48 protein-coding genes, 2 tRNA genes, 1 other RNA gene and 1 pseudogene (1 of these 52 only partly in view) are annotated in these 57,671 nt (G+C 67.0%); 25 read left to right on the plus strand and 27 right to left on the minus strand.

Translation table 11 applies throughout. From position 1 onward, the window contains the following. Window positions 1–176 precede the first annotated feature (176 nt). Window positions 177–998: an acyltransferase gene (locus ABLE92_RS18680; RefSeq protein WP_348806266.1), complete on the minus strand. Its 822-nt coding sequence runs from the start codon at window positions 996–998 to the stop codon at window positions 177–179. A 414-nt stretch (window positions 999–1,412) separates the two neighbouring features. On the opposite strand from ABLE92_RS18680, the gene aqpZ reads away from it, so the two are divergent. The 4 genes from aqpZ (at window position 1,413) to ABLE92_RS18700 (ending at window position 5,685) form a co-directional block, all read left to right on the plus strand. Beyond that, window positions 1,413–2,192, plus strand: a complete 780-nt coding sequence (gene aqpZ / locus ABLE92_RS18685) for an aquaporin Z (RefSeq protein WP_348806267.1) — start codon at window positions 1,413–1,415, stop codon at window positions 2,190–2,192. Between the two features lie 112 nt (window positions 2,193–2,304). Next, the gene (locus ABLE92_RS18690; protein WP_348806268.1) at window positions 2,305–3,999 is read left to right on the plus strand and encodes a cation:proton antiporter; all 1,695 of its coding nucleotides are present in this window, start codon (window positions 2,305–2,307) and stop codon (window positions 3,997–3,999) included. Window positions 4,000–4,138: 139 nt separating this feature from the next. Then, window positions 4,139–5,008 carry a hypothetical protein gene (locus tag ABLE92_RS18695; RefSeq protein ID WP_348806269.1) on the plus strand — a complete coding sequence of 290 codons (870 nt, stop codon included), beginning with the start codon at window positions 4,139–4,141 and terminating at the stop codon, window positions 5,006–5,008. A 62-nt stretch (window positions 5,009–5,070) separates the two neighbouring features. Then, window positions 5,071–5,685, plus strand: coding sequence for a putative glycolipid-binding domain-containing protein (locus tag ABLE92_RS18700; protein ID WP_425476191.1), 615 nt, complete (start codon window positions 5,071–5,073; stop codon window positions 5,683–5,685). A gap of 29 nt (window positions 5,686–5,714) precedes the next feature. Here the strand turns inward: ABLE92_RS18700 and ABLE92_RS18705 are convergent, their stop codons facing one another. Together ABLE92_RS18705 and ABLE92_RS18710 are read right to left on the minus strand one after the other, a co-directional pair. Continuing rightward, entirely contained in the window at window positions 5,715–6,086 is a 372-nt protein-coding gene (locus ABLE92_RS18705; protein ID WP_348806270.1) for a hypothetical protein, read from the minus strand. Window positions 6,087–6,142: 56 nt separating this feature from the next. Beyond that, window positions 6,143–7,114, minus strand: coding sequence for a prephenate dehydrogenase (locus ABLE92_RS18710; RefSeq protein ID WP_348806271.1), 972 nt, complete (start codon window positions 7,112–7,114; stop codon window positions 6,143–6,145). Between the two features lie 103 nt (window positions 7,115–7,217). On the opposite strand from ABLE92_RS18710, the gene ABLE92_RS18715 reads away from it, so the two are divergent. From ABLE92_RS18715 to ABLE92_RS18740, 6 genes are all read left to right on the plus strand, one after another. Next, entirely contained in the window at window positions 7,218–7,760 is a 543-nt protein-coding gene (locus tag ABLE92_RS18715; RefSeq protein ID WP_348806272.1) for a tRNA adenosine deaminase-associated protein, read from the plus strand. Between the two features lie 41 nt (window positions 7,761–7,801). Beyond that, complete coding sequence (locus ABLE92_RS18720) at window positions 7,802–8,239, plus strand: nucleoside deaminase (RefSeq protein WP_348806338.1); 438 nt, start codon at window positions 7,802–7,804, stop codon at window positions 8,237–8,239. Between the two features lie 133 nt (window positions 8,240–8,372). Further along, window positions 8,373–8,639, plus strand: a complete 267-nt coding sequence (locus ABLE92_RS18725) for a hypothetical protein (protein ID WP_348806273.1) — start codon at window positions 8,373–8,375, stop codon at window positions 8,637–8,639. 178 nt (window positions 8,640–8,817) lie between these two features. Next, window positions 8,818–9,027, plus strand: coding sequence for a CsbD family protein (locus ABLE92_RS18730; protein ID WP_348806274.1), 210 nt, complete (start codon window positions 8,818–8,820; stop codon window positions 9,025–9,027). A 66-nt stretch (window positions 9,028–9,093) separates the two neighbouring features. Further along, window positions 9,094–9,184 (plus strand) — tRNA-Ser (locus ABLE92_RS18735). Between the two features lie 257 nt (window positions 9,185–9,441). Further along, entirely contained in the window at window positions 9,442–10,452 is a 1,011-nt protein-coding gene (locus ABLE92_RS18740; RefSeq protein WP_348806275.1) for a DUF4234 domain-containing protein, read from the plus strand. On the opposite strand, the gene nuoN is transcribed toward ABLE92_RS18740, so the two are convergent. The 15 genes from nuoN to ABLE92_RS18815 form a co-directional block, all read right to left on the minus strand. Next, on the minus strand, window positions 10,449–12,182 hold the full coding sequence (nuoN, locus tag ABLE92_RS18745; RefSeq protein ID WP_348806276.1) for an NADH-quinone oxidoreductase subunit NuoN: 1,734 nt from the start codon (window positions 12,180–12,182) through the stop codon (window positions 10,449–10,451). The genes ABLE92_RS18740 and nuoN overlap by 4 nt on opposite strands. Continuing rightward, a complete protein-coding gene (locus ABLE92_RS18750; protein ID WP_348806277.1) occupies window positions 12,179–13,780 on the minus strand; it encodes an NADH-quinone oxidoreductase subunit M in 1,602 nt (533 codons plus the stop codon). The genes nuoN and ABLE92_RS18750 overlap by 4 nt, the downstream gene beginning before the upstream one ends. 2 nt (window positions 13,781–13,782) lie before the next feature. Next, window positions 13,783–15,702, minus strand: coding sequence for an NADH-quinone oxidoreductase subunit L (gene nuoL, locus ABLE92_RS18755; RefSeq protein ID WP_348806278.1), 1,920 nt, complete (start codon window positions 15,700–15,702; stop codon window positions 13,783–13,785). A 1-nt stretch (window position 15,703) separates the two neighbouring features. After that, complete coding sequence (nuoK, locus tag ABLE92_RS18760; protein ID WP_348806279.1) at window positions 15,704–16,003, minus strand: NADH-quinone oxidoreductase subunit NuoK; 300 nt, start codon at window positions 16,001–16,003, stop codon at window positions 15,704–15,706. Continuing rightward, window positions 16,000–16,791: an NADH-quinone oxidoreductase subunit J gene (locus tag ABLE92_RS18765; protein ID WP_348806280.1), complete on the minus strand. Its 792-nt coding sequence runs from the start codon at window positions 16,789–16,791 to the stop codon at window positions 16,000–16,002. Before ABLE92_RS18765 ends, nuoK begins: the two co-directional genes overlap by 4 nt. Then, entirely contained in the window at window positions 16,788–17,369 is a 582-nt protein-coding gene (gene nuoI, locus ABLE92_RS18770; RefSeq protein ID WP_348806281.1) for an NADH-quinone oxidoreductase subunit NuoI, read from the minus strand. The genes ABLE92_RS18765 and nuoI overlap by 4 nt, the downstream gene beginning before the upstream one ends. Further along, window positions 17,362–18,693, minus strand: a complete 1,332-nt coding sequence (nuoH, locus tag ABLE92_RS18775; protein WP_348806283.1) for an NADH-quinone oxidoreductase subunit NuoH — start codon at window positions 18,691–18,693, stop codon at window positions 17,362–17,364. The genes nuoI and nuoH overlap by 8 nt, the downstream gene beginning before the upstream one ends. Further along, a complete protein-coding gene (locus ABLE92_RS18780; protein WP_348806284.1) occupies window positions 18,690–21,116 on the minus strand; it encodes an NADH-quinone oxidoreductase subunit G in 2,427 nt (808 codons plus the stop codon). The genes nuoH and ABLE92_RS18780 overlap by 4 nt, the downstream gene beginning before the upstream one ends. After that, a complete protein-coding gene (gene nuoF / locus ABLE92_RS18785) occupies window positions 21,113–23,227 on the minus strand; it encodes an NADH-quinone oxidoreductase subunit NuoF (protein WP_348806285.1) in 2,115 nt (704 codons plus the stop codon). The genes ABLE92_RS18780 and nuoF overlap by 4 nt, the downstream gene beginning before the upstream one ends. Beyond that, window positions 23,224–24,564 (minus strand): NADH dehydrogenase (quinone) subunit D, encoded by a 1,341-nt coding sequence (gene nuoD / locus ABLE92_RS18790; protein WP_348806286.1) that lies wholly within the window; start codon window positions 24,562–24,564, stop codon window positions 23,224–23,226. Before nuoD ends, nuoF begins: the two co-directional genes overlap by 4 nt. Beyond that, window positions 24,561–25,286 carry an NADH-quinone oxidoreductase subunit C gene (locus ABLE92_RS18795; RefSeq protein WP_348806287.1) on the minus strand — a complete coding sequence of 242 codons (726 nt, stop codon included), beginning with the start codon at window positions 25,284–25,286 and terminating at the stop codon, window positions 24,561–24,563. Before ABLE92_RS18795 ends, nuoD begins: the two co-directional genes overlap by 4 nt. Next, complete coding sequence (locus tag ABLE92_RS18800) at window positions 25,283–25,837, minus strand: NuoB/complex I 20 kDa subunit family protein (protein ID WP_348806288.1); 555 nt, start codon at window positions 25,835–25,837, stop codon at window positions 25,283–25,285. The genes ABLE92_RS18795 and ABLE92_RS18800 overlap by 4 nt, the downstream gene beginning before the upstream one ends. Window positions 25,838–26,003: 166 nt before the next feature. Continuing rightward, window positions 26,004–26,390: an NADH-quinone oxidoreductase subunit A gene (locus ABLE92_RS18805; RefSeq protein ID WP_348806289.1), complete on the minus strand. Its 387-nt coding sequence runs from the start codon at window positions 26,388–26,390 to the stop codon at window positions 26,004–26,006. 149 nt (window positions 26,391–26,539) lie between these two features. Further along, window positions 26,540–26,962 carry a DNA-binding transcriptional response regulator gene (locus ABLE92_RS18810; RefSeq protein ID WP_348806291.1) on the minus strand — a complete coding sequence of 141 codons (423 nt, stop codon included), beginning with the start codon at window positions 26,960–26,962 and terminating at the stop codon, window positions 26,540–26,542. Window positions 26,963–27,058: 96 nt separating this feature from the next. Next, complete coding sequence (locus ABLE92_RS18815; RefSeq protein WP_348806292.1) at window positions 27,059–28,135, minus strand: D-alanine--D-alanine ligase family protein; 1,077 nt, start codon at window positions 28,133–28,135, stop codon at window positions 27,059–27,061. Between the two features lie 40 nt (window positions 28,136–28,175). On the opposite strand from ABLE92_RS18815, the gene ABLE92_RS18820 reads away from it, so the two are divergent. Beyond that, on the plus strand, window positions 28,176–29,492 hold the full coding sequence (locus tag ABLE92_RS18820; protein ID WP_348806293.1) for a UDP-N-acetylmuramoyl-tripeptide--D-alanyl-D-alanine ligase: 1,317 nt from the start codon (window positions 28,176–28,178) through the stop codon (window positions 29,490–29,492). Between the two features lie 264 nt (window positions 29,493–29,756). Here ABLE92_RS18820 and ABLE92_RS18825 read toward each other — a convergent pair whose 3' ends face one another. The 3 genes from ABLE92_RS18825 to ABLE92_RS18835 all read right to left on the minus strand — a co-directional run bounded on the left by ABLE92_RS18825 (window position 29,757) and on the right by ABLE92_RS18835 (window position 33,779). Further along, window positions 29,757–32,048 (minus strand): HNH endonuclease signature motif containing protein, encoded by a 2,292-nt coding sequence (locus tag ABLE92_RS18825; RefSeq protein WP_348806295.1) that lies wholly within the window; start codon window positions 32,046–32,048, stop codon window positions 29,757–29,759. A gap of 415 nt (window positions 32,049–32,463) precedes the next feature. Next, on the minus strand, window positions 32,464–33,252 hold the full coding sequence (locus ABLE92_RS18830; protein ID WP_348806296.1) for a MerR family transcriptional regulator: 789 nt from the start codon (window positions 33,250–33,252) through the stop codon (window positions 32,464–32,466). A 53-nt stretch (window positions 33,253–33,305) separates the two neighbouring features. Then, on the minus strand, window positions 33,306–33,779 hold the full coding sequence (locus ABLE92_RS18835; RefSeq protein ID WP_348806298.1) for a hypothetical protein: 474 nt from the start codon (window positions 33,777–33,779) through the stop codon (window positions 33,306–33,308). Window positions 33,780–33,870: 91 nt separating this feature from the next. On the opposite strand from ABLE92_RS18835, the gene tgt reads away from it, so the two are divergent. The 3 genes and pseudogenes from tgt to ABLE92_RS18850 all read left to right on the plus strand — a co-directional run bounded on the left by tgt (window position 33,871) and on the right by ABLE92_RS18850 (window position 37,713). Continuing rightward, on the plus strand, window positions 33,871–35,118 hold the full coding sequence (tgt, locus tag ABLE92_RS18840) for a tRNA guanosine(34) transglycosylase Tgt (RefSeq protein WP_348806299.1): 1,248 nt from the start codon (window positions 33,871–33,873) through the stop codon (window positions 35,116–35,118). A gap of 216 nt (window positions 35,119–35,334) precedes the next feature. Next, a pseudogene (locus tag ABLE92_RS18845) lies at window positions 35,335–36,715 on the plus strand (hemolysin family protein). Then, window positions 36,712–37,713, plus strand: a complete 1,002-nt coding sequence (locus ABLE92_RS18850; protein ID WP_348806301.1) for a hemolysin family protein — start codon at window positions 36,712–36,714, stop codon at window positions 37,711–37,713. The pseudogene ABLE92_RS18845 and the gene ABLE92_RS18850 overlap by 4 nt, the downstream one beginning before the upstream one ends. A gap of 31 nt (window positions 37,714–37,744) precedes the next feature. On the opposite strand, the gene gluQRS is transcribed toward ABLE92_RS18850, so the two are convergent. Then, window positions 37,745–38,695, minus strand: coding sequence for a tRNA glutamyl-Q(34) synthetase GluQRS (gene gluQRS, locus ABLE92_RS18855; RefSeq protein ID WP_348806302.1), 951 nt, complete (start codon window positions 38,693–38,695; stop codon window positions 37,745–37,747). A gap of 35 nt (window positions 38,696–38,730) precedes the next feature. Between gluQRS and ABLE92_RS18860 the strand changes: the two genes are divergently transcribed. Both ABLE92_RS18860 and ABLE92_RS18865 read left to right on the plus strand, forming a co-directional pair. After that, the gene (locus ABLE92_RS18860) at window positions 38,731–39,783 is read left to right on the plus strand and encodes an ATP-dependent DNA ligase (RefSeq protein ID WP_348806303.1); all 1,053 of its coding nucleotides are present in this window, start codon (window positions 38,731–38,733) and stop codon (window positions 39,781–39,783) included. 1 nt (window position 39,784) lies between these two features. Continuing rightward, complete coding sequence (locus ABLE92_RS18865; protein WP_348806304.1) at window positions 39,785–40,864, plus strand: DNA polymerase domain-containing protein; 1,080 nt, start codon at window positions 39,785–39,787, stop codon at window positions 40,862–40,864. A 4-nt stretch (window positions 40,865–40,868) separates the two neighbouring features. Here the strand turns inward: ABLE92_RS18865 and ABLE92_RS18870 are convergent, their stop codons facing one another. Further along, window positions 40,869–41,726, minus strand: a complete 858-nt coding sequence (locus tag ABLE92_RS18870; RefSeq protein ID WP_348806305.1) for an NmrA family NAD(P)-binding protein — start codon at window positions 41,724–41,726, stop codon at window positions 40,869–40,871. A gap of 135 nt (window positions 41,727–41,861) precedes the next feature. Here ABLE92_RS18870 and ABLE92_RS18875 point away from each other — a divergent pair, with 135 nt between their 5' ends. Both ABLE92_RS18875 and ABLE92_RS18880 read left to right on the plus strand, forming a co-directional pair. After that, entirely contained in the window at window positions 41,862–42,986 is a 1,125-nt protein-coding gene (locus ABLE92_RS18875) for an HtaA domain-containing protein (RefSeq protein ID WP_348806307.1), read from the plus strand. Window positions 42,987–43,060: 74 nt separating this feature from the next. Beyond that, window positions 43,061–43,146 (plus strand) — tRNA-Ser (locus tag ABLE92_RS18880). Window positions 43,147–43,222: 76 nt separating this feature from the next. Here ABLE92_RS18880 and ABLE92_RS18885 read toward each other — a convergent pair. Then, complete coding sequence (locus tag ABLE92_RS18885; RefSeq protein ID WP_348806308.1) at window positions 43,223–44,623, minus strand: amino acid permease; 1,401 nt, start codon at window positions 44,621–44,623, stop codon at window positions 43,223–43,225. Window positions 44,624–44,805: 182 nt separating this feature from the next. On the opposite strand from ABLE92_RS18885, the gene ffs reads away from it, so the two are divergent. From ffs to ABLE92_RS18905, 4 genes are all read left to right on the plus strand, one after another. Then, window positions 44,806–44,900: signal recognition particle sRNA small type (gene ffs / locus ABLE92_RS18890), an RNA gene on the plus strand. 68 nt (window positions 44,901–44,968) lie between these two features. Further along, complete coding sequence (locus ABLE92_RS18895) at window positions 44,969–46,246, plus strand: aspartate aminotransferase type Ic (protein ID WP_348806309.1); 1,278 nt, start codon at window positions 44,969–44,971, stop codon at window positions 46,244–46,246. A gap of 152 nt (window positions 46,247–46,398) precedes the next feature. Next, window positions 46,399–47,616, plus strand: coding sequence for a glycosyltransferase 87 family protein (locus ABLE92_RS18900; RefSeq protein ID WP_348806339.1), 1,218 nt, complete (start codon window positions 46,399–46,401; stop codon window positions 47,614–47,616). A 111-nt stretch (window positions 47,617–47,727) separates the two neighbouring features. Beyond that, window positions 47,728–49,278, plus strand: a complete 1,551-nt coding sequence (locus tag ABLE92_RS18905; RefSeq protein WP_348806310.1) for an acyl-CoA synthetase — start codon at window positions 47,728–47,730, stop codon at window positions 49,276–49,278. Between the two features lie 46 nt (window positions 49,279–49,324). Here the strand turns inward: ABLE92_RS18905 and ABLE92_RS18910 are convergent, their stop codons facing one another. Continuing rightward, complete coding sequence (locus ABLE92_RS18910) at window positions 49,325–51,067, minus strand: MFS transporter (protein WP_348806311.1); 1,743 nt, start codon at window positions 51,065–51,067, stop codon at window positions 49,325–49,327. A gap of 224 nt (window positions 51,068–51,291) precedes the next feature. Here ABLE92_RS18910 and ABLE92_RS18915 point away from each other — a divergent pair, with 224 nt between their 5' ends. Continuing rightward, on the plus strand, window positions 51,292–53,607 hold the full coding sequence (locus ABLE92_RS18915) for a DNA polymerase III subunit gamma and tau (RefSeq protein WP_348806312.1): 2,316 nt from the start codon (window positions 51,292–51,294) through the stop codon (window positions 53,605–53,607). A gap of 321 nt (window positions 53,608–53,928) precedes the next feature. Here ABLE92_RS18915 and ABLE92_RS18920 read toward each other — a convergent pair whose 3' ends face one another. Continuing rightward, a complete protein-coding gene (locus tag ABLE92_RS18920; protein ID WP_348806313.1) occupies window positions 53,929–55,266 on the minus strand; it encodes a class I SAM-dependent methyltransferase in 1,338 nt (445 codons plus the stop codon). Next, window positions 55,263–56,708, minus strand: coding sequence for an FAD-binding oxidoreductase (locus ABLE92_RS18925; RefSeq protein WP_348806340.1), 1,446 nt, complete (start codon window positions 56,706–56,708; stop codon window positions 55,263–55,265). The genes ABLE92_RS18920 and ABLE92_RS18925 overlap by 4 nt, the downstream gene beginning before the upstream one ends. Window positions 56,709–56,792: 84 nt before the next feature. On the opposite strand from ABLE92_RS18925, the gene ABLE92_RS18930 reads away from it, so the two are divergent. Together ABLE92_RS18930 and ABLE92_RS18935 are read left to right on the plus strand one after the other, a co-directional pair. Further along, entirely contained in the window at window positions 56,793–57,233 is a 441-nt protein-coding gene (locus ABLE92_RS18930; protein ID WP_348806314.1) for an SRPBCC family protein, read from the plus strand. A 44-nt stretch (window positions 57,234–57,277) separates the two neighbouring features. Then, window positions 57,278–57,671: the beginning of a pseudouridine synthase gene (locus tag ABLE92_RS18935; protein WP_348806315.1), read on the plus strand. Its footprint extends 500 nt past the window's final position; 394 of the gene's 894 nt are visible here — the first part of the coding sequence; its start codon is at window positions 57,278–57,280; its stop codon lies beyond the right edge, outside the window.

Raw genomic sequence — 57,671 nt, forward strand, 5'->3', positions numbered from 1 at the left:
TGCGGGGTGTTTCTACTTCACGGAGTTGAGCGGGCTCAAGTCGCCGAATAGGCGCCGTTTGGTCACGGTGTCGACCTCTGCCGCAGCTTGCGGACGTCAACCCGCCTGCGCCCCGCCGACTTGCCGATCAACTCAGTGGCGATGCTCGGTTCGTCGGTACTCGTCCGCCAGGTGTGTCATCCATTCGGTCCGAGGAGGCATTGCGGGTTGTCGCAGTCGCCGTCACCGACGGGTGCGTCGGTATCGATGAGTCCGTTGCCGTCGCGGTCCCACTCGGACGGGATGCCACTGTTTAGGTCAGCGCCTTCGCCTGGCACCGTCCCAGTGGGGTAGGTGGTTTCGGAGGCGGTTGTGGTAGCAGGCTGTTCCTGGGTGGTGGTTTCCGATTCTGCAGTCTCAGCCGCGGTTGACTGGACGGCTGCCGAGAGACCACCTGGCAGTTTCCACTCGACGCGTTGGTCGACTCCTCCGGCCTCAAGGTGGTAGCCGATCGTGGTGCTGTTATTGGGGATCGCGAGGGTTGGTGACCCGTCGGCAATCGAGTTCGGGGGTGTTTTGATGAGCAGGACCGACTCGGTGCACGGGAACCACAGATCCGCTTTCTGGGTGACGTCGATGTTCTCGACGACTTTCCCCGTTGGGTCGACGTAGTAGAAGTCCGATTCCCACAGCCATTGGTCGGTCTCCACGTTGCCGGTCTTGATAGTGGCGACGAACTTCGCCTGCGTCACTTCGCCGGTTGCCGGGGCGCAGCCGCTGGTGTCGAGCCGGGTGCCGGTGACGTTGAGCACGAGGTTTCCGGCGCTGTCGGTGACAGTCACGGGCTGGCCGAGGTCGACCTCGATCGCACCGCGCGAGTTGGTTCCCGCCGTCGTGGCCGCGGTACTCGAAGTCGCGGAGGTTGTGTCGCTGGCCGAGCAAGCCGCAAGCATCGGTACGACGGTGAGCAGGACGGCTGCGGTTGTGCGGATCTTCATGGCTGGGCTGAGCCTTTCCATGCATGGGGCCGAAACGACGGAATCGTATCGCGGTCCTCCGACAATCCGGTGTCTTTCCTGCGAGTTCGTCTCAAAGCGGCCACGACTTGCTACTAGTGACTTTGTTTACGTTGTGCTGCAATTCGATTCGCGATCTGCATCCATTGCAGTCGCGCGACACAGATGGCTGCCGTTTGGCCTGCTGCACGCAGGCACCGACACCGTTATGGATCGTCGGGATGCTGCGGATGGTCAATCGTGTGACCGGCCGCATGAATTTCGTCGACGAGGTCTCCGCCGGGTCTCGTGACGGTCACCGTTCGGCCGCAAAGGTAGACCTTACTCGGTGAGTGCTGTCCACTTGTGGTGCTACTGATGCTGATGTTTCTGATGTGACCACCACCATTCTCGTCCGCCTGCACTGAGAGGTCGCCCATGATTCCCGCTCCCATCACCAAATACCTCGCCGAACTATTCGGCACGTTCTGGCTCGTCTTCGGCGGTTGCGGCACCGCGATCTACGCCGCCAAACAGGTCGCCGAGGGCGACGACAAGGGCACGCTCATCCAGGTCGGCGTCGGCTACCTCGGTGTCGCCACAGCCTTCGGTTTGACGGTCGTGACCATGGCGTATGCGCTCGCCCACATTTCCGGAGCGCACTTCAACCCGGCCATCTCCCTCGGCGCGGCGGTCAGCGGCCGGCTGGCCTGGAAGGATCTGCCGGGCTACTGGATCGCGCAGGTCGCCGGTGGTCTGCTCGCCGGGCTCATGCTGTTCGTCATCGCCTCGGGTCAACCGGGCTGGACGGCGACCGGGAGCATGGCGGCGAACGGGTACGGCGACCACAGTCCCGGCCATTACACCCTCGCCTCGGTCATCATCGCCGAGATCCTGCTGACCGCCTTCTTCCTGATCGTGGTGCTCGGTGCCACCGATGGTCGCGCACCCGGCGGGTTCGGACCCCTGGCCATCGGTTTCACTCTGATCCTGATCCACCTGATCTCGATCCCGATCAGCAACACCTCGGTGAATCCGGCACGCTCGACCGGTGTCGCCTTCTTCAACGGCGACGGAGCCCCGGGTCAGCTGTGGGTGTTCTGGCTGGCACCACTGATCGGTGGGGCGATCGGCGGCCTGATCTATCCGCTGCTCTTCGAGGACGGAAAGTTCAAGTACGGATCGTCGTCTGCCGCCGACGAGACCGCTGCGGCCTGACTCCTGCGTCCCTGAACCGACCGGTCGCCCGGACCCCGCGTGGTCGCCGGCGGCCGGTCGTCGCGTCACCACAACCGGCGGAATCGGACATCTACCGGCAGAATCTCTGCCCATGGAACTGCTGATCCTGGTGCTCGTCGGTGCCGTCATCATCACCGCGGTCGCCGACCGTCGCGGAATGCAGCCGGCGCTGATTATCGTCGTGGTCGCGCTGGCCGTGTCGTTCATCCCGGGCATGCCGCACGTCGAACTCGAATCCGAGGTCCTGCTCACCGTCGTGCTGCCGCCGCTGCTGTACTCCGCGGCGCTGGGCTTCTCGGTGCCGAGCTTCGTCCGCAACATCAAGCCGATCCTCGGCCTCGGCGTCGCGATGGTCGTCGTCACCGCCTTTGCGGTGGGAGCCGTTGCCTCTCTGCTCATTCCCGAGTTCACGTTCATCCTCGCGTTGCTCCTCGGTGCCATCGTCGCCCCGCCGGACGCGGTGACGGCGGTTGCCATCGGCCGTAAACTCGGACTGCCCAAACGGCTGATGGCGATCCTGACGGGCGAGAGCCTCGTCAACGACGCGGCCGCGCTGTCGCTCTTCGCGATCGCCATCTCCCAGATCGCGAGCACCCACGCATTCATCGAGAATCCGTTGCTGCTCTTCGGATACAACGCGGTCCTCGGCCCCATCGTCGGCGCCGTCCTCGGATATGTGACGCTCTGGATTCGCCGGCACCTGCGCAACCCGGCGCTGGAGACCGTGCAGGGGTTCGTGGTGCCGTTCGCCGCCTTCCTGGCCGCCGAACACCTGCACGCCTCCGGTGTTCTCGCCGTGGTGATCGCCGGATTCGTGGTGGGCTCCGGGTCGGTGCATGCCGGCTACCAGACACGGCTGCAGGAACGCTACGTGTGGAACTCGGTCGACGTGCTCCTCGAGGCGTTCGTCTTCGCCTACATCGGTCTGCAGATGCGCTGGATCGTCGAAGACCTGCGGGAGGCGCGGGAATCGCTGCTGCAGATCGCCATCGCCTCGATCCTGGTGCTGGCGGTCGTCCTGGTGATCCGCCCGCTGTGCGTGTTCGCCATGTTCGGTCGCGGTGTCGTCTCGCGGAGACTCGAGAGCGCGGCCGACGTCCAGGTGCCGTCCAATCCGCGTCGTGCAGCAGCGGGAAAGGTGAAGCGGGACAACGACTCCGCCCTGCAACGATTCCGCCGCCGCATCGACAACCGCCCGCTCACCTGGCAGGAGTCGACGGTGGTGGCCTGGACCGGGATGCGCGGGGTGGTCACCCTGGCGGCGGCCTCCGGTATCCCGCTGACCATTGCCGACGGTGGGGAGTTCCCGGAGCGCTCGGCGATCCAGGCGATCGCCTTCGTCGTCGCGGTCGGCACCATCCTCATCCAGGGGCCGACGCTGCCATGGCTGATCAACCGTGTGCACCTGCGCAACGACGACGAGGAACGCTACGACATCGAGCAGACCGCACGCGCCGAGGCGATCGTGCACGCCGCCGCCGACGGGGTCATCGCGGACTTCGTCACCAATCCGCCGCCCGGCCTCGACGCCGCGACGGTGGCCTTCATCGAGGAGACCGTCGCCCGCCAGTCCCGCGACGCCGAGGAGATGCCCGACCCCGAGGCCCACACCGCGCGCACCGACGCCTTCGCCGCGCTCTACCGCACGGTGCTGGCCGCCCAGCGCGATGCCCTGGTCGCCGATCGCGATCGCGGTCTGGTGGAGGACGAGGCCGTGCGCGCCATGCTCGAGCGCCTCGACCTGCAGGAGGCCGGTCTCACCGCACGTCTGGAGAGCCGCCTCTGACGCGGAAGGTGATGGCACCGTCGGCCACCTGTCCGTGGGGCGCCGTAAGGTCGAGGGCATAGGTCACGGCGCAGCGACGCCGGGCGCGACGACACACCGGGTGGAGAAACACCGGGCGGACACTTCGGGCGGAGGAGTCATGGGATCACCGGGCGGACCACGAGCCGACGGTGACGCCGCGGTCCCGGAGGCGCCCCGCCCCGATGGACCCCGAGACGACTACCGCACCCCCTTGCTGCCCGGCAATTACCCGCCGCTGGGCTATTCGGCGAACGGGATGCCCCGCTACACCCCCGCCGACCTGCACCCGACCGCGGCCGATGCCCGTCGATCCGGCATCGGCGGTGTCGGGCTGGCCACGGCACCGCAGACCGCATCGTCGACCACCGCATCGTCGACCACCGCGCCGATGGGCACGACGGCGGCCGGCTACGGCGGCCGGGCTTCGGTCGGGGCGCCCGACGCCGCGTCGGCACCCCCCGCGGGTGGCACGCCGGGCAGGCCCCGACGAATCCTGGGAATGGAACCCGGCGTGGGCATCACCGTCGGAGCCGTGGTGGTCGTCGGCATCGTGATCATCGGCCTGGTCATCGTGGGTATCGGATCGTTGCGTCAGCCCACACCCACGGTCACGCTCCCGCCGGCGACCATCACCGACGACCAGACCATCCCCACCCTGCCCACCGAACCGTCGCTTCCGGGGACCGCCGAGCCGAGCGTTCCGCGGGGCGGCGGGACCGTACCCGTCGGTGCTGCGGTCACCTACACCGTGACCATCGACGGCTCGGGAACGATCCTCTACGTCGACGACGTCGGTGTGCGGACCGAGTTCGCGCCGCCGCCGACGTGGACCGTGAGCTTCGAGGCAGGCCGTAATCCGCTGCGGCTGCTGGTGGTGGCCGTGCGTGGGTCGTCGGCACAATGCTCGATCACCGTCGACGGTGAGCAGGTGGTGACCGACAGCGTCGACGCCCAGTCGACGAGACGAACAGCGTCCTGTCTCGCCTGACCGGCGGGTCAGTTTCCGGTACTCGACGTGTGGGCGCGTCCGCGGGTCGCTACCGTAGACCTGTGAGTTCTTCGCAAGCAGCCCCTGGCCAGGCACCCTCGGACACCGAGGTCGCCGAGTTCAAGACGATGATCACGTGGCGCGGTGTCGACACGAATCGTCTGGAGCAGGTCCGCGTCAACGTCCACGGTTCGCGCATCAAGGCCTACGGCAGGATCATTGCCGCGGCGACCGACGAGCACGACGCGTTCTCCGCGTCGTACGAGCTGGTCACCAACGATGCGGGTGTCACCAAACGCCTGTCGATCCACCTCGTCCAGGTGGGTGGCGAAACCCAGATCGGTATCTCCCGCGACGAGGAGAACAAGTGGCTGATCCACTCCGGCGGCGACACCGTCCGCGGTGACTTCGACGGTGCCCAGGATGTCGATCTGGCCCTGTCACCGATGTTCAACGCCCTGCCGATCCGCCGACTGGGTCTGACGTCGACCACGGGTGTGGTCGATGTGCCGGTGGTGTACGTGTATCTGCCGACCGGGGTGGTGGAAGCCGCGACCCTGCAGTATTCGTCCACCTCGGACGGTATCGCCGTGGTGTCGCCGGTCGCCCAGTCGACGCTCAGCGTCGACGACAACGGGTTCGTCATCGACTATCCGGGCCTCGCGACCCGGGTCTGAGGGCGGCCCGCTCAGTGCGTCAGACCTGCTCAGCGGCCCAACGGTAGCCACGACGGCCACCACAGGGGCACCCCACCCGGGCAGTGGGCATTGTCGATCGGATCGTGGGTCCACACGACCGCGACGTAGGCGACCACCACTGCGACGATCAGACTCACGGCGACCGCAAGCACCACACCCCGGCTGCCGACGAGGGCCGAGATCGCCCCGTAGGTGGTGGTGACCACCACGAATGCGGCCACCGTGATGACCGGGCCCAAGAACAGCAGGACGTAGGCGCCCTCGAACGGCGCGCCGCTGTCCCCGGGATCGCAGGCCACGATGAGTTTTCGCCGCCACACCAGCGCGGCGAACGCCGTGGTGACCGCCAGCAGTGGACACCACACCAGGCCGAACATCACCGACCCGAACCTGATCAGTCGCCCCGCGGTGTGCCGAGGCGTTTCCGTCGAGATGGTCAGCCCAACCAGACGTGACCACGGTGGGCCGCGCCACGCATCGCCTTCTGCCAGCCCGGCGCACCCACCTCGACATCGGTGATGGCGACGCGCGGTCGATCGTTCATCGCTTCGTACGCCATCCGTGCGCGGTGTCCGTCGTCGACGAGGACGGCGGTGGTGCCGTGGTCGCGCAGTTCGTCGCGGGCGGCGATGAGCCGGTCGATGGTCTCGCTGAGCACGTTGAGCACGGCCACCGCATTCGCCTCGATCATCGCCCGCTGCAATTGCGGGGCGGACCCGGCCACCCGCGTCCCGTCGCGGAAACTCCCGGCCGCCAGGCGCAGCGCGAGGTCGCTCTCACCCGCACCCACGGCCGCCGTGGCCGCCGCGGTGAGATGCGGCAGATGCGAGATGGCGGCGACCGCGCGATCGTGAGCGTCGGCGGCCGCCGGGACCACCGCGGCGCCGAGGGACAGGGCGAGGTCGGCGACGACGGTCCAGTCGGCGGCGTCGGTGTCGTCCTCGGTGGTCACCATCCACATCGCGTGACCGAACAGGTCCGGGTCGGCCGCCTCCCAGCCGGACCGGCTCGTCCCGGCCATCGGGTGTCCGCCAACGTACCGGGCCTGCGGAAACACCCGGCGCAGGATCTCGGCGACGGGCTGTTTGACGCTGATGACGTCGGTCAGCAGACACGCAGGCGCATGCTCGGCGATCGCGGCGACGATGGGTTCGATCGTCGTCACCGGCGTGGCCAGCACGATCACCGCGTCCTCGGTGGCCGCGCGGCGCAGCGTGGCATCCAGATCGGTGGATGCGTCGTGTCCGGACGTGGTGGCGGCGTCGACACCGGTGGCGGATCGGTTGTAGCCGAACGTCGCGCGGCCCGACGCGGCCAGCGCCCGCATCATCGATCCGCCGATCAGTCCGAGTCCGAGAATGCACACCGGTCGATTGCCGCGCTCAGTCACGACTCCAGATTTGCACATCGCCGGTGGGCGAGGACACGGAGATCGACGAGGAGAACAGAATCTGCGATGTGGGTCATTCGGGACTTGGGGTGGGCGGCACCTTCGGGCTACCGTGACCTGCATGGCAGGTGCCGGAGCGGACGTATCGGGTTCCAACAGCAAGGATGCCGTCGACGGAGTCGAGGGTTTCGCGGTCGCGGTCGTACGCGAGGACGCCGCTTGGCGGGTCACACCACTCAAGTCGACGGCCCTGACCGACATCGAGTCCGCCGAACGTCAGCTGCGTGACCTGCGGGTGGCGGGCGCGGTGTTCGGTCTGCTCGACATCGACGAGGAGTTCTTCATCGTGATCCGCCCGGCTCCCGGCGGGGCCCGGTTGCTGCTCTCCGATGCGACCGCGGGCGTCGACTACGACATCGCCGCCGACGTCCTCGACGCGCTGAACATCGATGTCCCCGACATCGACCCCGACGACCTCGACGACGTGGATCCGTGGGAGGAAGGCGATCTCGGAATCCTCGCCGACCTCGGGCTCCCCGACGCGGTGATGGGCGTCATCGTCGGCGACACCGATCTCTACGCCGACGAACAGATCGGCATGATCGCCGCCCGCCTCGGGTTCGCCGACGAACTCTCGCGCGTTCTGGATTCCCTGGGGCATTGACCGTCTCGGGCGCAACGCAACTCGCCGCGTGGGAGGCGATGATGCGGTCCGCGCTGTCGGCGGCCGGCGAGTCCGGTGCCGACGACATCCCGATCGGCGCCGTCGTCTTCGACCCCGACGGGGTGGAGCTCGCCCGCGCCGCCAACCGGCGAGAGGTCGACGCCGATCCGACGGCCCACGCCGAGATCCTGGCACTGCGCGCTGCGGCCGCCGCCTTCGGTGACGGTTGGCGGCTACCCGGGTGCACCATCGCCGTCACCGTCGAACCCTGCACCATGTGCGCGGGCGCCATCACCCTGTCCCGGATCGACGCCCTGGTGTTCGGCGCCTGGGAACCGAAAACCGGTGCGGTGGGCTCACTGTGGGATGTCGTCCGGGACCCACGGTTGACGCATCGCCCGCAGGTCCGCGGCGGGATTCTCGAGGACGAGTGCCGCGATCTGATGGTGGGATTCTTCGCATCGCGACGCGATTCCTGACGCGTCGGTGCGGTTGTCGGCGGACATCCGTGCAGGCCGGGGTGATACCACTCGGACCGGCTCGCGCTGTGGCACATTGGACGAACAGCAGGCCAGCACCACTCACCGTCACCCACCGAGCAGGAGAACTTCCATGTCAGACGCAGCAGACAAGGTCAACGAGGTCATCGGCACCGCCAAGGACAAGATCACCGAGGTCGCGGGCAGCGAGAAGGTCCAGGGCGCGATCGGCACCGCGAAGGAGAAGCTCACCGAGGTCGTCGAGAACGAGAAGGTGCAGGACGCCGTCGGTACCGCGAAGGACAAGATCACCGAGGTCGCCGGCAGCGAGAAGGTCCAGGGCGCGATCGGGACGGCCAAGGAGAAGTTCGACGAGTTGAAGGGCAAGTTCGGCGGCTGAATATCGGCGGCGGACGTCGTCGGCCGACCGTCGGTACGGTGGAGACGGGGATCATCCCCCGCGTACGCACCACGCGTGACGTACGCGCCATCGATGTGGGGGTCGAGACGCGGCCACCGGCATCTTCCGCCGAGGCGGCACGCAACCAAGCGTGACGCGCAGGTACAGGAGGCACCACATGGGACTTTCCGATGACGCACAGAACAAGGCCGAAGACCTCAAGGGCCGAGGCAAGGAAGCCGCCGGCAGCCTGACCGGCGACGAAGACCTGAAAAAAGAAGGTCAGGGCGATCAGGCCGTCGCCGAAGGCAAGCAGAAGATCAGCGACGTCGCCGACGCCGTCAAGGGCAAGGTGGACGAGGTCAAGGACAAGCTGACCGGCCACTGACAGTGCGTTTACGGGCCTGACCAGCAGATTTAAGCCTGGACGGGCTCCTGCGGTACAGTCTTCGGCGGTGGCGTGTCCGAGCGGCCGAAGGTGCAGCACTCGAAATGCTGTGTACGGTAACCCCGTACCGAGGGTTCAAATCCCTCCGCCACCGCCAGAAATGGCCTCCCATCTTTGCAGGTGGGGGGCCATTTTGCTGTTCCGGGCGCGAATGCGGGGATTCGTCGGCGAAAAGCGGGGGAAGAACATTCCTCCCCCAGACGCTGCGACGTCGGCGAGCAATGTCCACGGGACGAAACGATTCCCCGCGGACCAACTCCTTCCCCCACATTCGGCAACCCCTGGGGACGCGGGTGTCCACCAATTGAGCGAACCCGGTGGACCGACCACCGGTGATGGCTGATCATCGTAAGGGTGAGCTCTCCACAGAACCCGGACGACGACGCGCCGACCTCGGGCCCGCTCGATGGCCCCACCACGCAGTACCGGGTGCCGACGCCGCCCGGCGCACCACCGAGTGCCGCTCCGAACTCGCCCCCGCCACCGAGCGCACCGCCGCCCGGACCGTCCGCGCAGACCACCCAGTACCTGCGTCCGCCGACACCGTCACCGACCGCGGCACCGACCAAGGTGCACCCTCGCACATCACCACCATCCGGACCGCCACCGCAGGCCGCCGGGCAGGTCGGCCATCCGCCACCGGGGCAGCGTTCGCGTCAGGCGCCGCCGCCCGTCCAGTCGATCCCTCCGGCGCCGCCGCGTCATCAGGCACCCGACGCCGGTGGACCGGGACAGGCGCCGACGGTGGGGCAGCAGGCCGGACCGGCTCCCGCAGGTCACCGACAGCCACCCCAGGGCGCCCCGTTCACTCCGCCCGGCCCGCCATCGGGAGCGAACCCGGGCGCTCCGGCGTCGTTCGGTCCGCCGCCGGGTCAGGCCAATCAGCCTGCCGCGCAACAGCAGTCGGCCTCACTTCCGGCGATGACGGGGTCCTCGGCGCTCGCCCAGCCCGGTACCGTACCGGTGGCCGACGGTCAACAGATGAAGCGGCGCAACACCATTGCGGTATGGCTCGGACTGCCGATCATCACCCTCGGTATCTACACGTTCGTCTGGTACTACAAGATCCACAAGGAGATGGCCGCCTTCGACCGCCGTAAGGAGATCCCGGTGGCCGGTCCGATGCTGGTCATCCTGTTCCTCGGTTGGACCGTCATCGCACCGATCATCAGCTTCAACAACACCGGCAAGCGAATTCGCGACGCGCAGCGAAGTGCAGGATTGGCCGAGACCTGTAGTCCGCTGTTGTGTTGGCTGCTCATGTTCGCCTTCGGACTGCACACCTGGTACATGCAGAGTGAACTCAACAAGGTGATCGACCGCTACGGCGCCGAATCCGGCACCACTGTGCCGCTGTTCGCCTAGAGAAAGTTGCCCGCCGCCCCGACAAGATCGAGGAGTGGTTGCGGGAAGAATCCCAGCACGATCGTGACGGCCGTGCACAACGCGATCGGTACCGTCGTCAACGGACTGGGCCGCACCACATGTGGCGCGTCGACGGGGACGTCGGCGAAGAACATGGCGACGATGATGCGGATGTAGAAGTAGGCGGCGATGGCGCTGCTGATCACGCCGATCACCACCAGGACCGCACCGCCACTACCCGCGACTGCGGCGAACACGTCGAACTTGGCGATGAAACCACTCGTCAGCGGGATGCCGGCGAATGCCAGTAGGAACATCGAGAACATCGCTCCGACAAGCGGATAGCGGCGTCCCAGGCCCGCCCACTGATCCAGTCCGGTGGCCTCCCGGCCGGACAGGTGCGGACCGGATGGCCCGGTGCGTGACTCGGCGAAGGTGGTGGGTTCACGCACCACCGCCACGGTGGCGAAGGCTCCGAACGTCGAGAATGCATAGGCCGCGAGGTAGAACAATGTCGCACTCAGGCCCGCCTCATCGTAGGCGATCAGGCCGAGCAGGATGAAACCGGTGTGCGTCACCGCCGAATATGCCAGCAGCCGTTTGACATCCGACTGCGTCACCGCCATCACCGCGCCGCCGAGCATGGTGAGGATGGCGATCACCCACAGCACCGGTTTCCAGTCGTCGGCAACGCCGTCGAAGCCGACATAGAACACGCGCAGGAGCGCACCGAATGCGGCGATCTTGGTGGCCGCGGCCATGAATGCGGTGACCGGCGTGGGCGCACCCTGATAGACGTCGGGCACCCACGAGTGAAATGGCATGGCCCCCACCTTGAACAGCAGTCCCACCGAGAGCAGTGCGAGCCCGATCAGTGGTAGGCCGACGGCGCCGTTGTTCGCCGCATCGGTGACAGCCACGCCGATGGCATCGAGGTGCAGGGAGCCGGTGCCGCCGTAGACGAAGGCCGCGCCGAACAGAAAGAACGCAGACGAGAACGCCCCCAGCAGAAAGTACTTCAGCGACGCCTCCTGCGAGAGCAGGCGTCGTCGGCGAGCCAGCGCGCACAGCAGATACAACGGTAGGGAGAACACCTCGAGGGCAATGAACATGGTCAGCAGGTCACCGCAGGCGACGAAGAGCATCATCCCGCCGACCGCGAGCAGGGTCAGCGGGAACACCTCGGTGGTGACCCCGCCCGCACGGGTGGCGTCGAACTCGTCGTCGGAGTTGGGTTCACTCGCCCCCGACGGGGTGAACATGTCGGCGTTGGCACCGTCGAGGGTCGCCTGCGCGGCCGCCCCCGGCCCATCACTGAATCGTGCTCGTATCGAGGAACTTCGACCCGCCGGCGCCGCTCGACGGGTCGACGGTCTGACGACCCGTTCGAGTCCGCGTTCGGCCATGAACGCCACCGCCAGGATCGACACCACCACCAGCAGTCCCTGCAGGAACAGTGCCGGGCGATCGATGATCACCGCACCCGACATCGCCGACCGGCCGATGCCGCCGTCACCGGTGACCCCGATCGCCACCGCGATCACCGCGATCAGGGCGGCGACCAAGGCCGTCAACGACAGAGCGAGCTGCAGCCGCCACCTCCCCGTCCGTGGTGCGAAGGCCTCCACGATGACCCCGATCACGCCGAAGCCGAACACGAGGAGCATCGGTGACAGCAGCGAGTATTCGACGTCGGGTGGGGTGATCGCCGCCAGCGTTGCGGTGGTCATCGGGCACCTCCCGGGGGGATCGCGGGTGCGGGGTTCTCGGTACCGGACGTCGACACGGTGTGCGCCACCGTCGGATTGATCAGGTTCAGCAGTGGCTGCGGGAAGAAGCCGAAGGCCAGGAGCAGGGCGAGCAGGGGTGCGACGACGAGCCGCTCCCGTCCGCCGAGGTCGGGCATCGTCCGGCGCGCCGCACCCGGACCTTCGATGGGTCTCGGTGGCCCACCCATCATCCGCTGATAGGTCCAGAGGATGTAGATCGCCGAGAGCACCAGTGCGCTGGTCGCAGCCACCGCGGCCACCGGATAACGGGTGAATGTGCCGATCAGGACCAGGAACTCACTGATGAACGGTGACAACCCGGGTAGTGACAGCGTGGCCAGGCCGGCGACGAGGAAGGTGCCGGCGAGCACCGGGGCGATCTTCGCGACGCCACCGTAATCGGCGATCAGCCGACTGCCGCGCCGCGACACCAGGAAACCGGCGATGAGAAACAGTGCCGCCGTCGATATTCCGTGATTGACCATGTACAGCGTTGCGCCGCTCTGTGATTGGGTGGTCAACGCGAACACGCCCAGGATGATGAAGCCGAAGTGGGAGATCGACGTGTAGGAGATCAGCCGCATCACGTCGGTCTGGGCGATCGCCAGGATCGCGCCGTAGACGATACCGATCACGGCGAGTGCCGCGATCAGCGGCGCGAAGGTCCGCGACGCCTCCGGGAACAGTTGCAGACAGAACCGCAGCATCGCGAAGGTGCCGACCTTGTCGACCACCGCCATCATGAGCACCGCCGACGCGGGTGTCGCGGCGACCGCGGAATCGGGCAGCCAGGAATGGAAGGGCCACAGGGGTGCCTTGATCGCGAACGCGATCATGAAGCCGCCGAACAGCAATGACATCACGCCCGTGCTCGCACCGAGGTCGCCCCGAGCGACCGCCTCGGTGATGGCGGGTAGGCTGAACGTACCGCCGCCGCCCACGCCGAGATCGGCCCGGGCGGTCACCACATACAGCCCGATCACCGCGGCGAGCATCAGCAGCCCACCGAAGAGGTTGTACAGCAGGAACTTCACCGCCGCCGCCGCCCGATGATCGCCGGTGCCGAATCCGCCGATCAGGAAGTACATCGGGATGAGCATGGCCTCGAACACGATGTAGAACAGCAGCACGTCGGTCGCGACGAAACTCATCAACACCATCGCCTGCACCGACAGCATCAACGCGACGTAGGTGTGCGGGCCCTTCTGTCGTCGTCCGCCCGAATCGTCCAGGGAGCCGGAATGATCGGCGTCGTGCCAGCCCGCGGCGATCAGCAGCGGCATGAGCACGGCGGTCAACAGGATCAGCACCAGCCCGATGCCGTCGAGCCCGAGTTCGTAGCGGGCACCGAACGACGGAATCCAGCTCACGTCGGAAACGAACTGGTAGCGTGCCCCATTCGGGTCGTAGCCGACCGCGAGGCCGATCGCGCAGGCCAGCACCACCAGGGTCGCACCCAGACCCAGCCACTTCGCGATGTCCGGCCGCCCGGCCGGCACGGTGAGGACGGCGACCGCGGCGACGGCGGGCACCAGCCACAGGATCGTCAACCAGCTCATGGTCACCACGCCCTCATCATCATCACCGCGGCGACGATGATCGTCGCACCGGCCAACATCGACAGGGCGTAGGAGCGGACAAAACCGCTCTGCCAGTGCCGGATTCGCGTCGACGACGCGGTGACCACGGTGCCGATGCCCACCCCGGCGCCGTCGATGCCGTCGGATTCGACGGCATCCAATGCGCGGGTGAGGGTTTGTCCCGGTCGCATCAGGACCCGCTCGTTGAAAGCGTCGCCGTAGAGGTCACGTCGCGCCGCGACGGTGAGTGCGGTGACATCGTCGGGTGCGGTGAGCGGAATGGGGGTGCGTGCGTACCCGCGCCACCCGAGTGCCACCCCGATTCCGACGACCGCGAGAATCCCGACCGTCAACACCCATGTCGGAACGGCCAATTCGCTGTGCTGTTCCCCGACCACCGGTTCCAGCCAGTCGACGAGCGCATGCCCGGCGACGAGCAGCGCCCCGGAGGCCGCGGACCCGATCGCGATCAGGATCATCGGTGCGGTCATCACCGGCGGCGATTCATGGGGATGCGCCTCCGGGGCCCAACGGCGCTCCCCGAAGAACGTCATCACCATCATGCGCGTCATGTAAAACGCGGTGATCCCGGCACCGAGGACGGCCACGCTGCCCAGGATCGCGCCGCGGGCGCCGCCCGCCCCGAAGGCCGCCTCGATGATGAGGTCCTTGGAGAAGAAACCGGCGAACGGCGGGATGCCGATCAGGGCCAGGTATCCGATCCCGAAGGTGACGAAGGTGATCGGCATGACGCTGCGCAACCCGCCGTAGCGACGCATGTCGGTCTCGTCGTTCATCGCGTGCATCACCGACCCGGCGCCGAGAAACAGGCCGGCCTTGAAGAATCCGTGCGTCAGCAGATGCATGATGGCGAACGCGTAACCGGCGGGTCCGAGTCCGGCGGCCAGCACCATGTACCCGATCTGACTCATCGTCGACGCGGCCAGGGCCTTCTTGATGTCGTCCTTGGCGCAACCGATGATCGCCCCGAACAGCAGGGTGACCGCACCGACCACCGCGACGGCCAGGCGTGCGTCGGGGGCCAGATCGAAGATCGGGTTGGACCGCGCGATGAGATACACGCCGGCGGTCACCATCGTCGCGGCATGGATCAGCGCCGACACCGGCGTCGGACCCTCCATCGCATCACCGAGCCACGACTGCAACGGCACCTGCGCCGATTTCCCGCACGCGGCCAGCAGAAGCAGCAGACCCATCGCGGTGAGCACGCCCTGACCGGCCTGCTCGGCGCCGGCGAACACCGTGGAGAACGACACCGATCCGAAGGTCGCGAACATCACCATCAGCGCCACCGCCAGACCGATGTCACCGACGCGGTTGACGACGAACGCCTTCTTCGCGGCGGTGGCCGCCGACGGCCGGTCCTGCCAGAAGCCGATCAGCAGGTAGGACGCGAGACCGACACCCTCCCACCCGAGATAGAGCCCCAGGTACGTGTCGGCGAGCACCAGGATCAGCATCGCGGCGAGAAACAGGTTGAGGTAGGCGAAGAATCGGCGTCGGTCCGGATCGTCGGCCATGTAGCCGATCGAGTAGATGTGGATCAGGCTGCCCACCCCGGTGATCAGCAGCAGGAAACACATGGACAACTGATCGAGGTAGAGTCCCATGCTCACCGACAGGCCACCGCTGCCGGAGTCGGCGGGCCCGACGTCGAGCCAGGTGTAGAGGACCTGATGCACCGGCCGGTCCGCGGCCGGACGGCCGACCATGCCGAGCATGAGAGCGGCACTGACGCAGAATGATCCGACCGCCAGGACGCACGCCAGCAGATGTCCCCAGCGATCGGTGCGGCGGCCGGCGAGCAGCAGGAACGCCGCACCCGCCGCCGGTAACGCCGGGACCAGCCAGAGCAGGTGCGCAGAGGCGTCGGTACTCACGTCATCTCCTCAGCAGTGCCGCATCGTCGACCGAGGCACTACGCCGCGACCGGAAGATCATCATGATGATGGCCAGTCCCACAACCACTTCCGCTGCGGCCACCACCATGGTGAAGAAGGCGATGACCTGACCGTCGAGATTGTTCTGGATGCGGGCGAAACTGACGAAGGCGAGGTTCGCGGCATTGAGCATCAACTCGACGCACATGAAGACGACGATCGCGTTGCGCCGCAACAACACCCCGGCCGCGCCGATCGCGAACAGCAGTGCCGCGAGGTACAGGTAGTTCTCCGGGTTCATCGTCGACCCCGATCCGTCTCGGCGGCCTCGCCGGCCGGGGAGTCGCCGGGTGACCGGGGCGTCAGGGTCGCACTCACCGACAACGCCGACGCGCTGCCGTCGGGAAGGCGGGCGGGGATGTCGACGGCGTTGTGCCGGGCATAGACCCCGGGACTGGGTAGCGGGGTCTGGTCGATGCCCTTCTTGAACCGGTCGATCGACATCTGCCGCTGGGATCGCTTGGGGCCGAAACGCTCCCGATGCGCCAGGACCATCGCGCCCAGGGTCGCGGTGATCAGCAGCGCCCCGGTGAGTTCGAACGCCCAGAGATAGCGGATGAAGATCAGCTCGCCGATCGCGGCCACCGCATTGTTGCCGGTGGGCAGCGGCGTCGGGGAGGTCGCCGCGACGGTGGCGGTGCCGATGCCGCCACACAGCAACGCGCCGAAACCGATTCCGAGGAGGACCGCCGCGATGCGTTGCCCGCGCAGCGTTTCCACCAGCGAGTCCGACGAGTCCACCCCGATCAGCATCAGCACGAAGAGGAACAGCATCATCACCGCGCCGGTGTAGACCACCACCTGCACAACACCGAGAAACAGTGCGCCCTGGGCGATGTAGAAGACGGCGAGCACGATCATCGTGGTCGCGAGGAACAGGGCCGAGTACACCGCCTTGGTGGCGAAGACGACGCCGAGCGCACCGGCCACCGCGACGACGGCCAGCACCCAGAACTGCACCGCCTCACCGGTGGAGGTGCGCGACGCGTCGGCGAGGACGGTGGCGAGCACCACACCGGACGGAGTCACCGGGTGGCCTCGGCGTCGGCGGGGATCACGTGCCCGGCGCGATCCACGCGTCCCTGGTAGTAGTCGGCCTCGGTGGGTGCCGTTCCGTCCGCCACTGCGGCGGTCGTATCGTGCGGCGCCGGTTCGGTTCCCGGCGCCAGCGGCGCGAGCAGCTGATGCTTCTCGTAGATGAGGTCGGCCCGGTTGTCGTCGGCGAGTTCGTACTCGTTGGTCATGGTGAGTGCGCGGGTGGGGCAGGCCTCGATGCACAGTCCGCAGCCGATGCAGCGCAGATAGTTGATCTGATAGACCCGGCCGTAGCGTTCGCCGGGCGAGAATCGTTGCGCGTCGGTGTTGTCGGCACCTTCGACGAAGATCGCATCGGCCGGACACGCCCACGCGCACAGTTCACATCCGACGCACTTCTCCAGGCCGTCGGGATGCCGATTGAGTTGGTGGCGACCGTGATAGCGCGGCGCGGTGGGCCGTCTCTCCTCGGGATACTGTTCGGTGACCGTCGGCGCGAACATCCCGGAGAACGTCACACCCATGCCGCTCAGCGGCTTCAGGAGGTCGGGGGGCTTCCGCGAGTCAGGCATCGGTGGTCTCCTTGGCGGTCGTCCCGGTGGCGGGGGTTTCAGTGGCGGTGGCTGTGCGGACTTGCCCGGGCAGCGGCGGGACGGGGAATCCGCCGGCCATGGCGTCGAACGGTGGCGGTTTCGAGGTGGCCGCGGCGCGTTCCGGTACCGCTGGTCCGGCCGCGGTGGTGCGGGGCCGGATCACCTGGCGCACCGCCCAGAACAACGCGACGGTCAGGACGAACCCGACGGCCGCCGAGGTCAGTGCGCGTGGGACCGTTGCGTTGACGGGGAACGACGCGCGGATCAGCGCCACCACCATCACCCAGGTCAGCGACACCGGGATCAGGACCTTCCAGCCCAGGTTCATGAACTGGTCGTAACGCAGGCGCGGCAGGCTGGTGCGCAGCCAGATGAACACGAACATGAACACCCAGACCTTGAGGGTGAACCAGAGGATCGGCCACCAGCCGGAATTGGCGCCGTCCCAGAGGCTCAGCGGCCACGGCGCCTGCCAGCCGCCGAGGAACAGGGTGGTGGCCAACGCCGACACGGTGACCATGTTGATGTACTCGGCGAGCATGAACATCGCGAACTTCAGCGACGAGTACTCGGTGTGGAAGCCGCCGACGAGTTCACCCTCGGCCTCGGGCAGATCGAAAGGGGCGCGGTTGGTTTCGCCGACCATCGACACCGCATAGATCACGAAGGACGGCAACAGGACCAGTCCGTACCAGTAGTTGTGCTGTCCGGCAACGATTCCCGACGTCGACATGGTGCCGGAGTCGAGGAACACCGCGGCAAACGTCAGGCCCATCGCGATCTCGTAGGAGATGACCTGCGCCGTCGACCGGAGCCCACCGAGCAGCGGGTAGGTGGAGCCGGAGGACCAGCCGGCCAACACGATCCCGTACACCCCGATCGACGCCATCGCCAGGATGAACAGCACCGCGACCGGGAGATCGGTGAGCTGCAGTGGCGTCTGATGCCCGGCGACCGACACCATCGGGCCGAAGGGGATCACCGCGAAGGCCAGGATCGCCGGGACGACGGCGATGATCGGCGCGAGGAAGTAGATGACCTTGTCGACGCCGAACGGGGTGATGCCCTCCTTCAGGGCCAGTTTGACGCCGTCGGCGGCGCTTTGCAGCAGGCCGCGTGGCCCCACCCGGTTCGGGCCGATGCGGGCCTGCATGCGGGCCATGATCTTGCGTTCGGCGAGGATCGCGACGAGCGGATTGGCCACCAGAAAGCCGAACACCGCGACGGCTTTGATGAGCACCAACCACCACGGGTCGTGCCCGAAGTCGGCGAGGGTCGGGTAGTCGGTGGCTGCGGTGATCATGCGTCACCTCCGGTGGCGATACCGATGTGAACGACCGCTCCCGCGCTCACCCCGAGTGTCGAGGGCACCTGCGAGCCCTCCGAGTTGGTCGGAACCCACACCACGTCGTCGACCATCTCGACGATGTGCAGCGGGAGGGTGATGACGCCGCGGTCGGTGCCGATCGTGACCCGGTCACCGTCGCGCGCGTCGATGGATGCCGCGGTGGTCGCCGACATCCGGGCCAGTGGCGGATGTGCGGTCCCGGCGAGATGAGGTTCGCCGTCCTGCAGTCGGCCACGGTCGAGGAGCTGATGCCAGGTGGCGAGTACGGCCTCGCCGGTGGTGGTGGCCGGGCGTGGCGGAGCCGACACCGGTGAGGGCTCCGGTCGTGGTCCGGTCCACGGTCCCAATCGCGCCAATTGTGCTCGGATGTCGGCGATCTCGCGGCATCCGAGGTCGACGCCGGCGGACTGGGCCAGGGCGTCGAGAACACGATGATCGGGGAGGCGGCCGGTGTCGGCGAGTGCGGCGGGGAAGGCACGTGCCCGTCCCTCCCAGTCGAGGAACATCCCGGCCTTCTCCGGGGCCGCCGCGACGGGCAGTACGACGTCGGCGCGTTCGGTGATCGTCGAATGCGCGATCTCCATGCTCACCACGAATCTCGCCGCTTCGATGGCACTTTCGGCCGCGCGAGGGTCGGGGAGATCGGCGGGGTCGACCCCGCCGATCAGGAGGGCATCGATGTCGCCGGAGGTGGCGGCCGCGAGGATCTCGCCGACGTCCCGCCCTTCGGTCTCGGGGACCGGGTGCTCCCACAGATCGCCGACCTGCTGGCGAGCAATGGAATCGGTCACCGGGCGGCCACCCGGCAGCAGGGTGGGCAGTGCACCGACCTCGACGGCGCCGCGGTCACCGGCACGCCGCGGAATCCACGCCAGGCGGACGCCCGTGCGTTCGGCCAACCGCACGACCGCCGACAGGGCCCCCGGCGACTGCGCCGTGCGCTCACCGACCAGGATCACCGACGACGGATCACTCAGCAACGCAGCGGAATCGGGGGAGTCGAGCACCGCGGTCTCGCCACCCGGCACGGTGGGGATCAGCGTCCCGCCGAGCTTGGCGACACCGGGGGAACGCCACGCCGCCACGGCATACACCCGTTGCCGCGATTCACGGACCGCGCGTCGCAACCGCAGGAAGACGATGGGGGACTCCTCCTCCGGTTCGAATCCGACGAGCAGCACCGCGGGCGCGGCGTCGAGGTCGCGATAGGTGACGTCGTCGGCTCGCGAGGCAATGCGGGTGGTGAGGAAGGCGGTCTCCTCGGCGCTGTGCGGGCGGGAGCGGAAGTCGATGTCGTTGGTGTCCAGCACGGTTCGTGCGAACCGTGAATAGGCGTACGCGTCCTCGGCCGTCAGACGTCCGCCGGTCAGGACGCCGGCCCGGCCGCGGGCGGCGCGCAGACCGTCGGCGGCGATGCGCAGCGCATGCGCCCACGGCACCTCGCGGAGGTCGCCGTGCCGGTCGCGGGCCAGCGGTGCCGTCAACCGGTCCCGGGTAGCGGTGTAGGCGAATGCCCAGCGGCCCTTGTCGCAGTTCCACTCCTCGTTGACCTCGGGATCGTCGGCGGCCAGGCGCCGCAACACCTTTCCGCGGCGATGATCGACGCGCTGCGCGCATCCGCTCGCACAGTGTTCGCACGCGCTCGGCGTCGACACGAGATCGAAGGGGCGGGCCCGGAACCGGTAGGCGGTGCCGGTCAGCGCGCCGACCGGGCAGATCTGCACGGTGTTGCCGGAGAAGTACGAATCGAACGCGACGCCGGAACCGGCATCCTCACCGTCTGCGTTGACGACGCTGACCTGTTGCAGCGCACCACGATCGGCCAGTGCGATCAGCGGGTCCCCGGCGATCTGATCGGCGAAGCGGGTGCAGCGCGCGCACAGGACGCAGCGTTCCCGGTCCAGCAGGATGGCCGACGACAGCGGGAGCGGTTTGACGTAGGTGCGTTTGGTCCCGGTGAAACGGGACTGCGCCCGACCGGCGGTCATCGCCTGGTTCTGCAGCGGGCATTCGCCGCCCTTGTCGCAGATCGGGCAGTCGAGGGGATGATTGATGAGCAGCAGTTCCATCACACCGCGTTGGGCGCGGGCGGCGTCGTCGGAACCGAACTGGGTGCGGATCTCCATACCGTCGGTGACGGTGGTGGTACACGACGCGAGGGGTTTGCGTTGGCCTTCGACCTCGACGAGGCATTGGCGGCATGCGCCGACCGGGGCGAGCAGCGGATGGTCACAGAACCGGGGGATCTGGATGCCGGCCTGCTCGGCGGCACGGATCACCAGGGTTCCCGGCGCCACCTGGATCTCGGTGCCGTCGATGGTGGCGCTCACCAGATCCGCGTGTTCGGTGGCGGTCGGTCGATCGGAGAGTGCGGTCATCGGTTCACTCCCGGGATGTGAGGCGTGCGGTGGTCGGTGAACACCGTTGCGGCACAGCGGTCGAAGGGACATCCGCCCTCGGTGCCAGTGCGGGCATGCGCGAGGTATTCGTCGCGGAAGTACTTCAGGGAGGAGACGATCGGACTGCCGGCACCGTCACCGAGGGCGCAGAACGACTTTCCGACGATGCTGTTGGTGACGTCGGCGAGGACGTCGAGGGCATCGGTGACCCCGTCGAGGTCCAGATCACCGGACTCGATGGCGTGCAGTTGTTGCACCAGCCAGTAGGTGCCTTCCCGGCAGGGGGTGCACTTACCGCACGACTCGTGGGCGTAGAACTCGGTCCACCGCAGCACGGCCCGGACCACGCAGGTGGTCTCGTCGAAGATCTGTAATGCCTTGGTACCCAGCATCGATCCGGCGGCGCCGACCCCCTCGTAGTCGAGGGGGACATCCAGGTGCTCGTCGGTGAGCATCGGCGTCGACGATCCGCCCGGCGTCCAGAACTTGAGCCGATGACCGTCGCGCACCCCGCCGGCCTGGTCGAGCAACTGCCGCAACGTGATTCCCAGCGGCGCCTCGTACTGGCCGGGACGGTTCACATGCCCGGACAGTGAGTAGAGGGTGAATCCCGGTGATTTCTCGGTACCCATCTCTCGGAACCAATCCACCCCGTTGCGCAGGACCGCGGGGACGCTGGCGATGGACTCGACGTTGTTGACGACAGTCGGGCTCGCGTAGAGGCCGGCAACGGCCGGGAACGGAGGCCGCAGGCGGGGTTGTCCGCGCCGGCCCTCGAGGGAGTCGAGCAGCGCCGTCTCCTCACCACAGATGTACGCGCCGGCACCGGCATGCACGATGAGGTCGACGTCCAGACCGGAACCGAGGACATTGCCCCCGAGATACCCTGCGGCGTAGGCCTCGTCGACTGCGGCACGCAGGCGGCGCAACACTCCGACTACCTCACCACGCAGATAGATGAAGGCGTGCCGGGCGCGGATCGCGTACGCCGCGATGATCGCACCCTCGATCAACGCGTGAGGTGTGGCGAGCATCAGCGGTATGTCCTTGCAGGTGCCGGGCTCGGACTCGTCGGCGTTGACCACCAGATAGTGTGGTGGCGCATCGGAATCGGGCGTGCGGTCGGTGGAGGTCTGCGGAATGAACGACCACTTCATGCCCACCGGGAATCCGGCACCGCCGCGACCCCGCAGGCCGGACGCCTTGACCAGTGCGATGACGTCGTCGGGCGCCATCTCCAACGCCGCCCGCAGGCCGCGATAACCGTTGTGCCGCTCATAGTTTCGCAGTGTCCACGATTCCGTCTCGGACCAGTGCCGCGACAGCACCGGCGGGATGGACGGTTCGTCCTCGCGTGGTTGATCGCCGGAATCGGCAGTGGATGAGCGAGTCTCGTCGCCTTCGAATGAGGCCGCATCACCGACCCCGGCCAATGTCCGTGCCGTCCCGCGGAATCCGTCGACCGCACGGTCTCCCCGACTCGGCATCACCTCGACGCCGGCGCGCAGGTCCTCGACCAGCTCGATCGCCGACTCCGGGGTCTGCCGGTCGAAGAACTCCCAGTTGGCCATGACCACCGGCGCGAGGTCGCACGCCGCGTTGCATTCGATGTGCTCGACGGTGATCCGCGAATCCGCGGTGGTCTCACCGGGTTCGATGCCGAGGTGTTCGCACAGACGCGCCAGGATCTCGTCGCCGCCGAGGACGCCGCACAGGGTGTTGGTGCACACCCCGATCAGGTACTCGCCGGTCGGCGTGCGGCGGAACATCGAGTAGAACGTCGCCACCGCCGCGACCTCGGCCTCGGTGAGGTCGAGGACGTCGGCGCAGAATCCGATGCCCGCGAGCGAGATCCGGCCGTCCTCGGATTGCACGAGGTGCAGCAGCGGGAGCAACGCCGAGCGCGCTCGCGGATACCGGGCGACGATCTCGGTGGCCTGCGTGCGCAGGCGGTCGGTGACCTCGGACGAATATTCCGCCGGCGCACCGAATTCGATGGCCGGAGCGGGGGTCGACGGGCAGTGCGCGGCCGGTTCCCGGGCGGGTTCACCCGGGCCCACACCGAGTTCGACGAAGACGGGTTCACTCATCGGTCCACCCCTCCCATCACGGGATCGATACTCGCCACGGCGGTGATCACGTCGGCCACCATGCCTCCCTCACACATCGCGGCCACCGCCTGCAGATTGGTGAACGACGGATCGCGGAAATGCGCTCGGTACGGCCGGGTTCCGCCGTCGGAGACCATGTGCACCCCGAGCTCCCCGCGCGGCGACTCGACCGCGACGTAGCACTGGCCGGGCGGCACCCGCATCCCCTCGGTGACGAGTTTGAAGTGATGGATCAACGACTCCATCGAGGTGCCCATGATCTCGGCGATGTGGTCTGCGGAGTTGCCCAGACCGTCGGGCCCGAGGGCGAGATCGGCGGGCCAGGCGATGTCCGCCTCGGACACCATCACCGGACCGGGCCGTAACCGGTCCAGGCACTGCCGCACGATCCGCACCGACTCGCTCATCTCCCGGACCCGGATCACGTAGCGGCCGTACGAATCACAGGTGTCGGTGGTGATGACGTCGAAGTCGTAGTCCTCATATCCGCAGTAGGGTTGCGACTTACGGACGTCATGGGGCAGACCGGTCGACCGCAGCACCGGACCGGTGATGCCGAGCGCCATACATCCGGTGAGGTCGAGGTATCCGACGTCGCAGGTGCGAGCCTTCCAGATGTAGTTGTCGGTCAACAGGTCCGAGAGCGACTCGAGTTGCGGGGGCATGGCGTCGACGGTCTCGGTGATCTGCTCGACCGCCCCGTCGGGGAGGTCGGCGGCCAGACCGCCCGGTCGGATGTAGGCGTGATTCATCCGCAGGCCGGTGATCAGTTCGAACAGGTCCAGGATCTGTTCGCGGATACCGAATCCGGAGAACATCGCGGTGACCGCACCGAGTTCCATGCCGCCGGTGGCCAGGGCCACCAGGTGCGAGGAGATGCGGTTGAGTTCCATCAGCATCACCCGGATCACCGACGCCCGCTCGGGAATGTCGTCGGTGATGCCGAGGAGCTTCTCCACGGCCAGGCAGTAGGCGGTCTCGTTGAAGAACGGTGACAGGTAATCCATCCGGGTCACGAAGGTGACGCCCTGAATCCAGTTGCGGTACTCCAGATTCTTCTCGATACCGGTGTGCAGGTAGCCGATTCCGCAGCGCGCCTCGGTGACGGTCTCGCCCTCGATCTCCAGGATCAAACGCAGCACACCGTGTGTCGACGGATGCTGGGGTCCCATGTTGACGACGATGCGTTCCTGGGAGGGTTGGGCCGCGGCACGCGCGGCGACCTCGGAGACGATCTCCTCCCAGTCCTGACCGGACACGGTGTAGGAGCGTTCGGGATGGGTGGTGCGTCCCGGGCGGGGATCCAGATCGGTCATGAGTACGACCTCCGTCGGTCGGGCGGTGCGACCTGTGTGCCCTTGTACTCCACCGGAACTCCGCCCAGGGGGTAGTCCTTGCGCTGCGGATGTCCGTCCCAGTCGTCGGGCATCGCGATGCGGGTCAGCGCGCGGTGGCCGTCGAAGACGATGCCGAAGAAGTCGTAGGTTTCGCGTTCGTGCCAGTCGTTGGTGGGGTAGATGTCGGTGAGGGACGGGATGTGCGGGTCGGCGTCGGGTACCGCGACCTCCAGACGCAGCCGGCGGTTGTGGGTGATGGAGGCGAGCGGATACACCGCGTGCAGTTCCCGGCCATGGTCTTGCGGATAGTGAACCCCGTTGACGCCCAAGCACAATTCGAAGCGCAGGGATTCGTGATTGCGCAGCGTCAGCGCGACCGCGGGGAGGTGCCGTGCCACCACGTAGAGGGTCATCTCGCCGGCATGGATCTCGACCTTCTCGATGGCCGCGTCGTAACCCGGTCCGGTGGAGTTCTCGAGTGCGGCCGCCAGCTCGTCGACGACCTCGTCGAAGTATCCGCCGTACGGACGCTGCGCCGCCGGCAGCGTGACCGTCTGCACCAATCCGCCGTAGCCGGACGTGTCGCCGCTGCCGTGCACCCCGAACAGGCCGTGACGCACACCGATGACCTCGTCGGCCGGGCCCGCGACCGAGGACGGACAGGACGCCGGCGGCGGCGACGACGGGGGCTTCTCGCTCATCGCAGCAGTCCCTTCAAGTCGATTGTCGGCGTTGACTGCAGCGCTGCCTGCTCGGCCGCCCAGATGGCCTCCTCACGGTTGACGCCCAGAGGCATCTCGCCGATCTTGGCGTGCAGCGCGAGAATGGCGTTGAGCAGCATCTCCGGTCGTGGCGGGCAACCCGGGAGGTAGATGTCGACGGGTACCACGTGGTCGACGCCCTGCACGATCGCGTAGTTGTTGAACATGCCGCCCGACGATGCGCAAACACCCATCGCCAGAACCCATTTGGGTTCGGTCATCTGGTCGTAGATCTGGCGTAGCACCGGGGCCATCTTCTGGCTGACCCGACCGGCGACGATCATCAGATCGGCCTGGCGCGGCGAGGCGCGGAAGGCCTCCATGCCGAAGCGGGCGAGGTCGTATCGGCCCGAGGTGGTGGCCATCATCTCGATGGCGCAGCACGCCAGACCGAAGGTGGCGGGCCACAGCGACCCCTTGCGCATGAATCCGGCGAGATCCTCGACCGTGCTCAGTAGAAAACCACTGGGCAGTCTCTCCTCGAGGCCCATCGTTTCACCTCCTCGTCGCATCGGACGGGTCGGCACGGGGTGTGCCAGGCTCGCTACCGATACCTCCCGTGGATCTGGCACCGCAGTGCCATCCCTGTGTGCTTCACGCCGATGTGGAACGCACGCGTCTGTGCGATGTCCCTGTCCGTCAGGTGGATTCGGGTCATCAATCCCAGCCCAGCCCGCCGCGGCGCCACTCGTAGGCGTAGGCCACCGACACGTTCACGACGAACAGCGCCATCGCCGCCAACCCGAACCAGCCGAGCGCGTCGAAGGCGACGGCCCACGGATACAGGAAGACGATCTCAATGTCGAAGATGATGAAGAGCATGGCGGTGAGGTAGTACTTCACCGGAATACGTTGCACAACAGACTGTCTCACCCCGGTGAGGACCGATTGCCCGCCGCCGATCGGCTCGATGCCGCATTCGTAGGCATCAAGTTTGGCGCGGTTGGCCCGGCGTGGGCCGACCACCGAGGCGATCACCACCGAGAACACCGCGAAACCCACAGCGATGGCCCCGAGAACCAGAATCGGGACGTACGCGTTCATGGGCAGGTGGACCCTCCGTGTGCTCAGCGCTGGGGCTGATGTGAGCTACACCACAACCTTACCGGCGGTGGCGCCGATGTCGAGAAGGTTTGACGGAGTTTTGCGAGCCGACCCGACCGTGCGTGGGCAATGCCCAGGTCAGGGGCGAATCAGCGGTTGTCGGAGGCGCGCAACAGTTGCGTGAGGGTGGCCGGCAGTTCGATCGGATCCACCGGCAACGACGCGGTGGCGTCGGCGCGTGACCAGTCGGCGAGCCAGCGGTCGGCGGTGCGCCCGATCAGCAGCAGCGTCGGTGGGCGCGGATCGTATTCGTCGCTCATCTGCTTGGCGATGCCCATCCCGCCCTCCGGCGTCGCCTCGCCGTCGAGGATGGCGACGTCGACATTGCCGGCATCGAGTTGCGCCAACACCATCGGCCCGGTGGCGACCTCGAGGAAACTCAACTCGGGCAGGTCCGGATCGGGGCGGGTGCCGAGCGCGTTGATCACCTGACGGCGGGTGTCGGCATCGTCGGAATAGACCAGTACACGCAGCACCGACGGTGGCTGGGCTGTCGCGTCGGTGCCGGTCACGTCGTCGATGCTACGTCACCGACCGGGCGAATCGCCGAGGTGCCAGGGTGTTTCGGGCGAGGGCGCTCGGCGAGAGCATGTCGTGATGGCCGGGGATCAGTGTTCGGTGGAGAAACCCGAACGCCGCCGGTGTAGATCGATCGCCAGGGTGACCAGGCGGTCGATCAGGTCGGGATAGGCCAGGCCGGTGGCGTCCCACAGCTTCGGATACATCGAGCCCGGAGTGAAACCCGGAATCGTGTTGACCTCGTTGAGGAGCCAGCCCCGACCGGATTCCTCGTAGAAGAAATCCACCCGGGCCATCCCGGCGCAGCGCATCGCGCTGAACACCCGGGCGGCCAACTCGCGTACCTCCGCGGCCGCCTCCTCCGGCAGTGGCGCGGGGATCACCAGCTGGGCCGCACCGGTGACGTATTTGTCCTCGTAGTCATAGAATTCGCTGCCCGGCAGGATCTCGCCCGGCACCGACGTCTCGGGCGTCGCGTTGCCCAGCACCGCGACCTCCACCTCACGTCCGGTCACCGCCTCCTCGATGATCACCACATCGTCGTAGCGCAGCGCCAGATTGATCGCCGTGTCCAGTTCGGCGGCGTCGTGGGCCTTGGTGATGCCCACAGACGACCCGAGGTTGGCCGGTTTGACGAACACCGGCAGTCCGAGTTCCTCGATGGCGCGGAAGGTGATGGTCCGTGAATCGTCCACCCCGTCCCGGAATTCGATCCACCGGCACTGCGGGATGCCGGCCTGCGCGGCGACGACCTTGGCCATCGCCTTGTCCATGCATACCGCCGAACCCAGCACACCCGCCCCGACATACGGCATACCGAACAATTCGAGCATGCCCTGGATGGTGCCGTCCTCGCCGTGCGGGCCGTGCAGCAGCGGCAGCACGACGGTGACGGCGGCGTCGGAATGGCTCCGCAGCTCGGTGAGCGGCTCGACGGTCGTGCCCTCGATCTGCAGTTCACCCGGCAGCGGCGTGCCATCGCTCAGCGACGCGATCACCTTGTCGTTGCGGACCCACGTGCCGTCCTTGGCGATTCCGATCGGCACGACCTCGTACTTCACCGGATCGGCCGCACCGATCACATGGGCCGCGGTGACCCGGGAGACGTCATGCTCCGCGGACGCACCACCGTAGAGCACCACCAGACGCAGCAGGGGAGAGGACATGGGTGTCACGATACGGGGCCCGATGTCCTAGCGTTGAGGGGTGCACATGCAGGTGAGTGAGATCGCCGACGCTGTCGGCGGCCAGATGGTCGGGCCCGCGATCACCGTCGACGGCGCAGCAATCGATTCCCGGGCGCTGTCGCCGGGGCAACTGTTCGTCCCGATCGTCGCCGAGCGCAATGGCCACGACTACATCGAGTCGGCCGTCGCGGCCGGTGCCACCGCCTACCTGACCTCCGAACCGCCCCGCGCAGGCGTCGACGCCACCGCCGTCACCTGCGATGACACCGCCGCAGCGCTGGCCTCGGTGGGTCGACTGGTCCGCCGCACCCTGCCCGAACGGGTCGTCGGCGTCACCGGTTCGGTGGGTAAGACCTCCACCAAGGACCTGCTCGCCGGATTGCTGGCGACCACCTTCGTCACCGCGGCCAGCGAGAAGTCGTTCAACAACGAACTCGGTCTGCCGCTGACCCTGGCCAACGCGCCCGACGACACCGAGGCGGTGGTCGCGGAGATGGGCGCGCGCGGTATCGGTCACATCGCCTACCTGTGCTCGATCGCGCAGCCGACCGTCGGCATCGTCACCCGGGTGGAGGGCGTGCACTTGGAGTTGTTCGGCAACATCGAGGCGGTCGCGCGCGCCAAGGGCGAACTCGTCGAATCCCTGCCCGCCGACGGACTCGCCGTCCTCAACGCCGACCACAAGAGCGTCATCGCCATGGCGGCGCGGACCTCGGCGAAGGTCCTCAGTTACGGCATGACCCCGTCGGCCGACGTGTCGGCCACCGACATCCGCGTCGACGCCCAGTTGCGCGCCTCGTTCCGGTTGCACACGCCGTGGGGATCGACCGACGTGCACCTCGGTGCGCGGGGTGAGCATCAGGTGTCCAACGCCCTTGCGGCGGCGGCCGCGGCCGGCGGGCTCGGCGTGCCGGTGGAGGCGATGGCCGACGGTCTCGCCGGTGCGGCGCTGTCGGGGTTGCGGATGGAGTTGATCACCACCGACTCGGGTCTCGTCGTGCTCAACGATTCCTACAACGCCAATCCGACGTCGATGTCGGCGGCGCTGCGGTCGCTCGCCGCGCTCGATGCGCGTCGACGGTTCGCCGTGCTCGGCACGATGGCCGAACTCGGTGACGACTCGGCCGGCGAACACGAGGCCATCGCGCTGGAGGCGCAGTCGCTCGGTGTCGAGGTGATCGCCGTCGACGAACCGCTGTACGGAACCACCGCGCAGCACGTCTCCGGGATCGACGCGGCCGTCGCCGCCCTCGACGGCGTCGGCGACGGTGACGCCGTGCTCGTCAAGGGCAGCCGGGTCGCCGCGCTCGAGCGGGTGGCCGACGCGCTGAGTTAGCGGCGGCGAGCACCCAGCGCCGGTCGAGCCGACCGAAGCGCCAGCCGCCGCGTTGAGCTCCGTCGAAACGGAGGTCGCGTCCGCCGGGCTGAGCTTGTCGAGATCGAGATCGAGATCGAGGTCGAGGTCCCGTCCCGGTGGTCGAGCCGGGCGGAGCGCTAGCGAAGCCCGTGTCGAGGCCTCGTAAGACGAGGCTGGAACTCCTCACGGCACAACAGTTTCTGTGGTCGTGAGGCCAGGCCAGTACCGGTGGGCGAGGCTGGCTCAGGAGGTATCGAGCCGGTGGTGGAGCCGGGCGGCCAGGACACGTTCGATCCGGCTGTTGCGGGGGTTCATGCCGATGGCGGCCAGTTCATCAAGCTCACGCTCGAGGTTGACGCGGCTGATACGGAATCCGCCACTACGGATGCGACGTTCGCGAGCCTGATCCTCGGCGGTCGTGTCGCGGACGCGGATTCGGGTGCGTGAGGCACGCTCCAGCCCGGCAGTGGTGGCTGGGTCGTCGGGGTCGTCGGTGATCGGGACACCGTCTCCGTCGAAGATGACCAGGTCGATCTCCCCGGTGCCGGTGACACCAGGTTCGTCGGGGTGCTCGTCGCCTATGGCGTCGGGCCCGTTGGGCTGATCGGGTGGCCTGGGTTCGACGGGATCGGATTGGGCTGCGCCTGAATCGTATTCGTCGACGGCAGTTTCAGGTTCTGGCCGATCGTCGATGCCGGACTCGCAATTGTCGCCGTGGTCGGCGCTGTCGATGCTGTCGATGCTGTCGCCGATGGTCGACGAGTCGGCGGTCGGAGCGTGATCGTCACTCGAAACCCCACGATCGGAAGCGCTTTCGGCCTCGACGGTCGTTGCCGCGTCCGCATGATCGGACTCGCTGTCAGCATCCGAACTTGCCGGATCGTCGATGTCGGCCGCAGTGGCGTCAGAATCGACCGACTCGGTCTCACCCTCCGCGTCAGCTTCATCGTCAGCGACGTCGACATCGACCACTTCGGCGTCGACCACTTCGGCGTCGACCACGTCGGCGTCGACCATGTCGGTGTCTGCGGGTTCGGTTGCGCCGGCACCACAATCGGCGACGTCGCCGCCGCTGTGGATCTGGTCGCGGATCTGGTCGAGTTTCTGCTCGTAGAGTGCGGTGATGTCGGGGTGGTCGTTGACGATCTTCGGGTTGTCGGGCATGCCGGGTGCGGCGTTGAGTTGCCACCAGCACCGTCCGGCGAGGGGTCCGTCTTCGTAGATGCCGGTGGTGTATTGGCCGGGGTTGGGGCCGACCATCCGGTTGTGCGGCCCGCACGCCGGCGCCAGATCGGTGATGTCGGTTTTCCCGCCGTTGGCCCAGTCCTCTTTGGCGTGATGCATTTCCGAGTGGGAGGCGGGTTGTCCGCAGCCGGGGAACGAACACACCTCACCGCCGGTGCGGGAGAACGACGCGATCCGCTGCTCGGTGGATGCCAGGCGGCGGGACCGCCCGAGATACAGGGGGAGGTCGATGGCGTCGGAGAACACCGCCAGGAACTGCTGCAGATCGTTGGGGTCTTTGATGTCACCCAGCGCACTCAGCAAATCCGGGATGGGAATGGTGGATCCAGACGCGGTGGTGGCATACCCGGCGCCGGCGAGCAGATCTTGCAGGAAGGTTTTGATGATCAACGCGACCGGCAAACCCCGATGCGTTTTGCCGAGGACTCCTTCTTTCATCGCCGACACCAACAACACGTGCATGGCATCGTGGTTGCGTTGGGCTTGGGAACGATCGTCACGTTTGACCGCCGCCGCGAGGATGTCGGGGTCGGCGTCACCGATCGCGCCGGTCGGCGATTCCGGATCGTGCAAGTTGTTCATCCCGGGCTTGGCCCAGGCGTCCAGCATGGTGTCCCACAGGGCTCGGGTGATCGGGGGGAGGTGCCCGTTGAGTTTCGCCATCCCATCGACACGGGACTGGTTGATCCACAGGTTGCGACGCTGTTGGCGTTCCTTCTCCTCCACCAACTGCCCGTCGGGGTCGAGGTGCGCCAGAATCCGGGCACCCATCTTGGTGATATCGGCCGGAATATGCTCGGTGGCTTTCTCCCCGAGGGTGGCTTCGGCCGCGACCTTCTTGTCATGGGGTACGGCGTTGGGGATGTTGTCCAGGGCTTCCAACGCCGCCGACAGGTGAGTGTGACCGATCAAGCCCTGCTCATACGCGGCCGACAGGGTCGGGTATTTCGGTTCCTCTGGTTGTCCGGTCAGTCCGTGGAATCGGGCGGTGGCCTTCATATGGGCGATGCGCATGGTGGGTTGCGCGATCCGCAGATCGTAGTTCAGGAAGTTCGACAGGCTGACTTTGCCGACTTTGCGGTGCACACCACGATCCGAGATTTCCAGGATCGCGCGGTCGCCCTGGAAGTGGGTACGGGTGGCGATCTGTTCTGACAGTTTCGCCGCCTCCACCACCTCGAGGTCGGAGCAGGCGGTCATCGGAGTCCTGGCCAACTCGTCCAAGATCTCGGAGAGTCGATGCATCAGCTGCAGTGGTCGTGACATGGGAGTGTCGGTGGTGTCTGTCATGCTGATGTCACCTCCCCCGAGAGAGCCGTTATAGCGTATGTGTTCTATTATAGACGGCTCCTACATAACTCGCAAGTATTTTCTATCCACAGGGTGTGGATACGTGAATGTGGTTGGGGTGCTGGCTATTTCCAGCCTTGTGTCACCGAGTCTCGACACGGTTCGTCGCTTGCGCTCCTCACCGGCTCGACCGGCGGGATGCGGTCTCGACCTCGCCCTCGACAAGCTCGGCCCGGCGGACACGACCTCCGTTTCGACGGAGCTCAACGCGGCGGCTGGCGCTCCGGTCGGCTCGACGGGCGGATGAGGGGCTCGACCGACGGGATGAGGGTGCTTGACCAACGAGATAACGAGATGGGGGTCCCGATCGGGCGAAGGGCGGTGGGGCCGTAGGGACAACCTCCGCCCCCGCCGGTCAGCCCTGCCGCTCGGCGTTGGCCCGGATCACGTCGCGTAGATAGGCGGCCAATCCCGGCTCGGCGGCGTCGTAGTGCTCGGTGAAGCGCGGATCGGCGACGTACATGTCGGCCAGACACACCTGCATCTCGTATCCGCAGTCGTAGAAGTTCTCGATGGAAGCGCGATGCTCCTCGGCAAGGATGTTGGCCTCGGCCGACCCGGGGGCGATCCCGCCGCGCATCGCCTCGGCCAGCCGGGCCTCGAAGGCGTCGGTCTCGGCCTTGATGCGCTGCCAGTCGGCCTTGGTGAACTTCGCCGTGCGCTTGCGGCTCTGCTCCCACTGCGGGGTGTCGCCCCAACGATCCTGCGCTTCGTCGGCGTACTCCTCGCCGCGCCAGTCGTCGCCGAAGATCTCCGCCTGCTCCGCCGCCGACAGCGAGATTCCGCTCTTCTTCGCTTTCATCATGTCCTCCACAGCCGCGACCATCCGGTGTAGTGCAGCGATGCGGTCGTTCAGCAGATCACGCTGGGCACGCAGATGCGTCAGCGCGTCGGCGGTCGGATCGTCGAGCAGGGTCGCTATCTGCTCGAGCGGAAACCCCAGTTCACGGTAGGTGAGGACGCGGTGCAGACGTTCGACGTCGGTGTCGGTGTAGATGCGGTACCCCGCGCCTGTGCGGCCCGACGGAACCACCAGGGCGATCTCGTCGTAGTGATGCAGGGTGCGCACACTCACGCCGACGAGTCGGGCCGTCGCGCCGACGGTCAGCTCACCGTGACGTACCGGGGTGTGTCCTTCGCTCACATCATCACCTTCGGGCCTCACGTCGCGTGAGGGTCAAGCGTGGCGGGTGGTCCTCACGGCATGAAGCCGATCACCTTGTCGCCGTTCTGGCACGCCGCGAGAACACCGCGGACCTCCGACGGTCCGCACGTCCACGCCGAGATCCGCTGCTGGCGACCCGTCGCGATCTTCGGGCTGTACTCGTCGGCGATCTCCTTGGCGGTGTCGCAGTCGACGTCGCCGGCGAGGACCACCACGTCCAGCGACCCGTCGGGGCCGGCCACCGACCCGCACTGGGTGCCGCCGACGGCCGCCGAGGTCGCGGCCGAGCTTGACCTGCTCTGCGACCGGGGGCTCGGACCGGCGACCACCGGCACGCTGGTGCTCGGCGTCGTCACCTCGGGTTCGGACGCGACGGTGCTCGTCGTCGTCGACTGCTCGTCGCTGCCACACGCGGCGAGCGAGAGGGCGGCGATCCCGGCCATCCCGGTGACGACAATTCGGGCGGTGATGAATCGGGGGGACCGGCGACGAGTGGGATGCGACATGGTTTTCACCGTAGCGAACCGGCGCAGTGGTCTGGGGTACCGACGGCGTCCGGTTTGGGGACCGAGCCGTCCTCTTGGGAAGATGCTGGGCGTGAGCTCGCATTCCTACCGGGTCGGCACCCGACTGCCCGGGACGCTCGGCCGGACCGGCGTCATCTCGACCCCGCACGGCGAGATCCATACGCCCGCGTTCGTGCCGGTCGGCACCAAGGCGACCGTCAAGACGGTGCTGCCCGAGTCGGTCGAGGCACTCGGCGCGCAGGCCGTGCTGGCCAACGCCTACCACCTGTACCTGCAGCCGGGGGCCGACGTCGTCGACGCGGCGGGCGGCCTCGGCGCCTTCATGAACTGGCGTGGGCCGACCTACACCGACAGCGGCGGGTTCCAGGTGATGTCGCTGGGTGCCGGGTTCAAGAAGGTCATCTCGATGGACGTGACCGGCGAGCAGGACGATCACAAGATCGCCGAGGGCAAGGAACGGCTGTCGCGTGTCGACGACGACGGGGTGACGTTCAAGTCGCACCTCGACGGCTCGTTTCACCGGTTCACTCCCGAGGTGTCGATGCAGATCCAGCATCAGCTCGGCGCCGACATCATCTTCGCCTTCGACGAACTCACGACCTTGATGAATACCCGTGGGTATCAGGAGAATTCGCTGGAACGCACCCGGTTGTGGGCGATTCGCTGTCTGGCCGAACACAATCGACTCTCCACCGAACGCAGTCACCGGCCGCAACAGGCGCTGTGGGGTGTCATCCAAGGTGCCCAGTATGAGGATCTGCGACGCAAGGCCGCGCGCGACCTCACCGAACTGTCCCGCATCGACCGCGATGCAGGCGGAAAGGGCTTCGGCGGCTTCGGGATCGGCGGCGCCCTCGAGAAGGACAACCTCGGCACCATCGTCGGCTGGGTCAACGAGGAACTGCCCGAGGACATGCCCAAGCACCTGCTCGGGATCAGCGAACCCGACGACATCTTCACCGCCATCGAGAACGGCGCCGACACCTTCGACTGCGTCTCGCCGACCCGCGTCGCCCGCAACGGTGCCGTGTACACCCGCGACGGTCGGGTCAACATCACCAACTCGCGCTTCCGTAAGGACTTCGGCCAGATCGACCCCGAGGTCACCAACTACACCTCGCAGTACAGCCGCGCCTACCTGCATCATCTCTTCAAGGCCAAGGAGGGACTGGCCGCAACCCTGGCCACCCTGCACAACGTCGCCTTCATCATCGACATGGTCGACGGTGCCCGCCGCGCCATCGAGTCCGGCGACTACCAGGCCTACCGCGACGACTTCCTCGGCCGGTACTACGCCGGCTCCCCCCGCAACCACTGACAGCGCCCGCCGGGAACTCCGAACCCTGGCGATTCGTTGGGTTTGCGTATCCTGAGACCAGTGCCGGACGACTCGAGCCGGCGACGTCCACTCTCGACCGAAAGAAGCGATGACCCGCGCGCAGCGCAAACGCAAGAAACCCCGACGATCCGGCCCCCAATCGGGGGCATCCTCTTCTGACCGAGCCGTGGTCGCCACCCCCGAGAGCGGGGCGTCATGCTGCTGACCTTGCTCGGAATCCTGATCGGCATCGTGGTGGTCTTCTTGATCACCGCTCTGACCGGCTACTTCGTCGCCCAGGAGTTCGCGTACATGGCCGTCGACCGGTCGCGCCTCAAAGGCGCGGGCGGAGGCCGGCGACGCCGCCGCGAAACGTGCCCTGAACGTGACACGCCGCACGTCGTTCATGCTGTCCGGCGCGCAACTGGGCATCACCGTGACCGGCCTCCTCGTCGGCTACGTTGCCGAACCTCTCATCGGTTCGGGCTTCGGTGACGTCCTCGACGAGGTCGGTGTCCCGGTCACCGTCGGCGTGGCCATCGGCACCGTGCTGGCCGTGCTGTTCTCCACGGTGATCCAGATGGTCTTCGGGGAGCTGTTCCCCAAGAACCTCGCGATCGCCCGGCCGGAACCGGTGGCACGCCGCCTGGCCCTGTCGACGAGTACCTATCTCAAGATCTTCGGACCCGTCATCACGCTGTTCGACGCCGCGTCGAATCTGTTGCTGAAGGCCTTGCGCATCGAGCCCGTGCACGACGTCGAGCACTCGGCCACCCCGCGCGACCTCGAACACATCGTCGCCGAATCCGCCGAGTCGGGTGAGATACCCGAGGAGCTGTCACAGTTGCTCGATCGGGTGCTGGAGTTCCCGGAACGCACCGCCGAACACGCGATGGTGCCGCGACCGCGCGTCGACTCCGTGCCGGCCGATCTCGACCTCGGAGAGGTGCGCACCAAGATGGCCACCGGGCACACCCGATATCCGGTGCTCGACAACGAATCCGGTGACGTCGTGGGTGTCGTGCACCTGCGTGACGTCCTGGAATGGTCGGCCACGCCGACGCCGACGGCTCGCACCGCCGCCGACCTGGTGCGCGACGCCGTGATCGTGCCCACCACGCTGCCGCTGCCTCGTGTCCTCGATCAGATCACCGAGGCCCGCGACGAGATGGCGGTCGTCATCGACGAATACGGCGGCTTCGCCGGAATCGTCACCGCCGAGGACATGGCCGAGGAACTCGTCGGCGAGATCGACGACGAACACGACCCACTGGCCCCCGGACCCATCGAGAAGACCGACGACGGTTGGCTGATCCGTGGCGACGCCCACCTCGATGAGGTCTCCCGAGCGCTCGGACACGAACTGCCCGAAGGTGATTACGAAACCCTCAGTGGTCTGATCATCGCGTCGGCGGGCGAGCTTCCCGCCGAAGGGGACACGATCGAGCTGCCCGTGGAACCCGACCCCGGTGCCCTCGCCGACGACGCCCCCGCTTCGGAACCGCTCGTCACGGCGACGGTGGTGTCCGTCGCCAATCGGGTGCCGTCGTCGGTGCTGGTCACGGTGGAGATGAGCGACAAGGTGGACGAGCGATGAGCAATCCGTGGGTTGTCGTCGCCGTCACGCTGGGGTTGATCGCCGCGAGCGCGTTCTTCGTCGCCGTCGAGTTCGCGCTGATCGCGGCGCGCCGGCACCGGCTGGAGGATGCCGCGTCGACGAGTCGTTCCGCCCGGGCGGCACTGCGCAGCGCTTCGGAACTGTCTGTGCTGCTTGCCGGTTCGCAGTTGGGCATCACCGTCTGCACCCTGGCACTGGGTGCGGTGACCAAACCGGCCGTGCACCACTGGCTGACCCCCGCGATCGAGCACATCGGCGCGCCGCTGTGGATCGCCGACGTCGCAGGTTTCGTCCTGGCGCTCATCATCGTCACCTTCTTGCATCTGGTGGTCGGTGAGATGGCGCCGAAGTCGTGGGCGATCGCACATCCGGAGAAATCTGCTGTGCTGCTGGCCATTCCGATGCGGGTGTTCATGTGGTTCACCCGCCCGGTGATCGTCGTGCTCAACCGGTTCGCCAACCGGGTGCTGAAGATGGTCGGCGTCGACGCCGTCGACCAGGTGGCCGGTGGCGGAGACCCGGAAACCCTGCGGCAGCTCGTCGAGCATTCGGCGATGGTCGGAACCCTCGAGGAGCGCTACCGCGAACATCTCACCAGCGCTTTGGATCTCGCCGCGCTGACGGTCGGTGACATGGCGACGTTCGTCGAGCCCAGTGGTGTCGGCGCCGACGCCGACACCCAGCAGATCCAGGACCGTGGTCGTGAGACCGGGCATCTGCGCCTGCTGGTGCGCGAGGGTGATCGCGTGTGCGGCGTGGTGCATGTGCGCGACAGCCTCGACGCGCCGACCGGGGCCACCGCCGGTGACCTCATGCGTGACGTGCTCGAACTCGAACCGGCCCTTCCGGTGTATGACGCGTTGAGTCGTATGCGCCAGTACCGCAATCACATTGCGGTGGTCGTCGACGAGGGCCGGGTCACGGGTGTGCTCTCCATCGATGATGTGCTGACGAGGTTGCTCGCGACGGCCGGCTGATCCCGGGAAGGCCGAGCGGCCCCGGGGCGGTTCAGTCCCACTCGTCCGCGGTCAGGATCCACGGTTGCCGGGGCAGCGCGGCAGGGTCGAAACGCTCTGCAAGCGTGACAACGTCGATGTGCTCACCCGCCTCGGCCAGACCCGCCGATGCCGCGATGTGGTCGAGAACCGTTGCGGCGTCGACGCCGCGTGCGGCGAGATCGGCGAGCGTCACCGCACCGTCGCGTTTGCTCAACCGCACACCGTCAGGGTTGAGCACCATCGGCACATGGGCGTAGGTGGGTGGCGCATGCCCGAGAAGCGTTGCCAGATAGGCCTGCCGGGGTGCCGACGACAACAGGTCATCGCCTCGGCAGACCTGGTCGATGCCCTGCTCGGCGTCGTCGACGACCACCGCGAGGTTGTAGGCGGGTGCGCCGTCGCCCCGCTGGATCACGAAGTCGTCGACCGCACCCGTGTAGCTGCCGTGCAACACATCGGTCACCGTGAACTCGCGGACCTCGGAGATGATCCGGATGGCCGGTGGCCGACCGGAGGCCCGCTTGAGGTCACGCTGTTCGGGGCTCAGATGCCGGCATGTGCCCGGGTACGCGCCGGGCGGGGTGTGCGGCGCCGACGGCGCCTCGAGGATCTCCCGCCGCGTGCAGAAGCACTCGAAGGTGCGACCGGCCGCGCGTAACCCGTCGATGATCTCCCGATACCGCCCCAGCCGATCGGTCTGATACACCACCGGTGGCTCCCAGTCGATCCCCAGTGATCGCAGATCGGCGATCTGCCTTGCGTCCGCGCCGACGGCCGTCCGGTCCAAATTCTCCATCCGCAACAGGAATCGTCGCCCGGTGGTCCGCGCGAACAGATAGGCCAGCACTGCGGTGCGCAGGTTGCCGACGTGCAGTTCGCCGGACGGGGACGGCGCGAAGCGTCCCGCCGGTGTCACCGAGGCCGGCGCAGGGGGACCGGAATCGCCGGGATTGTTGATCATTGCCCCCGAGGCTACAAGTGGGCGACGATGGACCCGTGGACCTTCCCGTGAACCCGCCCATCGCGCCGATGCTCGCCAAGGCCACCACCGGCATCCCCCCGCAACCCGCCGACCAACCCGAATGGTCCTACGAGCCCAAGTGGGATGGTTTCCGCGCGTTGCTCTTTCGGGACGGCGACGAGGTGGTCATCGGGTCCCGTGGCGGCAAGGATCTGGCGCGGTACTTTCCGGAGATCGTCGACGCCGCCCGCGACGAACTGCCCGACAAGGTGGTCCTCGACGGCGAGATCGGGGTGCCATCCCTGATCGAGGGCACCCATCGCCTCGACTGGGACTCACTGGCTCAACGCATCCACCCGGCCGCGTCACGGGTCACCATGCTGTCCGAGACCACCCCGGCCATCTTCATCGGCTTCGACGCGCTGGCACTGGGCACCACCAGCGTGCTCGTCGAACCCTTCACCACCCGCCGCGACACACTGCTCGAGGCGATCGGCCCGGGTGGGCGTGATCGCCGGTTCCACGTCAGCCGCGTCACCGAAAGCCCGGTCCGGGCGCAGGAGTGGTTTTCGGCGTTCGAGGGGGCCGGACTCGACGGCGTCGTCGCCAAACGTCTGGCCGGGCGCTACGTCGAGAACAAACGCGAGATGATCAAGGTCAAACACAAGCGCACCGCCGACTGCGTGGTCATCGGATATCGAATCCACAAGAGCGGCACCGGACTCGGTTCGATGCTATTGGGCCTCTACCACGATGGACAACCCAGGATGATCGGCGGCGCAGGCGCTTTCACCGACGCCAAGCGCATCGAACTGCAGGAGATGTTCGAGCCGATGCGGCTGGACCCGGACAAACCCGCCGCCGGCGAACCCACCCGCTGGCGGTCGGAGAAGTCGGGGCAGTGGATTCCGATCCGGCCCGAACTCGTCGCCGAGGTCGCCTACGATCAGATGGAGAACGGGCGCTTCCGGCACACGGTGAAGTTCCTGCGCTGGCGCCCCGACCGCGACCCCGAGAGCTGCGGCTATGACCAACTCGAGGTCCCGTTGACCTACGACCTGCACGACGTGCTCGAAGGGGAGGACTGAGGTGGCTTCGCGATCGCCTGCTGAGGAACTCGACGTCGACGGCATCGCCGTCCGAATGAGCAACCCGGACAAGATCTATTTCCCGGAACTCGGCGAGAACGGCGGCCGCAAACGCGATCTCGTCGGCTACTACCGGACGATGGCCCTGCCGCGCGATGACGGCACCGACGGCCCCATCATGACCGCACTCCGCGACCGCCCGACCTTCCTGCAAAGGTTCCCCGACGGCGTGGAGGGCGACGAGATCTACCAGAAGCACATCGCCAAGAAGCGTCCCGAGCACGTACTCTCCACGCGCATCACCTTTCCCTCCGGCCGCACCGGAGATGCCCTGCGCCCCACCGTCCCCGCCGACATCGTCTGGGGCGCCAACCTGGGCACGGTCACCTTCCACAGCTGGCCCACCCACGACGACGACAACGACCATCCCGACCAACTGCGGATCGATCTCGATCCGCAGCCCGGAACCGACTTCGACGATGTGCGACGCGTCGCCGTCGACATCCTCGCCCCGCTCCTCGACGAACTCGGCTACACCGGGTTCCCGAAAACCTCAGGGGGACGGGGTATTCACGTGTTCGTCCCGATCGAACCGCAGTGGGATTTCGTCGCAACCCGCCGTGCCGTCATCGCCATCGCCCGCGAGATGGAACGCCGGGATCCGGACGGGGTGACCAGCTCGTGGTGGAAAGAGGAACGCGGCGAACGGATCTTCATCGACTTCAATCAGAATGCCCGTGACCGCACCATGGCCTCGCCGTATTCGGTCCGGCGCAGCGCAACCGCCCGGGTGTCGACGCCGGTCACCTGGGCCGAACTCGCCGAGGTGCATCCCGATGACTGCACGATGGCGACGGTGCCGGATCTCGTTGCGCGCCGCGGTGATCCGATGGCCGACATCGCCGACCGCCGGAAAGGTCTCGAGCCGCTGCTGGAGATGGTGCACCGCGACGACGCCGACGGACTCGGTGACATGCCCTACCCGCCGAGCTATCCGAAGATGCCGGGTGAACCCCCGCGGGTGCAGCCGAGCAAGAAGGTCGCCGCACACTGGGATGAGAAGGGCAACCGCATCGAATGACCGATCAGCCGAATGCGCCTGCCGCCCAGTCGGCGAAGGACTGCCACCCGATACTCGGGAAATCGCGGTGCAGTGCCGGGATGTCGACGGAGTAGCCGGTTGTTCCGAGGAAGGTGAACATCGCCCGCATGTCCGGTGATGAGATCCGTTCCGGATCATAGGCTTCCGCGCGGATCTCGGTGTTGAATACCGAGGACAGGACCGCCGCCATCTGACCCGGCGTCACCGAATCCGATGCGATGTCGATGCGTTGCCCGACGTGCGCCTGCGGATCGGTGAACAGGGCCGCGACGAAGTCGCCGAGATCCGCACGCGACAACTGTTGCAGTGGTTGATCGGTCGGCATCCCCATCAGCAGCAGTCCCGCGTCGATCGCATCCTTGCTGCCGAAGATGTTGTCGTAGAAGTACGTCGGGCCGACGATGGTGTGCGGAATGCTGGTGGCGGCCAGGCGCTGTTCGACCCGGAACTTCGAATCAAAATGCGGCACAACGGTGTTCAGATTCGCGCTGGCCACCGAACTGAACACCAGATAGGGGAGCGTCGACGCGGTGGCCGCGGCGATGATCGCGTCGCCCTGGACGAGTTCGGCGTCCACTCCGGTCTCGAACGGAGTGGTCAACGCGAACGCGCCCGCCGCGCCGGTAAACGCCTCGGTGAGGCCGTCGCCGCTGACGATGTCCCCGACGACGAGCTCGACGCCGCGATCGGCCAGCGCCCGGGCGCGCTCGGAGCCGGGGGAGCGCACCACCGCGCGCACCGGCACCCCAGCGGTGAGCAGCGAATCGACGACGGCTCCGCCCTGGCCGCCGGTGGCCCCGAGGACGGCGATCGGTACGGATGGGCTCGACGGACCAGACATGGTTTCCCTCTCGACGGCAACGGCAAGGACATGACCGAGGCTACGTGCGCCGGTCGGACACGAGGCGCAGATGACGCATTCATCGCAGGTCGAAGGGCCCTGTCGGCCCCGTGGAGTGTCGGTTAGCCTGCCCTCATGCAACGGAACCGGTGTGCTGTCGTCGACGCCCGCCCCCTGGGAAACGGTGCGGTGATCGCCGGAATCGTGGCCCTGCTGATCGGACTGTGTGGGGCGCACACCGCCACCTCCGGGATCGCGTCGGCGGCCACCGGGTTCAGGCCCCAGATCGCGGTGTATCTCGCCGACGGCGTCACGCCGGTCGGGACGACGGTGATCCATCCCGGTGACTCCCTGGTGGTGGTCGGGACCGGTTTCGATCCCGACGCCAACCGATACGGACTGCCGGTGCCGGTACCACCGGGCGTCCCGCACGGCACCTTCATCGCCTTCGGTGCCTTCGCGCCGAACTGGAAGCCGTCGGCGGGCGCACCCGAATCGGCGCGCGCAGCGAACCGGTCCGGGGTGAGATGGGCGCTGGCACCGTCGGCGCTGGCGCAGGTCCCCTCGGCGCCGTTCGACATGCGTCGCACCATTCGGCAGCAATGGGTCCCGTTGACCGCCGACGGTTCGTTCCGGGCCCAGGTGACGGCCTCCACCCCTGCCGACATCCCGGTCGCCGCGCGCTACGGCGTGTACACCTACGGTGCGGCCGGAGCCGACAACGCGGCGCAGGAGTTGGCGGTGCCGATCATCTACTCGACCGAACCCGGGCCGAACACCCCGATGCCGGCACCGCGGAACCTCGTCTGGGCCTATTCGCCCTACTTCCACCGTGTGGTGACCGAAGAGGCGGCGGGCGGGATCAGCGGATCGGACGGGGCCGGTGTCGACGACCGTGGACGCCTGACGTTCGCACTGACCTCGAACGATCTCCGCCACGGGACCGGAACTCTGCGCTACCGGGGCACCATCGTCGCCTTCAGTAGATTTCACCTCGCCGAGATCGCGCTGAGCGATCCGGTGATCCGGGTGGACCGCGGACGCGGCGTCCTGAGCCTGGCGACCTCGACGACCAACATGAACGGAACCGACGCACAGCGCCGCGTCGACATCGCCGACGTCGATCTCGCCGGCATCGGCGACGGCCGGGATGTCCACGCGGCGACCGTCCGATTCCGTCCCGGCATCACGCCCGAGGTGCTCGCGGCGCTCAGCGTCGGCCCGGGATCTCCGCTGGAACTGCACTTTCCGACGTCGTGAGGTCAGCCGGACCGGTGGTCGTCGTGGACGCGGTTTGGGTTGCGACCGCCCGACCAGTATCATCGACCGACGTTGGAGGATTCGCCTAGTGGCCTATGGCGCTCGCCTGGAACGCGGGTTGGGTTAACAGCCCTCAGGAGTTCGAATCTCCTATCCTCCGCCGAAGCCCCGGCCTCGCTGCGATCCAGCGGGACCGGGGCTTTTCTCATCGGCGGTCTCGTCCGTGATCGCCAGTATCAGTCCTCCGCCGGCGCCACCGGATGCGGATCGGTGCTGCGTTTCTGCACCACGACGCCCGCGCCGACGATGATCGCCGCGGAGATCGCGGAGAAGAGGATGGCCTGGCGTTGGTCGTTGTCGAAGATCATCAGGATCAGGATCGCGACGATGAACACCATGACGGCGCCGGTCAGGTAGGGGAACAGCCACATCTTGACCGGCGGTCGATGCCCCTCCAGCCGCAGATTCCGTCCGAGTTTCAGCTGGCTCGCGGCGATTGTCAGGTAGACGAACAGGGCGATCGCACCGCTGGTGGCGAGCAGCCACGCGAAGATCTTGTCGGGCAGCACGTAGTTGCCGATCACCGCGACGAACCCGACCACCATCGACAGCAGGACCGCCACCCACGGCACACCGTTGCCGGTCAGTCGTCGTACCGCCCACGGGGCGTCGTGCCGGGTGCCGAGGGAGAACAGCATGCGGGAGGCGGTGTAGAGCGCCGAGTTCAGGCACGACGCGACGGCGGTCAGGATGACGATGTCCATGATCACCGCGGCGCCCGGGATGCCGATGGCCTGCAGCACCGACTGATACGACCCGTCGGGGAGTTGGTCGTAGGGCAGCAGGGCGACGACCACGAAGATCGAGCCCAGGTAGAACAGCGAGATACGCCAGATCACCGAGTTGACGGCCTTGGTGATGCCCTTTTCCGGGTTCGGCGATTCGGCCGCGGCGATGGTGACGATCTCGGTGCCCATGAACGAGAACATCGTGATGAGCATGCCGGCGATCACCGCGCCGAAACCGTTGGGCATGAAGCCGTCCGGCTCCCAGAGGTGGCTGATCCCGCTCACCTCGGACCCGGGAATCCAGCCGAGCATGGCGGCGACACCGATCACGATGAACGCGACGATCGCGACGACCTTGATGAGGGCGAACCAGAATTCGAACTCGCCGTAGTTGCCGACGCTGACCAGGTTGGTGACGGTCAGCAGCACCGTCACGGCCAGGGCCCACATCCATTGCGCCCCACCGATCAGGTCGGTGAGGATCGCCGCGGCCGCGGTGGCCTCGACCGGGATGACCAGCACCCAGAACCACCAGTACAGCCAGCCGACGGAGAATCCGGCCCAGCGGCCCAGCGCGCGGTCGGCGTAGACGGAGAACGATCCGGTGTCGGGGTTGGACGTGGCCATCTCGCCGAGCATCCGCATGACCAGGACGACGAGCGTGCCGGCCATCGCATAGGAGATGAGGACGGCGGGTCCGGCCTTCTCGATGGCGTTGGCCGAGCCGACGAACAGGCCGGCGCCGATGACCCCGGCGATGGAGATCATCGTGATGTGACGTGGTTTGAGGCTCGATCCGAGCGAGCCGTGCCCGGTGGACGCGGGCGCCTTCTGGTCGACAGAGGCCATGGGTTCTCAATCTCCTGGGGTGGTGAGATGTCGTGCGGTGAACGATCCCTTGTGGGGATCTGCCCGACGCTACGGCGGCGTCACCCACCTCGCAGCCGATGCCGCAATGGTCGGGTTTGACCGTTTGCCGGCGCCGTTTCGGGGGTGGTGATCCGGGCCCGATCCGACTCGCTACACTTGACGACGGATCCCGCGCGGCGTGCATCCTGTGAACTCCCCCAGGGCCGGAAGGCAGCAAGGGTCAACGGGCTCTCTCGGGTGCGCGGGGTCCCCTACAGATCTCCCAACACCAGATCACTTTCGCCGACGCCCACCCCATGCGTCGGCTTCGCGAGAGGTCCCGCGTTGAACTTTCACTCGAAGAGTGCCGACGAACTCCGCGCCACCCAGGACGACCTCCGAAAGCTCTACGACGCGCTCTGCGCGGCCGGGCTGAAACTCGATCTCACCCGCGGCAAACCGGCGCCCGAACAACTCGACCTGTCCAACGAACTGCTCGCGTTGCCCGGTGACGAATACAAGGCCGCCGACGGCACCGACACCCGCAACTACGGGGGCCTGACCGGACTTCCGGAACTCCGCGCGATCTTCGGTGAACTCCTCGCCGTCGACCCGGCGAATCTCATCGCCTTCGGCAACGCCAGCCTCGACCTGATGCATCACCTGGTGACCTTCGGCCTGCTCAAGGGCACCGCGGATTCGGCGCAGCCGTGGGGCTCGGGACCGGTCAAGTTCCTGTGCCCCGCGCCCGGTTATGACCGCCACTTCGCGATCACCGAGCAGTACGGCATCGAGATGATCACCGTGCCGATGAACCCCGACGGCCCGGACGTCGCGGTGTGTGCCGAACTCCTCGCCGCCGACCCGAGCATCAAGGGCATGTGGGCGGTCCCCACCTACTCCAATCCGACCGGCGTGACCTTCAGCGAAGAGGTCACCCGTGCGCTGCTGTCGATGCCCGCGGCCGACGATTTCCGCATCTTCTGGGACAACGCGTATGCGGTGCACACCCTCGTCGACGCCCCGCCGCCACCGTTCCCGGTGCTCGACTGGGCCGCCGAGGCCGGGAATCCGAACCGCGTGTACGTGCTCGGCTCGACGTCGAAGATCACCTTCGCCGGTGCCGGCGTCGCTTTCTTCGGGTCGTCGAAGGCCAACGTCGACTGGTTCGTCAAGAACGTCGGCTTCGCCACCATCGGCCCGGACAAGATCAATCAGCTGCGCCACGCGAAGTTCTTCGGCGACGCCGACGGTGTGCGCGCCCACATGGCCCGGCACCGCGAGATCCTCGCGCCGAAGTTCGCGATGGTCCTCGACATCCTCGCCGACCGGCTCGCCGAATCGAAGGTCGCAACCTGGTCGGAACCCGAGGGTGGCTACTTCATCAACCTCGACGTCATCGACGGTGCCGCCAAGCGGACCATCGCCCTGGCGAAGGAGGCCGGTATCGCGTTGACCGGCGCGGGCTCGGCCTTCCCGTACAAGAACGATCCGCACGACCGCAACATCCGGCTCGCACCGACCTTCCCCAGCACCGATGACCTCCAGGTCGCGATGGACGGCGTCGCCACCTGCGTACTGCTCGCCGCCACGGAGACGTTGATCTCCGCGATCGACTCCTGAGGAGTGGGCGTGCCGGTACGCCGATGCTGACGGACGGTGAGCCGACCACCGACCGGGTGCGCCGCGCCCCGACGCACGTCGCCCGGCAGGTGGGCCTGGTTGCGCTCGGACTGATCCTCGCCGCGGTCGCGCTGTGGTGTCAGCACGCGATCATGCCGTTCACCACCCCGTTCTGGGGATTGTTCGACTACCAGCTCGATCTCGACGTCTACCGCGAGGGCGCCCGGACCGTGTGGGAGGGCGGCAGCCTCTACGACGCGAAACTGCTCGGGCAGATGGACTACACGTATGCGCCGGTCTCGGTCGTGGTGTTGATGCCGTTCGCGTGGATGTCCTTCGAGGCCGCGCGGATCGTGTGGAGTATCGGCATCATCGTCGCGCTCTACGTCGTCATCATGTTGTGCTTCGCGGCGTTGGGGCGGCGCGCGACGTGGCCACTGCGGAGCCTGGCCGTCGGGCTGGTCGCGGTGTCGATGCTGCTCGAACCGGTGCGCACGACGATCTGGTACGGCCAGATCAACGTCTTTCTGCTGCTGGTGATCCTCGCCGATCTGCTCCGGCCCGACGGGTCACGGCTCAAGGGCATCGGTGCCGGCATCGCCGCCGGGATCAAACTCACCCCGCTGATCTTCCTGCTGTATTACGCGTTGCTGCGTCGATGGCGGACGATGGCCGGGGTCGTGGGTGGTTTCTTGCTGACCATGGTCGTCGGTTTCGTCTTCCTGCCGAGCGCCTCGTGGTCGTACTGGACCGACAAACTCTTCGACTCCAACCGGGTCGGGGCACCCCAGACCCTCGGGAATCAGTCGCTGCGCGGCATGATCGCCAACCTCGCACATTCCGACGCCCCCAATCAGTTGCTGTGGCTGACGGTGGTCCTCATCGCCCTCGGGCTGGGCATGACCGCGGCCGTCCTCGCCCACCGCAACGGGCATGAGCTCTTGGCGTTGTCGGTGGTCGGCATGACCTCCTGCGCGATCTCCCCGATGTCGTGGGGACATCATTGGGTGTGGTTCGTCCCGGTGCTGGTGATCTGCGTGGACCTGGTGCTGCGAACCGATCTCTCGCCGATCCGACGGATGCTCGCGGGAGCCGGCGGCGTGTTGCTCGTGCTGGTGGCGTTCGCGTGGCGCACCCACTTCGCGTATCCGATGTGGTTCGTCAACCGCGTGATGCCCGACGCGTACCTGATGGGTTTGTTCTTCAAGGCCGAGACCGGCCCGGCCTGGGCGCAGTTCTTCCTGGTGTACCCCTACAACGCGATCTTCCTCGGTACGGTGCTGGCCACCATCGTGGTGCTGGGGCGGCGGTCCGCGGTGCCGGATTCGTCCGGTGTCACAGCCGCATCGTCATCCGAGAAATTGAGTTAGTCGAAATTCACTGAAACCCTTCCTGTGATGCGGGTTACGTTCTACGCTGTCAGCGTCGGCGGCCCCGAGTGGCCGTCCCATCAGCGCAGCCCTCGTCATAGGAGAATCGTCATGACCCGCGTGAGCACCCCGGAAACCATGGATCTCGGCTCCTGGATCGCGCGGCGCGCCGCGATCGGTCCGCATCGACCCGCCATCACCTTCGGTGACCACACGCTCACCTTCGGTGACCTCTCCGATCGGATCGACCGGCTGGCCGCGGCCCTCGTCGGCGGTGGCGTGGGTGCCGGCGACCGCGTCGCCTACCTCGGGCTCAACAACCCGATGTTCCTCACCGCCATGTTCGCCGCCGCCCGCGCCGGCGCGACGTTCGTGCCGTTGAACTTCCGGCTCACCGGAACCGAGTTGGCCTACATCATCAACGACTCCGGGGCGCACACCCTGATCGCCGACCCGGATCTCGCCGCGGTCGTCGACGCCGTGGACGAACCGCTGCCGCTGCAGCGTCGCATCGCCGTCGGCGCGCGGGGCGGCTGGGCCTCGGTGGAGGAACTCATCGCCGGCAGCGAGCCGATTTCGGCTCCGGCGCAACCCGATTCCGATGCGGTGGCCGTGATCATGTACACCTCGGGGACCACCGGCCGCCCCAAGGGGGCCATGCTCACACACGGGAATCTGTTCTGGAACAACGTCAATGCGCTGTTCTGCCTCGACGTCGACTCCTCGGACATCAGTTACTGCGCCGCACCGCTGTTCCACATCGGTGGCCTCAATGTCACCACGCTGATCACCCTGCAGAAGGGCGGACACATCGTCCTGGCCCAGTCCTTCGATCCGGTGGCGGCCCTCGCCGACATCGAAAAGCACCGCGTCACCACGATGTTCGGCGTTCCGGCGATGTACCTCTTCATGAGTCAGGTGCCCCAGTTCGAGACCGCGGACCTCTCCTCGCTGCGCTACCTGGTGTGCGGTGGTGCGCCGGTTCCCGAACCGCTGATGCGACGCTACGCCGAGCGTGGCCTGGCCTTCGCGCAGGGCTATGGGCTCACCGAGACGGCACCCCTGGCGTTGGTGATGAGCGTCGACGAGTCCGCCGCCAAGATCGGCGCGGCCGGCAACAAGGTGCTGCCGCTGTCCGACGTACGACTCGTCGATGCGGCGAATTCGCCTGTCGCGGTGGGGCAACCGGGTGAGATTTGTGTGCGCGGACCGCAGGTGATGGTCGGCTACTGGAACAATCCGGGTGCCACCGCGGCGGCGATCGACGACGGCGGATGGTTCCACACCGGCGATGTCGGGCGCGAGGACGACGACGGCTACATCTACGTCGTCGACCGCGTCAAGGACATGGTGATCACCGGCGGTGAGAACGTCTACCCTGCCGAGGTGGAAAGCGTCCTCTACAGTCATCCGGCGATCGCCGAGATCGCGATTCTCGGTCTGCCGGACGCCAAGTGGGGTGAGGCCGTCACCGCGGTGATCGCCACCGCCCCCGGACACGAGGTGTCGCTGGAGGAGTTGCGCGAGTTCGCGGCGGATCAGTTGGCGCGGTACAAGCTGCCGCTGCGCCTGGAGTTCGTCGACGCGCTGCCCCGCAATCCGTCCGGGAAGGTGCTGAAATACCAACTGCGGGAACAGTTCACCAGCGTGACGGCCGTGTGAGCACGTAGCTCACACGGCCGATGGCGGCGGTTTCACCGGCGGCCGGTCAGGCCGCCGGCACGCCCGTCGCCGGGAACCCGCCGGTGTTCGGTTCGACGATCTCCTCGCGGATCGCGCCCGGACGCAGTCCGGCGAAGCTCAGGATGGCCGCGGCCACCGCGGCGACACCGACCACCACATAGGCGTGGGCGAAGCCGCTCCCCAGTGATTCCAGCGCGATCGGATGCGCCACCGATCCGGGCGCGCCGGCCGGGATCGAGTTCAGTGCGATCGGGCCGCCGGCCTGTGCGATGCCCATCGCCGGGCCCATGTCGGCCGGCGCCAACCCGGAGCTCTGCAGGCCGTTCATCAGCTGTGTGCCCGCGGTGCTCAGGGCGATCGCACCGACCAGCACCGGACCGAGGGCGAAGCCCAGGTCGCGCAGCAGATTGGTGACCGCGCTCGCGGTGCCGGTCTGCTCGCGGGGAACGGAGTTCACCGCCACCGCGGACATCGGCGACAGGGTGAAGGCGAAACCGATGCCGACCAGCAGGCACGGCAGGACGAACTGTGAAACCGACTGGGACATAACATCATTGGTCGACGCGAGGAAGGCCCCGGCGGCCATCGAGACGAAACCGACGGTCAGCAGCAGGTGCGACGGAATCCGCATCTGCAGGCGGCTGATGACGGGGATCAACACGAACGCGGGTCCCTGCAACAGCAGGAACATCAGGCCGGTGTACAGCGGGCTCTGATGCTGCACCGGGCCGAGCCACATGCTGGTCGAGTAGCACGCGCCCAGGAACGCGAACATGCCGACGACCGCGACGAGCGAGGACACGCTGAAGTGGCGGTTGCGGAACAGGGTGAGATCCAGCAGTGGGTTACGCACCCGGGACTCGATCACGACGAAGGCGACCAGCAGGACCGAACCGACGGCCAGTGTGGTGACGACCGGCCTGGCCTCCCATCCGACCTCGGGTCCCTGCACGAGCCCGTACAGCACGGCGATCAACCCGACGGCGAAGGTGATCTGCCCCCACATGTCGCCGCGACGGTCCGGGTGTCTGGGCGAATCCGCGGCGAGAACCACGGTCAGCCCGGCGGCGAGGATCGACACGACGACGACCACCAGGTACGACCCCTGCCACCAGCCGAGGTCGGCGAGTACGCCGCCGAGAAGTGGCGAGACGGCCGAACCGGCGGACAGAAAGCCCGCCCAGACGGCGATGCCGCGAACCCGTTCGGGCACCGTCGTCGCGACCGACGCGACGAGGGCGAGTGAGGCCGGGAAGATCGCACCGGCGCCGAGTCCGTTGATGGCCGAGGCCACCCACATCATCTGGATCGTCGAGGCGAACATGGCGACGAGTGAGCCCGCCGCCACCAGGACCGTGCCGCCGACGACCATGCGGCGATGGCCGAAACGGTCGCCGAGCACGCCGAAGGTGAGCTCGAAAACGACCACCGGGATCATGAATGCCGCTGTGATCCAAGTCAATTGGGAGACCACGGTGCTGAAGGTCTCCTGGAAGACACCGTTCAGGGCGCCGGGCAGGGCATTGGCGATCTGGGCCACCATCACCGCCGCCGACGCCGCAACCAGCGTCCCGGTGGCCCGGCGACGTCGAGGCGTCGAGCCCGTTTCCCGCGGCGGCGCCGACGCCGGACGGTCGCGACCGACGGCCGTCGGTGGGGTGTCGGTCCTCGGGAGTTCGGTCAGCGGGTTTCTCGGGTTATTGGTCAGCGGGTTATTGGTCAGCGGGTTACTGGTCAGCGGGTTACTGGTCAGCGGGTTACTGGTCATTGGGCAACCTCCGGCGCACAACGCCTGGTTCGGTGGTGGGGATCTCGTCCGGTGCCGAACTGTGATCTGCACAACTCGGATGGCAAGTAACCTAGAACTCACTTAACGCCGTGTCAAGTAGAAGAATTGCCCGTAAGTGTTAAATGCGAATAGTCAAACTTCACCGACGAGGACCCTGTGGGGGAGAGGATCGGACTGTCGGTGATCGCCGGTACTCTCGACGCGTGGCTCTGTATCGCACCTATCGCCCGGCGACATTCGCCCAAGTCGTGGGGCAGGAGCATGTCACCGATCCCCTCAGCCGCGCGCTCGACAGTGGCCGGATCAACCACGCCTACCTGTTCTCGGGGCCGCGCGGATGTGGCAAGACGTCCTCGGCCCGCATCCTGGCGCGGTCGCTGAACTGTGTGCAGGGTCCGACGTCGACCCCGTGCGGTGAGTGCGCGTCATGTGTCGCCCTGGCACCCGGCGGTCCGGGCAATCTGGACGTCATCGAACTCGACGCGGCCAGCCACGGCGGCGTCGACGACACCCGTGAGCTGCGGGATCGCGCGTTCTACGCTCCCTCGGAGTCGCGGTACCGGGTGTTCATCGTCGATGAGGCCCACATGGTCACCAACGCGGGCTTCAACGCGTTGCTCAAGATCGTCGAGGAGCCGCCGGAGCACCTCATCTTCGTCTTCGCGACCACCGAACCGGAGAAGGTGCTGCCGACCATCCGGTCGCGTACCCACCACTATCCGTTCCGGCTGCTGGCACCGCCGGTGATGCGTGGACTGCTGGAGAACATCTGCGCGCAGGAAGGCGTTCAGGTCGGCGCCGACGTCTACCCCCTGGTGATCCGTGCCGGTGGCGGTTCGCCGCGTGATTCGCTGTCGATTCTGGATCAGTTGCTGGCCGGTGCCGGTGAACAGGGCGTCACCTACGACAGGGCGCTCGCGCTGCTCGGCGTCACCGATATCGCGCTCATCGACGATGCCGTGGACGCCCTGGCCACCGCCGACGGTGCCGCGCTGTTCGCCGTCGTCGAGAAGGTCGTCGACGCCGGACACGATCCACGCCGCTTTGCGGTCGATCTCCTGGAACGACTCCGCGATCTCATTCTGCTGCAAGCGGTTCCGGACGCAGCCGCTCGGGGTCTGGTGGAGGCGCCCGGTGATCAGCTCGTCCGCATGACCGCGCAGATCGAACGACTCGGACCGGGCGGACTCACCCGCTTCGCCGAGATCGTGCACAACGCGCTCGGCGAGATGCGCGGTACCACCTCGCCGCGGCTACTGCTCGAGGTGATGTGCGCACGCATGTTGCTGCCGACCACCTCCGCCGACGACGCGGCATTGCTGCAGCGTCTGGAACGACTCGAATCCGGGGTGGTCGTGGCCGCGCCCGCAGCGTCGGGTGCCGCGGCGGCCTCCGCGCCGACGGTGTCGCCGACGTCCGTGCCGCAGCCGCCGGTGTCCGCCCCTCCGGCCGACGAGCCGCCGCCGAAGTACGTGCGTCCGTCGCAACGCAAGGCCGCAGAGGAACGTGCGGCCGCACCCGAACCAGAAGCCGTGGCCCGGCCGGAACCCGAAGTCCAACCGGCACAGCCGGACCCGGCTCCGGCGGAGTCGACCCCCGTGGAGTCGACCCCCGTGGACTCGACGCCCGTGGACTCGACTCCTGTGGAGGTGGCGCCGAAGCCCGAGTCGTCGCGGCCGGACGAACCCCGGGCCGCCGCCCCTGCTCCCGCGCCGGAAGCCGACACTTCCATGCCGGGTCCGCGCGGAGGTGGGAATCCGACTGCGCCGCAACCGCCGTCACGCCCGCGACCGGCCCCGGTGCCCGTCGCAGCCGAAGACGACATCCCACTGCCGGACGAACCCGTCGATGAGTACGAGGTGCCACCGGACGAGCCGGGCGTCGCCACGGCGCGGCCCGTGCCGGCGCCTGCGCCCGAACCGGAACCGGCACCATCGGCCGGTCTCGACCTCGACACCGTGCGCAAGCGGTTCCAAGAGGTGCGCACCGCAGTCAGGTCGCGGTCGAAGAGTCTCGAGCCGATGCTGTCGGCGGCCGTCGTCGACGATTTCGACGGCACCACGGTCACTCTCGGGCATCCCATCGAGGTGCTGGTCGGTCGATTGTCGTCGCAGCACGCGGTGGGGATCATCCGTGAGGCATTGAGCGAGACCTTCGGTGGCGATCTCGAGGTGCGCATCGTCCTTCGTGACGCCACCGCCGCGGCGCCGGCCACCTCGACCGCATCGCAGCAGGGCACGAGCGCGGCCAAGCGGCAGACCTACGCACGGCCGAGCCGTGCCCGCCAACCCGAGGCGGGCTCCGAGGCGGTCGCTGTGGAACCGGAACCCGAGCCCGAACCCGAACCGGAGCCGCCACGACCGGACGAGGAGATCCCCGACGCGGAACGCGCCGAGATGGTCGCCGACGCCCACAACGCGACACCCGACGCCCGAATCGATCCCGACAAGCTCGCCCTCGACCTGCTGCAGACGGAATTGGGTGCCACGCCGATCGACTCGACCGAACACGGACTCTGACGACGACTGACGGCGCTCTGTCGGACGTTGACGGCGCTCGCGTAGTCACTGACAGCGCTCTGTCGGACGTTGACAGCGCTTACGCAGTCACTGACAGCGCTCTGTCCTGCACTGACAGCGCTCGGATTGATGGTCTGCGTGGTCCGAGGATCCGCTCCAGAGCGCTGTCAACGTGGGGGAGAGCGCTGTCAACGCACAGCAGAGCGCTGTCAATGGTCGTGCGTCGGATGTATTTCCGCCGCGCGCAACGTCATCGACGTACGCGGCGCGGTAACGCGACCAGTAGAGCTACTCGACCGCTGGGGCCATGCGACTGCGTGACTACGCGTCCCACCACGGGCGCAGCGGAAGATCCTGACGGCCCTTGGCGTCGAGTTTGACGCCGAGGACGTGATGCAGCTGCACGATGTCGCGCTCGAAGCCGATGCGGCAGCCGGCCATGTAGAGACCCCACAGGCGGGCGGTCCCCTCGCCGACCTCGGCCACCGCCTCATCCCAATGCTCGACGAGGTTGCGGTTCCAGTCGCGCAGCGTCATCGCGTAGTGATAACGCAGGTTCTCCTCGTGGATCACCTCGACGCCACCGATGTCCTGGAGCTTGGAGATGATCTTGCCGGAACCGGTGAGTTCGCCGTCGGGGAAGACGTAGCGGTCGATGAACGAGCCGGCACGCATGTTCTTCCCGTTGTCCGGACGAGTGATGCAGTGGTTCAACAACATTCCACCGACGCGGAGCTTGTCGCGCATGAACGAGAAGTACGCCGGATAGTTGCCGACGCCGATGTGTTCGGTGAGGCCGATCGACGACACCGCATCGAACTCGGCCTCGGGCACATCGCGGTAGTCGCTGTGACGTACCTCGGCCAGATCGGACAGGCCCTCGTCGATGATGGCCTGCTGCGCCCACTCGGCCTGCTCGGCCGAGAGGGTCACGCCGAGGACCTTGACGCCACGGCGGGCCGCGTAGCGCACCATTCCGCCCCAGCCGCAACCGATGTCGAGGAGGCGGTCGCCGGCCTTGAGGCGGAGCTTGTCGAAGATCAGCCGATACTTGTTGTCCTGCGCGGTTTCCAGCGACGCATCGTGGTCCGGGTAGACGGCGCACGTGTAGGTCATCGACGGTCCGAGGACCCACTCGTAGAAGGTGTTGGAGACGTCGTAGTGATAGTGGATGACCTCGGCGTCGCGAGCCTTGCTGTGCCGCAGGCCTTCTGCGAACCGCCGCCACCGGGGCAGGGCCTCCTGCGGGGGCGGGGCGATGGGCTTGAAATGCTCGATCCCGAGAGAGCGTGCGATCTGGGCGAGGACGAGTGGCGATGGCCGCTTGAACTCCAGGTCCGACGCCAGCGCCTGCAGTGCTCCGTACGGATCGCCGGGATGCGCACCGATCAACTCGAGATCGCCTGCGACATATGCCCGTGCGAGTCCGAGGTCGCCGGGGGCGGTGACGAGATAGGTGGTTCCCCGCGGTGTTTTCAGGTTGAGGCCGAACTCGGCGTCCTCGGGTCCGGCCGAACTGCCGTCGTAGGCGGTGATCCGTATGTTGAGATTGCCGCCCATGATGGATTCGAAGACCTGCGCGAGATTGAGTTTGCCCTGTGTGGCATCGGTTTTCGTGATGACGCCGTTGGTCGGCGCGCTGTCCTTGTAGGTCGTCATTGCCGTTTCACCGCTTTCGCATAGAGGTCCAGCAGTCGGCCCTTGGGGTCGTACCGCTTTCTGAGCAACCGATAATGTTCGCCCCCGTAGAGCTCATCGAATTCCTCGGGACTGTAAAAGGACTCCGAATACAAGGACTTGTGGCCATCGAGCTCGGCCACCTCGCGTTCGATCAGCTTGTTGGCGTGCCCGGGATCGCCCGGGGTCACCGGCACCGCCGACCAGAAGCCGACGTTGACATATGTTCGGTGCGGCTCCAGCGGATACAGCGGCCACGGCCGGGAAGCAACACGCCGAGTGTGCTCACCCTCCCGTGCGTTGGATGTATCCGTCGATCCGCCCTTCGCTCCGGCATCATCCCGTAAGCGCAACGGGCACAACCAGATCGGCTCGATGGGGATGTTCTCCAGGAACCATTCGAGGTAGGCGGTGGTGTTCTCGATCGGCACCTCGATGTCTTGCACCACCCGCTCGTTGGCGGGCAGGCCCTTACGGGCGTTGATCCGGTCGGCGATGTTGAACCTATGGTCGTAACCGATCAGCTTCCAGTAGAAACTGCTGCGCAACAAGCGTTTCGGCCACACTCGACGCACTCGCGGGTTCTGGGCACCGAAGGCGCGGGAACACCAGAACCAGTCGGTGTCCCAGCGCCACAGGTAGTCGTGGATCGTCAACCGGTCGCGTTTGGGTGTCACCTGCGGCGCATGCTGGATCGACCGGTAGTAGATGTCCATGTCGGTGTAGTCACTGACCGGGCCCGGCTCGTCGGTCTGGCGCCCGAGTGTCAGGTACGCCTCGTCGGCGGTGAACACGGTGCCGTCCAGGTAATCCACGCGTTCGCCGTCGTAGGTGCGGTCGCCGACGATGACATCCATGGTCCGTTGCAGTTCGGCGAGATCGGTGAATCGCACATGCCGCAGTTCGACGAACGGCGCGACCACTTCCAGCTCGATCTTCAGGCGAACCGAATATCCCAGCGTGCCATAGGAATTGGGGAATCCGAAAAAGAGGTCGGCATAGCTGTTGGTGGGTGTGGCGGTGACGATTTCGCCGTCGCCGGTGAGGATGTCGATCTCCAGCACCGATTCATGCGGAAGACCGTTGCGAAAGGAGGTGCTCTCGATCCCGAGTCCGGTGACCGCGCCGCCCAGCGTGATCGTCTTCAACTGCGGAACGACTTTCGGCGCCAGGCCGTACGGCAGCGTGGCGGCGACGAGGTTCTCGTAGGTACACATGCCCGCGACGTCGGCGGTTCTGGCCTCGGCGTCGACGGAGATCACCCGGTCCAGACCGGACACATCCAGGCCGGGGTGTGGATTCTTCGCCCGCGCCCGGAACAGATTCGAGGTTTTCTTCGCGAGTCGGACAGTGGCCTGCGGAGGGATGGCGCGATAACTGTTCAGGAGGGTTGCCACGCCCTCCTCGAATGCCGCTGCCCCCATCTCCAAGTCTGCAGAGCTCACTTGGCTAGCCTAGGACCTGAGCCTCATGCCCGCCAATCAATACCTGACGAAGGAGCCCGGCCCGTGGGTCAGATTTCTGCAAGCCAGTCGACCGAGATCGCCGCTACCCCGGACGCCGTGATCGGCGCGCTCGCCGATTACAACGAGGTCCGCCCGGCGATCCTGCCCGAGCAGTACCGCGACTACGCGGTGATCAGCGGAGGCAACGGCGACGGCACCGTCGTGCACTGGATCCTGCAGGCCACCTCCAAGCGTCAGCGCGACGTGAAGGCCACCGTGGCCGTCTCTCCGGACACCATCACCGAACGCGACGAGAACTCGACGATGGTGACGACATACAAGGTCGCAGCCGCCGGAGCGGGTAGCACCGTCACCACCACGACCACGTGGAACAGCAATGCCAGTGGCATCGGTGGTTTCTTCGAGAAGACCTTCGCACCCAAGGGCCTCGCCAAGATCCAGGCCGCCCTGCTGGCCAACCTCAAGACCCGGCTGGAGAAGTAATCCCCGAACGCCCGCGTCGTCGGGGCCGGTCACGGCCGTCGCCGTTGCCGCCCCGCGACGGGGTCGACGCCACCCGCGTGGTGCTGCCTTCCGGGCCGGAATCGACGATCGGCGATTGCCTTCGGACCACCCCGTCGCTGGCGGATATGTCCGACGAGGCACTGCAGGCGCGTGCGGACCGCGGCGAGGTCGTCGACGCCGAGGGCATGCCGGTCGACCTGTCCGCGCCGGCGACCATGAACAGCTCGGTCTACCTCTACCGGGACCTGCCCGACGAGGTGCCGATCCCGTTCGACCTGCCGATCCTCCACCGCGACGACGACATCGTCGTCGTCGACAAACCCCACTTCCTGGCGACGATGCCCCGGGGTCGGCATGTGACGCAGACGGCGCTGGTCCGGTTGCGACGAGAACTCGGCACGGACCTCGTGGCCCCGG

It is taken from the genome of Gordonia oleivorans, from assembly GCF_040044975.1.
In the GTDB taxonomy this organism is placed as follows: domain Bacteria; phylum Actinomycetota; class Actinomycetes; order Mycobacteriales; family Mycobacteriaceae; genus Gordonia; species Gordonia oleivorans.

What these genes read in the sequence shown, in the direction of transcription:
- ABLE92_RS18925 (WP_348806340.1), bottom strand. Translation starts at nt 56,708, where the DNA reads ATGGGGGCAGCGGCATTCGAGGAGGGCGTGGCAACCCTCCTGAACAGT.
- ABLE92_RS18850 (WP_348806301.1), top strand. Translation starts at nt 36,712, where the DNA reads ATGAGCAATCCGTGGGTTGTCGTCGCCGTCACGCTGGGGTTGATCGCC.
- ABLE92_RS18815 (WP_348806292.1), bottom strand. Translation starts at nt 28,135, where the DNA reads ATGTCCTCTCCCCTGCTGCGTCTGGTGGTGCTCTACGGTGGTGCGTCC.
- aqpZ (WP_348806267.1), top strand. Translation starts at nt 1,413, where the DNA reads ATGATTCCCGCTCCCATCACCAAATACCTCGCCGAACTATTCGGCACG.
- ABLE92_RS18910 (WP_348806311.1), bottom strand. Translation starts at nt 51,067, where the DNA reads ATGACCAGTAACCCGCTGACCAGTAACCCGCTGACCAGTAACCCGCTG.
- gluQRS (WP_348806302.1), bottom strand. Translation starts at nt 38,695, where the DNA reads ATGATCAACAATCCCGGCGATTCCGGTCCCCCTGCGCCGGCCTCGGTG.
- ABLE92_RS18825 (WP_348806295.1), bottom strand. Translation starts at nt 32,048, where the DNA reads ATGACAGACACCACCGACACTCCCATGTCACGACCACTGCAGCTGATG.
- ABLE92_RS18710 (WP_348806271.1), bottom strand. Translation starts at nt 7,114, where the DNA reads ATGTGCAAATCTGGAGTCGTGACTGAGCGCGGCAATCGACCGGTGTGC.
- ABLE92_RS18905 (WP_348806310.1), top strand. Translation starts at nt 47,728, where the DNA reads ATGACCCGCGTGAGCACCCCGGAAACCATGGATCTCGGCTCCTGGATC.
- nuoH (WP_348806283.1), bottom strand. Translation starts at nt 18,693, where the DNA reads ATGATCACCGCAGCCACCGACTACCCGACCCTCGCCGACTTCGGGCAC.
- ABLE92_RS18720 (WP_348806338.1), top strand. Translation starts at nt 7,802, where the DNA reads ATGCGGTCCGCGCTGTCGGCGGCCGGCGAGTCCGGTGCCGACGACATC.
- ABLE92_RS18780 (WP_348806284.1), bottom strand. Translation starts at nt 21,116, where the DNA reads ATGACCGCACTCTCCGATCGACCGACCGCCACCGAACACGCGGATCTG.
- ABLE92_RS18900 (WP_348806339.1), top strand. Translation starts at nt 46,399, where the DNA reads ATGCCGTTCACCACCCCGTTCTGGGGATTGTTCGACTACCAGCTCGAT.
- ABLE92_RS18715 (WP_348806272.1), top strand. Translation starts at nt 7,218, where the DNA reads ATGGCAGGTGCCGGAGCGGACGTATCGGGTTCCAACAGCAAGGATGCC.
- ABLE92_RS18725 (WP_348806273.1), top strand. Translation starts at nt 8,373, where the DNA reads ATGTCAGACGCAGCAGACAAGGTCAACGAGGTCATCGGCACCGCCAAG.
- ABLE92_RS18680 (WP_348806266.1), bottom strand. Translation starts at nt 998, where the DNA reads ATGGAAAGGCTCAGCCCAGCCATGAAGATCCGCACAACCGCAGCCGTC.
- ABLE92_RS18795 (WP_348806287.1), bottom strand. Translation starts at nt 25,286, where the DNA reads ATGAGCGAGAAGCCCCCGTCGTCGCCGCCGCCGGCGTCCTGTCCGTCC.
- nuoI (WP_348806281.1), bottom strand. Translation starts at nt 17,369, where the DNA reads ATGCCTGACTCGCGGAAGCCCCCCGACCTCCTGAAGCCGCTGAGCGGC.
- nuoF (WP_348806285.1), bottom strand. Translation starts at nt 23,227, where the DNA reads ATGAGTGAACCCGTCTTCGTCGAACTCGGTGTGGGCCCGGGTGAACCC.
- ABLE92_RS18870 (WP_348806305.1), bottom strand. Translation starts at nt 41,726, where the DNA reads ATGTCTGGTCCGTCGAGCCCATCCGTACCGATCGCCGTCCTCGGGGCC.
- nuoN (WP_348806276.1), bottom strand. Translation starts at nt 12,182, where the DNA reads ATGACCACCGCAACGCTGGCGGCGATCACCCCACCCGACGTCGAATAC.
- ABLE92_RS18885 (WP_348806308.1), bottom strand. Translation starts at nt 44,623, where the DNA reads ATGGCCTCTGTCGACCAGAAGGCGCCCGCGTCCACCGGGCACGGCTCG.
- ABLE92_RS18875 (WP_348806307.1), top strand. Translation starts at nt 41,862, where the DNA reads ATGCAACGGAACCGGTGTGCTGTCGTCGACGCCCGCCCCCTGGGAAAC.
- ABLE92_RS18805 (WP_348806289.1), bottom strand. Translation starts at nt 26,390, where the DNA reads ATGAACGCGTACGTCCCGATTCTGGTTCTCGGGGCCATCGCTGTGGGT.
- nuoK (WP_348806279.1), bottom strand. Translation starts at nt 16,003, where the DNA reads ATGAACCCGGAGAACTACCTGTACCTCGCGGCACTGCTGTTCGCGATC.
- ABLE92_RS18835 (WP_348806298.1), bottom strand. Translation starts at nt 33,779, where the DNA reads ATGTCGCATCCCACTCGTCGCCGGTCCCCCCGATTCATCACCGCCCGA.
- ABLE92_RS18800 (WP_348806288.1), bottom strand. Translation starts at nt 25,837, where the DNA reads ATGGGCCTCGAGGAGAGACTGCCCAGTGGTTTTCTACTGAGCACGGTC.
- ABLE92_RS18730 (WP_348806274.1), top strand. Translation starts at nt 8,818, where the DNA reads ATGGGACTTTCCGATGACGCACAGAACAAGGCCGAAGACCTCAAGGGC.
- nuoD (WP_348806286.1), bottom strand. Translation starts at nt 24,564, where the DNA reads ATGACCGATCTGGATCCCCGCCCGGGACGCACCACCCATCCCGAACGC.
- ABLE92_RS18690 (WP_348806268.1), top strand. Translation starts at nt 2,305, where the DNA reads ATGGAACTGCTGATCCTGGTGCTCGTCGGTGCCGTCATCATCACCGCG.
- ABLE92_RS18695 (WP_348806269.1), top strand. Translation starts at nt 4,139, where the DNA reads ATGGGATCACCGGGCGGACCACGAGCCGACGGTGACGCCGCGGTCCCG.
- ABLE92_RS18920 (WP_348806313.1), bottom strand. Translation starts at nt 55,266, where the DNA reads ATGACGACCTACAAGGACAGCGCGCCGACCAACGGCGTCATCACGAAA.
- ABLE92_RS18750 (WP_348806277.1), bottom strand. Translation starts at nt 13,780, where the DNA reads ATGAGCTGGTTGACGATCCTGTGGCTGGTGCCCGCCGTCGCCGCGGTC.